Source organism: Arthrobacter globiformis, from assembly GCF_003261175.1.
Taxonomy (GTDB): domain Bacteria; phylum Actinomycetota; class Actinomycetes; order Actinomycetales; family Micrococcaceae; genus Arthrobacter; species Arthrobacter globiformis_A.
Genome location: NZ_QLNP01000105.1, coordinates 344,510 through 387,571 on the forward strand (window position 1 = coordinate 344,510; position 43,062 = coordinate 387,571).

General features: G+C 67.2%; 42 protein-coding genes and 1 riboswitch (1 of these 43 running past the window's edge). Of the genes, 31 read left to right on the forward strand and 11 right to left on the reverse strand.

The window, feature by feature from the left end; all coding sequences use genetic code 11:
- The 3 genes in view from DBZ45_RS22355 to rsmD are tightly spaced (at most 57 nt apart) and all read left to right on the forward strand, a layout consistent with a single transcriptional unit that may run on beyond the window.
- Positions 1 to 965 carry the 3' portion of a DAK2 domain-containing protein gene (locus tag DBZ45_RS22355; RefSeq protein WP_111905977.1) on the forward strand. Its footprint begins 55 nt before the window's first position, so 965 of the gene's 1,020 nt are visible here — the last part of the coding sequence; its start codon lies beyond the left edge, outside the window; it ends in the stop codon at positions 963 to 965.
- Positions 962 to 3,181 (forward strand): ATP-dependent DNA helicase RecG, encoded by a 2,220-nt coding sequence (locus DBZ45_RS22360; protein WP_111905978.1) that lies wholly within the window; start codon positions 962 to 964, stop codon positions 3,179 to 3,181. The genes DBZ45_RS22355 and DBZ45_RS22360 overlap by 4 nt, the downstream gene beginning before the upstream one ends.
- Before the next feature lie 57 nt (positions 3,182 to 3,238).
- Positions 3,239 to 3,844 (forward strand): 16S rRNA (guanine(966)-N(2))-methyltransferase RsmD, encoded by a 606-nt coding sequence (gene rsmD / locus DBZ45_RS22365; protein WP_111905979.1) that lies wholly within the window; start codon positions 3,239 to 3,241, stop codon positions 3,842 to 3,844.
- On the opposite strand, the gene DBZ45_RS22370 is transcribed toward rsmD, so the two are convergent.
- Together DBZ45_RS22370 and DBZ45_RS22375 are read right to left on the reverse strand one after the other, a co-directional pair.
- Positions 3,845 to 4,630, reverse strand: a complete 786-nt coding sequence (locus DBZ45_RS22370) for a spermidine synthase (RefSeq protein WP_190243225.1) — start codon at positions 4,628 to 4,630, stop codon at positions 3,845 to 3,847.
- Between the two features lie 2 nt (positions 4,631 to 4,632).
- A complete protein-coding gene (locus DBZ45_RS22375; RefSeq protein ID WP_190243226.1) occupies positions 4,633 to 5,841 on the reverse strand; it encodes an aminotransferase class I/II-fold pyridoxal phosphate-dependent enzyme in 1,209 nt (402 codons plus the stop codon).
- A 103-nt stretch (positions 5,842 to 5,944) separates the two neighbouring features.
- Here DBZ45_RS22375 and coaD point away from each other — a divergent pair, with 103 nt between their 5' ends.
- From coaD to ftsY, 7 genes are all read left to right on the forward strand, one after another.
- Positions 5,945 to 6,424 (forward strand): pantetheine-phosphate adenylyltransferase, encoded by a 480-nt coding sequence (coaD, locus tag DBZ45_RS22380; RefSeq protein ID WP_102972153.1) that lies wholly within the window; start codon positions 5,945 to 5,947, stop codon positions 6,422 to 6,424.
- A gap of 168 nt (positions 6,425 to 6,592) precedes the next feature.
- Positions 6,593 to 7,117, forward strand: coding sequence for a YceD family protein (locus DBZ45_RS22385; protein ID WP_111905981.1), 525 nt, complete (start codon positions 6,593 to 6,595; stop codon positions 7,115 to 7,117).
- A 36-nt stretch (positions 7,118 to 7,153) separates the two neighbouring features.
- Positions 7,154 to 7,357 (forward strand): 50S ribosomal protein L32, encoded by a 204-nt coding sequence (gene rpmF / locus DBZ45_RS22390; RefSeq protein WP_009356569.1) that lies wholly within the window; start codon positions 7,154 to 7,156, stop codon positions 7,355 to 7,357.
- Between the two features lie 21 nt (positions 7,358 to 7,378).
- The gene (rnc, locus tag DBZ45_RS22395) at positions 7,379 to 8,134 is read left to right on the forward strand and encodes a ribonuclease III (RefSeq protein WP_111905982.1); all 756 of its coding nucleotides are present in this window, start codon (positions 7,379 to 7,381) and stop codon (positions 8,132 to 8,134) included.
- Between the two features lie 6 nt (positions 8,135 to 8,140).
- Positions 8,141 to 9,112, forward strand: a complete 972-nt coding sequence (gene mutM, locus DBZ45_RS22400) for a bifunctional DNA-formamidopyrimidine glycosylase/DNA-(apurinic or apyrimidinic site) lyase (protein ID WP_111905983.1) — start codon at positions 8,141 to 8,143, stop codon at positions 9,110 to 9,112.
- 120 nt (positions 9,113 to 9,232) lie between these two features.
- Positions 9,233 to 12,841 (forward strand): chromosome segregation protein SMC, encoded by a 3,609-nt coding sequence (gene smc, locus DBZ45_RS22405; RefSeq protein ID WP_190243227.1) that lies wholly within the window; start codon positions 9,233 to 9,235, stop codon positions 12,839 to 12,841.
- 29 nt (positions 12,842 to 12,870) lie between these two features.
- Entirely contained in the window at positions 12,871 to 14,079 is a 1,209-nt protein-coding gene (gene ftsY / locus DBZ45_RS22410; RefSeq protein WP_111905984.1) for a signal recognition particle-docking protein FtsY, read from the forward strand.
- Between the two features lie 74 nt (positions 14,080 to 14,153).
- On the opposite strand, the gene DBZ45_RS22415 is transcribed toward ftsY, so the two are convergent.
- On the reverse strand, positions 14,154 to 15,404 hold the full coding sequence (locus DBZ45_RS22415; RefSeq protein ID WP_440130547.1) for an MFS transporter: 1,251 nt from the start codon (positions 15,402 to 15,404) through the stop codon (positions 14,154 to 14,156).
- 227 nt (positions 15,405 to 15,631) lie between these two features.
- Between DBZ45_RS22415 and DBZ45_RS22420 the strand changes: the two genes are divergently transcribed.
- Positions 15,632 to 16,990 carry an ammonium transporter gene (locus DBZ45_RS22420; RefSeq protein ID WP_111905985.1) on the forward strand — a complete coding sequence of 453 codons (1,359 nt, stop codon included), beginning with the start codon at positions 15,632 to 15,634 and terminating at the stop codon, positions 16,988 to 16,990.
- The gene (locus tag DBZ45_RS22425; protein WP_003806050.1) at positions 16,987 to 17,325 is read left to right on the forward strand and encodes a P-II family nitrogen regulator; all 339 of its coding nucleotides are present in this window, start codon (positions 16,987 to 16,989) and stop codon (positions 17,323 to 17,325) included. Before DBZ45_RS22420 ends, DBZ45_RS22425 begins: the two co-directional genes overlap by 4 nt.
- A 93-nt stretch (positions 17,326 to 17,418) precedes the next feature.
- On the opposite strand, the gene DBZ45_RS22430 is transcribed toward DBZ45_RS22425, so the two are convergent.
- A complete protein-coding gene (locus tag DBZ45_RS22430) occupies positions 17,419 to 18,801 on the reverse strand; it encodes a glucose-6-phosphate dehydrogenase (protein ID WP_111905986.1) in 1,383 nt (460 codons plus the stop codon).
- 84 nt (positions 18,802 to 18,885) lie between these two features.
- On the opposite strand from DBZ45_RS22430, the gene ffh reads away from it, so the two are divergent.
- Positions 18,886 to 20,469, forward strand: a complete 1,584-nt coding sequence (ffh, locus tag DBZ45_RS22435; RefSeq protein WP_111905987.1) for a signal recognition particle protein — start codon at positions 18,886 to 18,888, stop codon at positions 20,467 to 20,469.
- Between the two features lie 56 nt (positions 20,470 to 20,525).
- Positions 20,526 to 21,260, forward strand: a complete 735-nt coding sequence (locus DBZ45_RS22440; RefSeq protein ID WP_111905988.1) for an alpha/beta fold hydrolase — start codon at positions 20,526 to 20,528, stop codon at positions 21,258 to 21,260.
- Between the two features lie 80 nt (positions 21,261 to 21,340).
- Here DBZ45_RS22440 and thiC read toward each other — a convergent pair whose 3' ends face one another.
- Positions 21,341 to 23,140 carry a phosphomethylpyrimidine synthase ThiC gene (gene thiC, locus DBZ45_RS22445; protein ID WP_111906037.1) on the reverse strand — a complete coding sequence of 600 codons (1,800 nt, stop codon included), beginning with the start codon at positions 23,138 to 23,140 and terminating at the stop codon, positions 21,341 to 21,343.
- Positions 23,135 to 23,243, reverse strand: a riboswitch (TPP riboswitch). Its footprint overlaps the gene before it by 6 nt.
- Before the next feature lie 36 nt (positions 23,244 to 23,279).
- On the opposite strand from thiC, the gene DBZ45_RS22450 reads away from it, so the two are divergent.
- The 17 genes from DBZ45_RS22450 (at position 23,280) to DBZ45_RS22530 (ending at position 36,602) form a co-directional block, all read left to right on the forward strand.
- The gene (locus DBZ45_RS22450; protein ID WP_111905989.1) at positions 23,280 to 24,362 is read left to right on the forward strand and encodes an amidohydrolase family protein; all 1,083 of its coding nucleotides are present in this window, start codon (positions 23,280 to 23,282) and stop codon (positions 24,360 to 24,362) included.
- Positions 24,363 to 24,440: 78 nt separating this feature from the next.
- On the forward strand, positions 24,441 to 25,316 hold the full coding sequence (locus DBZ45_RS22455) for a VOC family protein (RefSeq protein WP_111905990.1): 876 nt from the start codon (positions 24,441 to 24,443) through the stop codon (positions 25,314 to 25,316).
- Positions 25,317 to 25,413: 97 nt separating this feature from the next.
- Positions 25,414 to 25,848, forward strand: a complete 435-nt coding sequence (locus DBZ45_RS22460; protein WP_111905991.1) for a hypothetical protein — start codon at positions 25,414 to 25,416, stop codon at positions 25,846 to 25,848.
- Between the two features lie 212 nt (positions 25,849 to 26,060).
- Entirely contained in the window at positions 26,061 to 26,474 is a 414-nt protein-coding gene (rpsP, locus tag DBZ45_RS22465) for a 30S ribosomal protein S16 (protein WP_102972220.1), read from the forward strand.
- A gap of 1 nt (position 26,475) precedes the next feature.
- The gene (locus tag DBZ45_RS22470; protein WP_076802241.1) at positions 26,476 to 26,718 is read left to right on the forward strand and encodes an RNA-binding protein; all 243 of its coding nucleotides are present in this window, start codon (positions 26,476 to 26,478) and stop codon (positions 26,716 to 26,718) included.
- Positions 26,719 to 26,855: 137 nt separating this feature from the next.
- Positions 26,856 to 27,461 carry a ribosome maturation factor RimM gene (gene rimM / locus DBZ45_RS22475; protein ID WP_111905992.1) on the forward strand — a complete coding sequence of 202 codons (606 nt, stop codon included), beginning with the start codon at positions 26,856 to 26,858 and terminating at the stop codon, positions 27,459 to 27,461.
- On the forward strand, positions 27,462 to 28,256 hold the full coding sequence (gene trmD, locus DBZ45_RS22480) for a tRNA (guanosine(37)-N1)-methyltransferase TrmD (protein ID WP_111905993.1): 795 nt from the start codon (positions 27,462 to 27,464) through the stop codon (positions 28,254 to 28,256).
- A 267-nt stretch (positions 28,257 to 28,523) separates the two neighbouring features.
- On the forward strand, positions 28,524 to 28,883 hold the full coding sequence (gene rplS / locus DBZ45_RS22485) for a 50S ribosomal protein L19 (RefSeq protein ID WP_111905994.1): 360 nt from the start codon (positions 28,524 to 28,526) through the stop codon (positions 28,881 to 28,883).
- Between the two features lie 83 nt (positions 28,884 to 28,966).
- Positions 28,967 to 29,647, forward strand: a complete 681-nt coding sequence (gene lepB / locus DBZ45_RS22490) for a signal peptidase I (protein ID WP_111905995.1) — start codon at positions 28,967 to 28,969, stop codon at positions 29,645 to 29,647.
- Positions 29,648 to 30,478, forward strand: a complete 831-nt coding sequence (gene lepB / locus DBZ45_RS22495; protein WP_111905996.1) for a signal peptidase I — start codon at positions 29,648 to 29,650, stop codon at positions 30,476 to 30,478.
- 2 nt (positions 30,479 to 30,480) lie between these two features.
- Positions 30,481 to 31,152 carry a ribonuclease HII gene (locus DBZ45_RS22500; protein ID WP_111905997.1) on the forward strand — a complete coding sequence of 224 codons (672 nt, stop codon included), beginning with the start codon at positions 30,481 to 30,483 and terminating at the stop codon, positions 31,150 to 31,152.
- Between the two features lie 61 nt (positions 31,153 to 31,213).
- Positions 31,214 to 31,540, forward strand: a complete 327-nt coding sequence (locus DBZ45_RS22505; RefSeq protein WP_003806068.1) for a DUF2469 domain-containing protein — start codon at positions 31,214 to 31,216, stop codon at positions 31,538 to 31,540.
- Positions 31,541 to 31,719: 179 nt separating this feature from the next.
- Positions 31,720 to 32,076 (forward strand): YraN family protein, encoded by a 357-nt coding sequence (locus DBZ45_RS22510; protein ID WP_111905998.1) that lies wholly within the window; start codon positions 31,720 to 31,722, stop codon positions 32,074 to 32,076.
- Positions 32,076 to 33,620, forward strand: coding sequence for a YifB family Mg chelatase-like AAA ATPase (locus DBZ45_RS22515; RefSeq protein WP_111905999.1), 1,545 nt, complete (start codon positions 32,076 to 32,078; stop codon positions 33,618 to 33,620). Before DBZ45_RS22510 ends, DBZ45_RS22515 begins: the two co-directional genes overlap by 1 nt.
- Positions 33,621 to 33,631: 11 nt before the next feature.
- On the forward strand, positions 33,632 to 34,816 hold the full coding sequence (gene dprA, locus DBZ45_RS22520) for a DNA-processing protein DprA (protein WP_111906000.1): 1,185 nt from the start codon (positions 33,632 to 33,634) through the stop codon (positions 34,814 to 34,816).
- 101 nt (positions 34,817 to 34,917) lie between these two features.
- Positions 34,918 to 35,844: a tyrosine recombinase XerC gene (locus DBZ45_RS22525; protein ID WP_111906001.1), complete on the forward strand. Its 927-nt coding sequence runs from the start codon at positions 34,918 to 34,920 to the stop codon at positions 35,842 to 35,844.
- Positions 35,845 to 36,098: 254 nt separating this feature from the next.
- A complete protein-coding gene (locus tag DBZ45_RS22530; protein ID WP_003806074.1) occupies positions 36,099 to 36,602 on the forward strand; it encodes a DUF3145 domain-containing protein in 504 nt (167 codons plus the stop codon).
- A gap of 123 nt (positions 36,603 to 36,725) precedes the next feature.
- Here DBZ45_RS22530 and fabF read toward each other — a convergent pair whose 3' ends face one another.
- The 6 genes from fabF to DBZ45_RS22560 form a co-directional block, all read right to left on the reverse strand.
- On the reverse strand, positions 36,726 to 37,961 hold the full coding sequence (fabF, locus tag DBZ45_RS22535) for a beta-ketoacyl-ACP synthase II (protein WP_111906002.1): 1,236 nt from the start codon (positions 37,959 to 37,961) through the stop codon (positions 36,726 to 36,728).
- Positions 37,962 to 38,171: 210 nt separating this feature from the next.
- Positions 38,172 to 38,417: an acyl carrier protein gene (locus DBZ45_RS22540; RefSeq protein WP_076802402.1), complete on the reverse strand. Its 246-nt coding sequence runs from the start codon at positions 38,415 to 38,417 to the stop codon at positions 38,172 to 38,174.
- Between the two features lie 81 nt (positions 38,418 to 38,498).
- Positions 38,499 to 39,560 carry a beta-ketoacyl-ACP synthase III gene (locus DBZ45_RS22545; protein WP_102972178.1) on the reverse strand — a complete coding sequence of 354 codons (1,062 nt, stop codon included), beginning with the start codon at positions 39,558 to 39,560 and terminating at the stop codon, positions 38,499 to 38,501.
- The gene (locus DBZ45_RS22550) at positions 39,557 to 40,486 is read right to left on the reverse strand and encodes an ACP S-malonyltransferase (protein ID WP_190243228.1); all 930 of its coding nucleotides are present in this window, start codon (positions 40,484 to 40,486) and stop codon (positions 39,557 to 39,559) included. Before DBZ45_RS22550 ends, DBZ45_RS22545 begins: the two co-directional genes overlap by 4 nt.
- An 88-nt stretch (positions 40,487 to 40,574) precedes the next feature.
- The gene (locus DBZ45_RS22555) at positions 40,575 to 41,819 is read right to left on the reverse strand and encodes a PucR family transcriptional regulator (RefSeq protein WP_111906004.1); all 1,245 of its coding nucleotides are present in this window, start codon (positions 41,817 to 41,819) and stop codon (positions 40,575 to 40,577) included.
- A gap of 217 nt (positions 41,820 to 42,036) precedes the next feature.
- Positions 42,037 to 43,062: transketolase-like TK C-terminal-containing protein (locus DBZ45_RS22560; protein WP_440130548.1), on the reverse strand; the 1,026-nt coding region annotated here is incomplete at its 5' end.

The following is a 43,062-nucleotide window of genomic DNA, read 5'->3' on the forward strand; positions in this document are numbered from 1 at the left end:
TGAACGCCATCAATATCTTCCCGGTAGCCGACGGCGACACCGGTACCAACCTGTACCTCACGGTCCGTGCCGCGCACCGGGCGCTGCAGGAGGCCGTCCCCGCGGACGCCGGCCCGATGCAGGCGCCGGAGCAGGCGGGGCACCTGGCAAAGCTCAATGACGTGGGCGCCGTCCTTTCGCGTGCTGGCCAGGCGGCAATGGAGCAGGCCAAAGGGAACTCCGGCACCCTGTTCTCCGTATTCCTGTGCGCCGCGGCCGAACCGCTGGCCGGGCATGCCAGGCTCACCTCGTCGCTGCTCGCCGCAGCCCTCAACCGCGCGCAGATCAGGGCCTGGTCCGCGTTGAGCGACCCCGTGCCGGGCACAATGCTGTCCGTCATGGAGGCGGCGGGCCGGGCCGCGGCCGCCGTCGACGCCGGCCAGAACGGCAACGACAGCAACCACGCCCTGGGGCTGGTCCTGGATGCGGCCGTGGAGGCCGCCCTCGAGGCCGTGGTCCGCACGGAGGGGCAGCTCGATGCTTTGCAGGCCGCGCACGTGGTGGATGCCGGCGGCGTGGGCATGCTGTTGATTTTGGATTGCCTCCGCTCGGCGGTGCTCGGCGAGGAGCTCCGCAGCGAGCTGCTGGACGGCCTGCACGGGTACGACCTCCAGGACCCCCACATCCACACCGGCATGCCGGATGACGACGGCGTGGAGGTCATGTGCACCATCAGCCTGTCTCCGCTGGACGCTGCCACGCTGCGGCAGCGCCTGGATGAGCTCGGCGACTCAGTGATCATGAGCCAGGTTGGGCCTTCCGCCGATGCCGATGGCCGGTACCGGTGGCGGGTTCACGTGCACGTCCCTGACCCGGCTCCGGCCCTCGGCGTGATCAGGTCGCTGGGCGATCCGGCGGAAGTCTCCGTCAGCGAACTCGCCTTGCCCCGGGATCCGTCGGGAGAAGTGAGCGCAGAGGGACGATGAACGCCGAACTGGAACTCGGCCTGGAGCGCCGGGTCGGCAAGCGCTCCGCGGCCGCGATCGAGAAGCACCTGGGCATCACCACCGTCGGCGGCCTGCTCAACCATTTCCCGCGCCGCTACATTGACCGCGGTGAACTGACGCGCATCAGCGAACTTCCGTTCGATGAGGAAGCGACCCTGATCGCCCGCGTCGTCTCCAACAGCACCCGGCAGATGCGCGCGCGGAAAGGCTCCATCACCGACGTCGTTGTTACCGATGACGCGGGAACGGGCACACTGAAGATCAGTTTCTTCAACGGCCGTCTAGCGAGGGCCGAGCTGCATCCCGGCCGGCGGGTCATGTTCTCGGGGAAGGTGACCCGCTACCAAGGTTCACTGGGGCTGACCAACCCGAACTACCAGCTGTTGGACAAGGACCCGGAGGTCCCGGACATGGACCCGGAAAAGCTCGCGGCCATGCCCATCCCGATTTACCCGGCCACCGCAGGCCTCACCAGTTGGTCCATTGAGAAGGTCGTGAAAGCCCTGCTGGAAACCGCGGACCTGGACGTCTTGCCGGATCCGGTTCCGGCAGCCATATCCGCACGGGAAAAATTCCTTCCGGTGCCGGAGGCCTACCGGCTCATCCACGCCCCGGAGACCGCACAGGACTGGCGCAAGGCCAGGGACCGGTTCCGCTACCAGGAAGCCCTGGTCCTCCAGTCGGCTTTGGCCCGGCGCCGGGCCCAGCTCGCTTCGGAGGAGGCCACCGCCCGGCGTCCCGTGCCGGAGGGACTGCTCGCAGCCTTCGACCGCCAGCTGCCGTTCACCCTGACCGCGGGGCAGTCCGCCGTCGGCAAGACCCTCTCGTCGGAACTGTCGCAGGACTGGCCCATGAACAGGCTGCTGCAGGGCGAGGTCGGCTCCGGCAAAACCATTGTGGCGCTGCGGGCCATGCTGCAGGTGGTGGACGCCGGGGGACAGGCAGCGCTGCTGGCGCCCACGGAAGTGTTGGCGGCACAGCACTTCGATTCCATCCGGCGGACACTTGGCGAGCTGTCCCGCGACGGGCTCCTGGGCGGGCTGGGCGACCACACTGTGCAGGTCAGCCTGCTTACCGGCTCCATGCCCACTGCCGCTCGTAAGCAGGCCCTGCTTGACGCCGCCTCCGGTACAGCCGGGATCGTCATCGGAACCCACGCGCTGTTGAGCGACAACGTCACCTTCTTTGACCTGGGCCTCATCGTGGTGGATGAGCAGCACCGCTTCGGCGTGGAACAGCGTGATGCCCTGCGTGCCAAGGCCAGCAAGCCGCCGCACCTGCTGGTCATGACCGCGACCCCGATCCCCAGGACCGTGGCCATGACGGTGTTCGGCGACCTTGAAACGTCAGTGCTTGACGAACTGCCCGCGGGCCGGGCGCCCATCACAACACACGTGGTGGGCCTCGCGGAAAACCCCGCCTGGGCGGGCCGCATCTGGTCCCGCTCCCGAGAAGAGATCGAGTCCGGCCACCAGGTCTACGTCGTGTGCCCCAAGATCGGGGCGGACGACGACGGCGACTTCACTCCCGGTGAAGCGGAACCGGACCCCGGGGAACTGGAGGGGGACGGCGCCGCACGCGAACTGGCCTCCGTGACCGCCGTCGTCGAACACCTCAAGGAAGAACCGGCCCTGGCCGGTGTGGCGCTGGCGCCGCTCCACGGGCGCCAGGACCCGGTGCTGAAGTCAGAGACCATGGCCTCCTTCACGGTCAACAAAACCAAGTTGCTGGTATCCACCACCGTCATCGAGGTGGGCGTGGACGTGCACAATGCCACCCTGATGGTCATCCTGGACGCGGACCGTTTCGGCATCTCCCAGCTTCACCAGCTTCGCGGGCGCGTGGGCCGGGGAGGGCTGCCGGGCACGTGCCTGCTCGTGACCACCCTCGAACCGGGGCACCCGAGCCGGCGCCGGCTGGACGCCGTCGCGGCCACCACCGACGGGTTCGAGCTTTCCCAGGAGGACTTGAAGCTGCGCCGCGAGGGCGACATCCTGGGCGCCTCGCAGTCCGGTGGCCGGTCCACGCTGAAGTTGCTCCGCGTCCTGGAGCACGAGGACATCATTGCCCGGGCCCGGCAGGACGCCCAGAAGATTGTGGGCACAGACCCTGCGCTGACCGGCTACGCGGCACTGGCCGAGGCCATTGATGAGTACCTGAATCCGGAGAAGGAGGCGTTCCTTGAACGCGGCTAGCACCATCCCCCTGCCACCCGCACTGCCGCAGGCAGGGGACAACGCGGGAGGCGGCGCATGAGCAGGATCGTTGCCGGAGCCGCGGGCGGAACCCCGCTGGCCAGCGTGCCAGGTTCAATGACGCGTCCCACTACGGACCGGGTCAAGGAGGCGCTGTTTTCCCGGCTGGACGCGTTCAACGTGCTCGGCGGCGCCCGCGTCCTGGACCTGTACGCCGGATCCGGGGCGCTGGGGGTGGAGAGCGCCAGCAGGGGCGCGGAAACGGTCGATCTCGTGGAGTTCGACGCGAAGGCCAGCGCCGTGTGCCAGCGGAACGCGGACCTCATCAACGGGGTCCTGGGCCGCAAGGCCGTCACGGTGCACCGCTCCAAGGTGGAATCCTTCCTGGAACGCACGGCCGGGGACACCGCATGGGACGTCGCCTTCCTGGACCCGCCTTACCCCCTCGAGGAGCCAGCGCTGGCCTCCGTCCTGGAAAAGCTTGCGCCGCACCTCAGCGACGGAGCGGTGGTGGTGGTCGAAAGGTCGTCGCGCTCTACCGAACCGGGCTGGCCGGGAGGCCTGGAGCGCTTTGCCGAGAAGAAGTACGGCGAGACTCGGCTTTGGTATGCCGAACCGTCCAGCGGCCAGGATGTGGACCTCGCGCTGGAGGCCGAGGACTAGCTAGTCCGACAACCTGTCAAGTTCCACGCCGGCCAGGACTTTGGCCGGATGCGGGCCGCGGGCGGTGAGCGCGGCGGTCCACTCGGGCGGCCACGGCTTGCGGGTGCCGGCAAGGATGATGTTCCCGGGATACTTGCCCGTGAACATGCCCGCCTCGGCGCAGGCTGCGACGTCGGTCATGGCCCTCCGCAGCGCAGCCACCTGGCTGCGGACGAGCGTTAGGCCCGGCTCGTCGCCGACATTTACTATGAGCACGCCCCGCTCCGAGAGGAGCGCCGCGGCCTCCTGGTAGAACCCGGTGCAGGCGATGTGCTCCGGGGCCTCCGGCCCGGAGAAGATGTCCAGGATGACGACGTCGAAACGCAGGTCCGGGGGCAGCTCGGCCAGGGCAGCACGCGCGTCGCCGATGACCATGTGCAGGTCGGTTCCGTCTGGCAGCGGCAGCCGCTCCAGCACGAAGTCCAGCAGCTCCCGCTCCAGCTCCACGGCGTACTGCACGGAGCCGGGACGCGTCGCCTGGATATACCGTGCCAGGGTCAGGGCGCCGGCTCCCAGATGCAGGGCACGGATGGGTTCACCCCACGGAGCGGCGAGGTCCACGATGTGCCCGATGCGGCGCAGGTATTCGTAGAAGATGTCCTCGGGGTCGGCCAGGTCCACGTGGGACTGCTCGGCGCCGCCGATGCTGAGCACGAAACCGCCGTCATTGTAGGTGTCCGGTTCGATGACGGCGTGCTGGCCGGTGGCGCGCAGGAAGCGCGATGCCCGGGCGCCGCCGCCGGACATGGTCAGAGCCTGTCCCGGAGGGTCGCCAGGCGCGCGGCGGCCTCCTCGAGGACTTCGTTGCGCTTGCAGAACGCGAACCGCAGCAGGCTGCGGGTCCGTTCCGCGCCCTCGGGGTGGCAGAACACGGGCACCGGGATGGCCGCCACTCCCACCAGCGCGGGCAGGCGGCGGGCCAGGTCCACCGAGTCCCGGATGCCCAGCGGCGAGGTGTCCACGTTGACGAAGTAGGTGCCCTCGGGGGTGAACACCTCCAGCCCGGCCGCCCGCAGCCCCTCGCTCAGGATGTCGCGCTTCTTCCGCAACGTGGTGGAGATGCCCTGGTAAAACTCGTCGGGCAGCGCCAGTCCGGTGGCGATGGCGCTCTGGAACGGCGTACCGGAACTGTAGGTGAGGAACTGCTTCACGGTCCGCACCGCCGCTACGAGGTGCTCCGGGCCGGTCAGCCACCCGACCTTCCAGCCCGTAAACGAAAACGTCTTGCCGGCCGAGGAAATGGTGACCGTCCTGTCGGCGGCCCCCGGCAGCGTGGCCACCGGAATGTGGCTGACGCCAAACGTGAGGTGCTCGTAAACCTCGTCCGTGATGATGATCGCGTTGTGCTTCCGGGCAAGGTCGACGACGCGCTGAAGCACCTCGCGCGGGAAGACCGCACCGGTCGGGTTGTGCGGGTTGTTCAGCAGCACCACTTTGGTCCGGTCGGTGAACGCCGCCTCGAGAGCTGCGGAATCGGGGTGGAAATCGGGGGCCAGCAGTGGTGCGGTGACATGCGTGGCGCCGGAGAGCCCGATGATCGCGCCGTAGGAGTCGTAGAACGGCTCGAAGGTCAGGACCTCATCGCCGGGGCCGACCAATGCCAGTAGTGACGCGGCGATTGCCTCGGTGGCTCCGGTGGTGACGATAATTTCAGTGTCCGGGTCCGGCTCCAGCCCGTAGAACCGCTTCTGGTGTGCGGACACGGCCTTCCGGAGCTGGGGGACCCCCTTGCCGGGCGCATACTGGTTGGAGCCTTCGGCGATCGCGGCCTGGGCGGCGGCCTTGATCTCCGCGGGCCCGTCCTCGTCAGGGAATCCCTGCCCCAGGTTGATGGCGCCGGTCTGCATGGCCAGCGTGGTGATCTCCTCAAAGATCGTCACGCCCAAAGCGCCGTTCTTTGCCAGCAGGTTCGCCCCGGTGGCCGCACGCTGCCAGGGAGCCGGAAGTGTTTCTGTCATTGGTTTCCTGCCTGTCTGTTCAGCACTCTTTTCAGCCGCGGGCGCCTTCGCGGCCGTGCCCCAGTCATGGTATCCCGGCCCGCGGATACGGTAGGTTCGGAGCATGAGACGCGCCGTATGCCCAGGCTCCTTCGACCCCATCCACAATGGACACCTCGAGGTCATCGCCAGAGCCGCGAGCCTGTTTGATGAAGTGATAGTCGCCGTGTCCACCAACTACGCCAAGAAGTACCGGTTTCCGCTGGAGGAACGGATTGAGATGGCCAGGGAGACCCTGGCCTCCCTCCGCGGCATCGTCGTGGAACCCGTCGGAGAGGGGCTCCTGGCGGAGTACTGCCGGCAGCGCGGGGTGTCCGCTATCGTAAAGGGGCTGCGGTCGTCGTCGGACTTTGACTACGAGCTTCCGATGGCCACGATGAACCGCCAGCTGAGCGGAGTGGAGACCGTGTTCCTTCCGGCAGAGGCGCACTACCTTCATCTGTCATCCACCCTGATCAAGGAAGTGGCAACCCTGGGCGGGAGTGTGTCCGAGTACGTTCCCAGATCCGTGCTCAAACGGCTTCTTGCTGGCGGCGCGCCTTAGGCCCGCCAGCCCTGAAGGGGGTAGGCTTGTCCGGTACGTTTCCGGTGCACGCCGGCCGCGTGCCCCGGCGTGGCATCCGGTTTGAGTCCGTCAGGGAGTTCAGGCTAAGATGGTACGTCGGTCATATGTTCAACAGGAGTTCTCATTAAGCGAGATGCAAGTTCGCCCTTGATGTTAGATGTCAAGGACCTCGGGCGCAGCCCGGGGAGCATGCGTACACTGACGGAACATGTACCCGCGCCGAAAGATCTCGGCGTGGCGCTCATTGGCGTTCAGGAAGGCTCGGATATCGAGCTCGACCTGAGGCTTGAGGCCGTACACGAAGGAATTCTGGTATCAGGAACCGCCCTCGCCGAGGTAAAGGGCGAGTGCGGCCGATGCCTGGATCCCCTTGCGTATGACCTTGAGGTCAATGTGCAAGAGCTTTTCTTCTACGAAGGCGTCCTGCCTTCCGATGAAGAAGACGATGAAGAGCAACGTCGAGTCGAGCACGATCTGATCGATCTTGAGCCGGTGTTGCGGGACGCAGTCGTAACCGCGCTGCCGTTCCAGCCGGTGTGCCGGGAAGACTGCCAGGGTCTGTGCTCCGAATGCGGGGCGCGCCTGGAAGACGATCCGGGGCACCACCACGAGGTCGTAGATCCTCGCTGGGCTGCCCTGGCTGATCTGGCTAAGCCTGACCGGCAAAATTGATTTGTAAGTGTTTTTCTAGAGAGAAATGAGTTAGCCGTGGCTGTTCCCAAGCGGAAAATGTCTCGCTCGAATACCCGCGCCCGTCGTTCCCAGTGGAAGGCAACTGCCCCCCACCTGGTGAAGACCGTCGAGAACGGACAGGTCACCTACAGCCTGCCGCACCAGGCAAAGGTCGTCACCGACTCGGCTGGCACTGCGCTGTTCCTTGAGTACAAGGGCCGCAAGGTCGCGGACGTCTAATCGGCCTACAAGTCGATCAGGATGTCTTCAACTGAAGAGCTTCTGAAGCGTCTCGGTGTCTTCATTGACGCCGGGACGCTTCGTCTTGCTCTGACACACCGTTCTTACGCCTACGAAAACGGCGGCATACCCACCAACGAGCGCCTTGAGTTCCTGGGCGACTCCATCCTGGGCTTCTCCGTCACCGATGCGCTGTACCGCGACAACCCGACGCTCCCCGAGGGAGATCTGGCCAAGCGCCGGTCGGCCGTGGTGAGCACGCGCGCCCTCGCCGGCATCGGCCGCAGCCTGGGCATCGGGGACTACATTTACCTTGGCCAGGGGGAGAAGCTCACCGAAGGCAAGAACAAGGCCTCGATTCTGGCTGACACCATGGAAGCCCTCATCGGCGCCACCTACGTGTCCAACGACATCGAGACCGCCCGCCAGCTGGTGATGCGCCTCATCGGGCCGCTCCTGAAGGACGCCGCCGCCCTCGGCGCCGGCACGGACTGGAAAACCAGCATCCAGGAGCTGGCCGCGGGACGACAGCTGGGCAGCATCTACTACGCCGTTGAGGGCTCCGGCCCGGACCACGCGCGCACCTTCGTCGCGCAACTCCAGATCGGCGGAACCGCGTACGGAAAGGGCTCCGGCCACTCCAAGAAGGAAGCCGAGCAGGAAGCTGCCGCGGACGCCTGGCGGAAGCTGTCGGGCGCGGACTCCAAGGTCTCTGGCGCGGAGCCTGCGCCGGCAGACGCAGCGGCGGCTCCCTCGGATTCCGCCGCGGGCAGCTAAGCGCCGGTGCCTGAACTACCCGAAGTCGAGGTGGTCCGGCGCGGCCTGGTCAACTGGGTCCGCGGCCGGACCATCACCGGCGTCGACGTTGTGGACCCGAGATCCGTGCGCCGGCACGCGCTGGGGCCCGAGGATTTCGCCGGGAATCTTGAGGGAGCCATCGTCCTCGATGTCGTCCGCCGGGGCAAGTTCCTCTGGATGCCGCTGCAGGAGGATGGCGTGTCCCGCGGCAGTACCGGCAGCGGCGATTCCGGGGTCCCCGGCGTCGCGCTCATGGCCCACCTCGGCATGAGCGGTCAGCTCCTGATGCAGGACAGCTCCGTTCCGGACGAGAAACATTTGAAGGTCCGGCTGCGGCTGAGTCCGGAGGGAGCCATGCCGGATCAGCTGCGGTTCGTGGACCAGCGGATCTTCGGCGGCCTGTTCGTCACCACTCTCGTTCCCACGGACGACGGCGGACCCGGCGGGATCGCGGAGGACCCGGTGCCGGTCATCGCGGAGGAAGCCTCGCACATCGCGCGTGACCCCCTGGACCCGCATTTTTCCTTTGACACCTTTTACCGCCGCCTCCGGAAGCGGAAGACCGGGCTGAAACGCGCGCTGCTGGACCAGGGGCTCGTGTCCGGGATCGGCAACATCTACGCGGACGAGGCCCTGTGGCGGGCAAAGCTGCACTATGCGCGGCCCACCGACACTCTCCGACGGGCTGACGCCGAACGCCTCCTCGCCGCTGCCCGCGACGTGATGACCGATGCCCTGGCTGCCGGCGGCACCAGCTTCGATTCCCTATATGTCAACGTCAATGGCGCCTCCGGTTACTTTGAGCGGTCCCTCAACGCCTACGGCAGGGAGGGTGAGGAATGCAGGCGCTGTGCCGCCGCCGGGATCGTCAGCATCATGCGGCGCGAGCAGTTCATGAACCGTTCCTCCTACACCTGCCCTGTGTGCCAGCCGAGGCCCCGCAACGGCCGCTGGTGAGCATTGACACCTTGGTTGGGAAGGCCAAAACAGCCGCAAATCCGGGGTTCCCAGCCCGTTAGCCACTAGATTTGGTGAAGGACCAGCACCCGCTGCCGCCACCTATGGAGATCTGAAACCTTGCACCTCAAAAGTCTGACCGTCCGGGGCTTCAAGTCGTTTGCGTCGGCCACGACGTTCGACTTTGAGCCTGGCGTCACGGCAGTTGTCGGGCCCAACGGTTCGGGCAAGTCCAACGTCGTGGACGCCCTGGCCTGGGTCATGGGGGAGCAGGGCGCCAAAACCCTCCGCGGCGGCAAGATGGAGGACGTCATCTTTGCCGGCACGTCCGGCCGCCCGCCCCTGGGCCGCGCGCACGTCTCGCTCACCATCGACAACGCCGACGGCGCCCTGCCGATCGAGTACAGCGAAGTCACCATCTCGCGCACGCTCTTCCGCACCGGCGGTTCCGAATACGCCATCAACGGCTCGGCGTGCCGGCTCCTGGACATCCAGGAACTGCTCTCCGACTCCGGACTCGGCCGCGAAATGCACGTCATCGTGGGGCAGGGGCAGCTGGACCGGGTCCTGCACGCTACTCCCGAGGACCGCAGGGGCTTCATTGAAGAAGCCGCCGGCATCCTCAAACACCGGCGGCGCAAGGAGAAGACCGTCCGCAAGCTGGAGGCGATGCAGGCCAACCTCCAGCGGCTCAGCGACCTAACCGGGGAAATCCGCCGGCAGCTGACACCGCTCGGCAAGCAGGCAGCGGTGGCGCGGCGCGCGCAGACTGTCCAGTTCGAGGTCCGCGACGCCCGTGCCAGGCTGCTGGCAGATGACCTGGTCCAGCTCCAGAACACCCTTGCACAGGACATCGCCGACGAGTCAGCGCTCAAGGAGCGGCGCGCTGTCGTCGAAACCCAGCTTGAGGAGGGCCGCCGGCGGCAGGCCTCGCTGGAACAGCTTGCGGCGGAGGCGACACCGCAGCTGAACGCCGCCCGGGACACCTGGTACCAGCTGTCCGCTGGACGCGAGCGGCTGCGCTCCCTCGCATCTTTGGCCCAGGAACGCTGCCGCCTGCTGGGATCCGCGGATCCTGCGCCGGAGCCTGGCCGAGACCCGGACCAGCTGGAGCGGCAGGCCGCACGCGTCCGCGCCGAGCAGGCGGAGCTGGAGCAGGACATCCTTGCGGGGCGCGCCGCGCTGGAGGCCGCCACAGCCGCCAAGTCAGCGGCCGAGGATGCGGCCACTGCCGAGGAGAAGCGGCTCACTGCCGCCCTGCGGGCGGCCGCAGACCGGCGTGAGGGCTTGGCGCGGCTGGCCGGCCAGGTAGGCGCGGCGCGGTCAAAGGTGGAATCTGCCCAGGCCGAAGTGGGCAGGCTCCGCGAATCCCTGGCCGCCGGCGATGAGCGCCGCCGGCATGCCCAGTCCGAGTTCACCGCGCTGGAATCACAGGTGGCGGGGGTCGAGGACGGCGAGGAAACCCTTGATGCCGAATACGAGGACGCCAGCGCCGCCCTCGACGGCATCCTCGCGGAAATTGATTCACTGAAAAGCGCAGAACGCGACGCCGTCCGCGAACGGGACGCGCTGAAGGCACGGCACGAGGCCCTTCAGTTGGGCCTCAACCGCAAGGACGGCTCCGAGCATGTCCTCGGCGCCGGGGTGGCTGGCACCGTCGGCCCCCTGGCGACGGCACTGACTGTTGAACCGGGCTATGAGGCCGCCGTCGCTGCGGCCCTGGGCAGCGCTTCGGATGCCATCGTGGTGCGGGACGCTGGAACGGCGGCAGAATTGGTGCGCCTCCTCAGGGAGGACGACGCCGGCCGTGCCACGCTGCTGCTCGAGGCCGCAGCACCTCCGGCAGGAGCGCCCGCTGCCGCGGGAAAAACCGCTAAAGGAAGCGGTGCCCTGCCAGCCGGGGCCCGCCCGGCGGCGGACCTGGTAACGGCCTCGGGAACCACGGCGGCGGCCGTGCGTACGCTGCTCGCTGCCACCGCCGTCGTCGACGACCATGACACGGCGGCCGAGCTGGTCGCCGGGCGTCCCGACCTTACCGCCGTGACGCTCGCCGGCGACGTCTTCACCGCATGGACCGTCACCGGCGGTTCTGCGAAGGCGCCCTCACTGCTAGAGGTGCAGGCCGCCGTCGACGACGCCGCGTCCCGCCTGACGGCGGTCACGGCCGGGCTGGAACAGGGCCGCTTTGCCCTGGCTGCCGCCGAGGCCCGGCGTGCCGAGGCGCAGGAACGCGCGGACACCGCGCTGGAGCGCCTGCACGAATCGGATGCCCGGCTGGCAGCGGTGGCCGAACGGCTGGGCCACCTCAACTCGGTCCTGCGCAGCGCCGTCGGTGAAAGCGAACGGCTGGCAGCGTCGCTGGCCCGTGCGGAGGCAAACATCGTGGCCGAGCAGGAGACGCTGACGGCGGTCACAGCCCGGCTGGCGGCGGCCCAGGACGCGCCCGCCGAGGAGGAACCGTCCACGGAACAGCGGGACGCGCTGGCCCTGGCCGCATCCCAGGCACGCTCGGCCGAAATGGAAGCCCGGCTGTCCCTGCGCAGCCGGGAGGAGCAGCTCACGGCCATCAGCAACCGGGCCGCCTCGCTGGAACGCGCTGCGGCCTCGGAACGCCGGGCCCGCGAACAGGCCGCGGAACGGGCCCGCCGCCGAAGGATCCAGGCCAAGCGGGCGGCGGCAGTCTCGGCCGCGGCGGAGCACCTGATCCGGTTCAGCGACGTTTCCGTTGAGCTGGCCGGCCGGGAGCGGGACCTTGCCGAGCAGGTCCGGGAGCAGCGGGACCGGGAACTCGCCGCTATCCGCACGGCCAACGACGCGCTGGCCCGCGAACTGGCGGAACTGACCGACTCGGTGCACCGCGACGAGCTGGCGCGTGCCCAGCAGCGGCTCCGGATTGAGGCGCTGGAAACGAAGTCGGTCGAGGAGCTGGGGCTGACGGCGGACCAGCTCGTGGCGGACTACGGGCCGGACCGGCCGGTGCCCCTGCCCGCCGCCGTTTCCACGGACAAGTGGGCGGCGCTGCGGGCGCCGGTCGATGCCGAGGGCCAGCCGGTGGTGGAGGGTGTGCCGTTCGTCCGCGAGGAGCAGGAAAAGCGGCTTCGGAAGGCTGAACGGGACCTGTCATCGCTGGGCAAGGTCAACCCCCTGGCGCTGGAGGAGTTCGCCGCTTTGGAGGAACGCCACCAGTTCCTCAGCACCCAGCTGGAGGACCTCAAGGCCAGCCGCAAGGATCTGCTGGACATCATCAAAGAAGTCGATGACCGCGTGCAGAAGGTTTTCTCGGAGGCATTTGCGGACACCTCGGCCCAGTTCGTGCGGGTCTTCGACCGGCTCTTCCCGGGCGGGGAGGGAAGGCTGGTCCTGACCGACCCCACGGACATGCTCACCACCGGCATCGAGGTCGAGGCCAGGCCCGCGGGCAAGAAAATCAAGCGGCTGTCCCTGCTGTCCGGCGGCGAAAGGTCGCTCACCGCGGTGGCCCTGCTCGTGGCCATCTTCAAGGCCCGGCCCTCGCCGTTCTACGTCATGGACGAGGTCGAGGCGGCCCTCGATGACACCAACCTCGGCCGGCTCATTACCATCTTCGAAGAACTCCGCGAATCCAGCCAGCTGATCGTGATCACCCACCAGAAGCGGACCATGGAGGTGGCCGATGCGCTCTACGGTGTGACCATGCGGGGCGACGGCGTGTCCACCGTCATCAGCCAGCGGCTGGGAGCGGACGTCTAGGGACCTGTGGCTTGTGAGAAGCTAGGGGTGTGAATGACATTATCCCCATTCTTCTGCCCATTCTGGCTGCCCTGGTAGTGATCGGCGGGCTGGTCCCGGTGCTGATGAAGGCCCGGAAATCCCGCACGCAATACCTCGGCACCCGGGACGCCAACGACCCCGTTGAGCCGCTCGGCGGCGGAGGAACCCTCCTGGAGGACCGGCCGGCTGCGCCTGCTGACCGTCGGGCGCCGGACGCCGTCGACCTTGAAGGGTTGGAAGCCGACGTCCCGGATGACGTGGCCGGCCTGGAAACCATCCCAGTGGAGACGCCGCTGCCTGTGGCGGGGCGGCTCAACCGCCTCCGGGAACGCCTGGTCAAGTCCAACAACGTGCTCGGGAAGGGCCTGCTGGCACTGCTCTCCAGCGACAAGATCGACGAGGACGTCTGGGATGAGGTGGAGGAAACCCTGCTCCTGGCCGACCTTGGCACCGAACCGACCATGCAGCTTGTGGATGCGCTCCGCGAACGCGTAAAGGTGCTGGGCACGCGCGACCCCGAGCACGTCAAGGCGCTGCTCCGCGAAGAGCTCATCAAGATCGTGGACCCGTCCATGGACCGGAGCCTGCGGGTAGACCGGCACGCGGACAGGCCAGCCGTCATGATGGTGGTGGGCGTTAACGGCGTAGGCAAGACCACCACGGTGGGCAAGCTGGCCCGCGTGCTCGTGGCTGAGGATAAGGACGTCATCCTCGGCGCGGCCGACACCTTCCGTGCCGCCGCGGCGGAGCAGTTGGCCACCTGGGGACAGCGCGTGGGCGTTCCCACCGTGAAATCCGACATTGACGGCGCGGACCCGGCGTCCGTGGCGTACGAGGCCGTCAAGGCAGGCATCGACCAGGAAGTCGACGTCGTCATGATCGACACGGCCGGCCGCCTGCAGAACAAGGTCGGCCTGATGGACGAGCTCGGCAAGGTCAAGCGCGTTGTGGAGAAGCTGGCCGAGGTGGACGAGGTCCTCCTGGTGCTGGACGCCACCACCGGTCAGAACGGGCTCAACCAGGCGCGGGTCTTCGCGGAGGTCGTCAACATCACCGGCATCGTGCTGACCAAGCTGGACGGAACCGCGAAGGGCGGCATCGTCGTCGCCATCCAGAAGAGCCTCGGAGTACCCGTGAAGCTCATCGGCCTCGGCGAGGGCGCGGACGACCTCGCACCATTCGAGACCGAGGGTTTCGTCGACGCCCTCCTCAACTAGTCGCTCTCCCAACTAGGTAGCAGCAGGGGGCGTTCCCAGGCTTGGGAACGCCCCCTGCTGCTACCTACATGCGTTTAAGGGGCGTCTGCGGGCTCGCGGTGCACCGTCTCCCGCGCGGCCAGCCAGCCCAGCGCGGCGACCAGGAGCACGGCGCCCGTGGCGGCGAAGGCCCAGCTGTAACCCAGCCGGTCGGCCAGCAAACCGACGAGCACCGGGCCAAGGATGGCACCGATGTCCGACGTCATCTGGTAGGCCGCCAGTACAGGTCCGCCGGAACGTTCGCGGCCGATCACATCGGCAACCGCCGCCTGTTGCGCCGGATTGAGCATTCCCGCTCCCACTCCCGCCAGCATCGAGGCGGCCAGGAACCACCCCAGCCCCTGCGTCAGGCCAATCGCGGCTGTCGCCGCGCCGGTGACCACGAGCCCCGCCACCATCATCGGCTTCCTGCCCAGGCTGTCGGCCAGCCGGCCCGACACGGTCAGGGCGAGGGCATTTCCGGCGGCGAAGACTGCCAGCGCCCAGCCTGCCGCCCCGGGCCCGGAGTTCAGGGCCGTCACGGCGAACAGCGGCACCGTGGCCATGCGGACGCCGAAAGTTGCCCAGCCGTTGGCGAAGCTGGACAGCATGGCTGCCCGGTAGGCACTGTCGCGGAAGGCCTCGCTGAGTTTCATGGCCGGGGCAGCCGCTGCCTGGCCGCGAGCTGAGCCGGGAACATGGCTGAGCTGCGTCTGCACCACGAGTGCCGCGAGGACGAGAGCGCCCGCGTAGGCCAGGAACGGGACGCGCAGACCGAAACCGGCCAGCAAGCCGCCGACGATGGGCCCGCAGACGTTGCCGATCAGGAACGCCGACGCGTACGCGCCCGACACACGGCCACGGCTCTCCGGCGGCGCCAGCCTGATGACCAGCGCCATCGAGGCCACCGTGAACATGACCGATCCGGCACCGCCCAGCCCGCGGAACACCAGCAGCTGCCAGTAGTTCTGGGCGAAGGCGCAGGCCGCGGTGGACGCCGCCACGATGAGCAGGCCGGCGACGTAGACCGGACGTTCGCCGAGCCTGCCGATGAGGGCACCGCCGGCGGGCGCGAACAGCAGCCGCATGAGCGCAAAGATGCTGACGATGACAGCGGCGGCCGTTGCGCCGACGTCAAACGTGGTGGCGAACTGCGGCAGCACCGGCGCCACGAGGCCAAAGCCCAGCGCAATCAGGAAGGCTGCGACGAGCATCACCTTGATGTCACGGGGCAGCGGCGTGCCGTCGGCGCGGCGGACCGCCTTGAAACGTAGTTTGCCCGCGGCATTACGGGGGAGTGGGCTCATGAAGCGGCGAATCCTTGCTAAACAGGCAGGGCGGGCGTTTTGGGGCGATGAAACATATCCGTAACAAGCAGGATATGCACCATTTACGTCAGGGAGGTTGTTGTAACAGGCCGGCAATCTAAATCCTCCGCCAGCGAAACACACCGCGGCAAAACTTGATCCAGGACGCAAAAGGCGTTGGGCAGGCGGATCACTCCGCAGCATTCGATCAAGAGAGGACGTGCACCATGGAACTTACCGCAGGTCACGTATGGCTCATGGTGGCGGCGGCACTCGTGCTGTTCATGACACCAGGTCTGGCATTTTTCTACGGCGGCATGACGCGCGCCAAGGCAGCACTGAACATGATGATGATGAGCTTCATCTCCATCGGCATGGTCGGCGTGGTGTGGGTACTCTGGGGCGCATCCATGAGCTCAGGAGAGGGATTCCTGCAGATTGTCGGGAACCCGTTCGCCACGTTCGGCCTCGAGGGCATCACCACCCCTGACGGCCTCATCAAGGTCGGCTACGCGGCCACGTTCGCGATCATCACTGTCGCCCTCATCAGCGGCGCCATCGCGGACCGCGCCAAGTTCGGCGCCTGGAGCGTCTTCGTGCCTGTCTGGGTCACGCTGGTGTACTGCCCCCTCGCCTACATGGTCTGGGGCGGCGGCCTCTTCGGCCCCGAGGGTGCTATCGGCAAGGCTCTCGGCCCCGCGATCGACTTCGCCGGCGGCACCGTGGTCCACATCAACGCCGGTGTGGCCGCGCTGATCCTGGTCCTCATCATCGGCAACCGCAAGGGCTTCGGCAAGGACCCGAACCACCGCCCGCACAACATCCCGTTCGTCATGCTCGGCGCAGCCATCCTGTGGTTCGGCTGGTTTGGCTTCAACGGCGGCGCCGCCACCACTGCCGAACAGGGCGGCCTGATCTGGGTCAACACCCTGGCTGCTCCGGCTGCGGCCATGCTCGGCTGGCTGGTCACCGAACGCGTCCGTGACGGCCACCCCACCTCGCTGGGTGCTGCCTCCGGTGTGGTTGCCGGCCTCGTCGCCATCACCCCGGCCTGTGCAAACGTCAGCCCGGTCGGTGCCCTTGGACTCGGCGTTGTCGCTGGTGTGGCCTCGGCCCTCGCTGTCGGCCTCAAGTTCCGCTGGGGCTTCGATGACTCTCTGGACGTCGTCGGCGTCCACCTCGTCTCCGGCATCATCGGAACCGTTGCCCTCGGCTTCATCGCCCTTCCGGCCGACGGCGTCGGCGGCGGCCTCTTCTACGGCGGCGGATTCACCCAGCTCTGGGCCCAGCTGGCGGCAGCCGGCATCGCCATCGCCTACTCGGCTGTCCTGACCGCGATTATCGCAGTGGCCATCCACAAGACGATGGGCTTCCGGGTCTCCCAGGAGCAGGAAGCCGTGGGCGTGGACCTCAGCCTGCACGCAGAAACGGCCTATGAGTTCGGCGTCGGCGGCCACGGCGGCAGCTTCCAGCCCCTGCACGAGCTGATCACCGGCGGGCAGACCAGCGGCACCGACGCTGTTCCCGCAGGCAGCGACGGCAAGAAGACAGCAGCAGCAACAGGTAAGGAAAGCGTGGGGGCATGAAACTGATCACAGCAATCGTTCGTCCGGAGAAGCTCGAATCGATCCGCGAAGGCCTGGAGGCCTACGGGGTCCAGGGCCTCACGGTCAGTGCAGCCAGCGGCTACGGCCGGCAGCGCGGCTACACCGAGGTCTACCGCGGCGCCGAGTACAACGTGGACCTGCTGCCCAAGATCCGCGTTGAGGTGCTCGCCACGGACGAACAGGCTGACGACATCCTGGATGTCATCATCGCCAGCTCCAACACGGGCCGGGCCGGCGACGGCAAGGTCTGGACGGTCGATGTCTTCGAAGCAGTGCGGGTGCGGACGGGTGAACGCGGCGTAGCCGCCATCTAGCACCGGCCACCAGCCCAACGCGCAGAGAGGGCCGGTCACCAACATGGTGACCGGCCCTCGCTGCGTGTTAAGCCTGTTTTTGCGGCGGGAAGCCTATTCGGGTGCAGGGCCGCCGGAGCCGGCCCGGTATTCCTCCAGCGGCACCTTGCCGGCCGCCCAGGCAGCCAGTACCGGCTCCACGATCCGCCAGCATTCCTCGGCGGTGTCGCCCCTGACCGACAGCAGGGGATCGCCGGTCAGGACGCCTTCCAGCACTTCGCCGTACGGCAGCAGCTCGGAGGCGTTGAGCTCGGCCACGAGCGCGGCGCGGTCCAGGCTGAAGATGTCCCCGGGGCCGTTGACGTCGACGTCGAGCTCCAGGGTATCCGGGCCGAAGCCGATCCGGAGCGTGTTGGGCGTGTCTGTGCCGGTGAATCCGGCGGGCAGGTGCGGAACCGGCCGGAAGGTAACCACCGCCTCCTTGCGCTTGGTCCCGAGGGCCTTGCCGGAGCGGAGGATGAACGGCACACCCTTCCAGCGCCAGTTGTCGATGTCCACGCGCACCTCGGCCAGGGTCTCGGTGTTCCGGTCCGGGTCCACGCCCTCTTCCGCGGTGTAATCAGGGACGTCCTTGCCGCCGAGGCTTCCCGCCAGGTAGCGCGCCCGCCGGGTGCTGTCCGTGTAGGGCGGCTTGATGCTGCTGGCCCGCAGGACGGCGGCGATGGCGTCGCGGAGGTCGCGCTCGCCGATGGTAGCCGGCGGTTCGATGGCCAGCAGCGCCATGATCTGCAGCAGGTGGCTCTGGATCATGTCGCGCAGGGCACCCGCGCCGTCGTAGTAGCGGGCGCGGCCCTCCAGTGCCAGGTCCTCGTCGAAGATGATCTCCACCTTGGCGATGTGGTCGCGGCCCCAGACCGGCTCCAGGAAATTGTTGGCGAACCGCAGGCCAAGGATGTTCAGGACGGTGGCCTTGCCCAGGAAGTGGTCCACCCGATGGATGTGGTCTTCGGGGACCAGAGTCCGGAGGACTTCATTGAGCCGGCGCGCGGACTCGAGGCTGAAGCCGAACGGTTTCTCCACGACCAGCCGGGTTCCGGGCGGCACGTCGTGCGGGTGGAGGACTTCACAGGCTTTCTGGCTGATCTGCGGAGGGAGGGCGAAATACACGGCTACCGGGGCCTCGAGCCGGGCCAGCAGGGCCGCCAGCAGCCCCGGGGCCGTGACGTCGACCTGGTGGTAGCTCGTGGATTCGAGGACGCGCTTCAGTTCCAGCTTGCCCGCCGCGTCGGCGTGGGCCTCGGCGTCAGCGAAAGCGGTGTTCACGCGGTCCAGCCACTGTCCGGGCGTCCAGTCGCTGGAACCCGCCCCGGCGAGCCTCAGCCCGGGGGCCCGGCCCTTGGCCACCAGCCTTGCCAGGCCGGGGAGGAGGAGCCGGCCGGTGAGGTCGCCGGAGGCACCGAGGATGAGCAGGGTTTTTACAGTCGTTTGGCTCGTCACCCTGCCAGCATGTCACCTTGCAGGCGTGTCTTGATACCCTAGATAGTCGAGTCTCGTACATCCACTGAAAGAAGTGCACGGCGCGTGTTCAATTCACTCTCTGACCGGTTGACAGCAACCTTCAAGAATCTTCGCGGCAAGGGCCGCCTCACCGAGGCAGATGTCGACGCCACAGTCCGCGAGATCCGGCGCGCCCTGCTGGACGCGGATGTTGCCGTGCCCGTGGTCCGCGAGTTCACCGGGCAGGTCCGTGAACGCGCGCTTGGCGCCGAGGTCTCCGGGGCCCTGAACCCCAGCCAGCAGATCGTGAAGATCGTCAACGAGGAACTCGTTGAGATCCTCGGCGGCGAGACGCGGCGCATCCGGATGGCCAAGACCGGCCCCACCATCATCATGCTCGCCGGCCTCCAGGGTGCCGGCAAGACCACCCTGGCCGGAAAGCTGGCCAAGTGGATGAAGGCGCAGGGCCACAGCCCCCTCCTCGTCGCCTGTGACCTCCAGCGCCCCAATGCCGTGACTCAGCTGCAGGTGGTGGGCCAGCGCGCGGGGACCCCCGTCTTCGCTCCGCACCCCGGCGCCACCTCCGAACTGGCGCACCCGGCCGGCGACCCCGTCGCCGTGGCGCGGGCCGGCGTCGAGGAGGCACGCCAGAAGCTGCACGACGTCGTCATCGTGGACACCGCCGGCCGTCTAGGCGTCGACGCCGACATGATGGAGCAGGCGCGCCAGATCCGCCGCGCCATTGTGCCCAACGAAGTCCTCTTCGTGATCGACTCCATGATCGGCCAGGACGCCGTCAACACGGCGACCGCCTTCGATGAGGGCGTGAACTTCACCGGCATCGTGCTGTCAAAGCTCGACGGCGACGCGCGCGGCGGTGCCGCACTGTCCGTTTCGTCGGTCACCGGCAAGCCCGTGATGTTCGCCTCGACCGGCGAAAGCCTCGACGACTTCGAACTGTTCCACCCGGACCGGATGGCCTCGCGCATCCTGGACATGGGTGACGTCCTGTCCCTCATTGAGCAGGCTGAAAAGTCCTGGGACAAGGACGAAGCCGCCCGGATGGCGAAGAAGTTCGCCGACCAGGAGGACTTCACGCTCGACGACTTCCTCGCCCAGATGCAGCAGATCCGCAAAATGGGCTCGATGAAGAAGATGCTCATGATGATGCCCGGTGCGCAGAACATCCGGCAGCAGCTGGAGCAGTTCGATGAGCGCGAGATCGACCGGGTGGAGGCCATTGTCCGCTCCATGACCCCGCACGAGCGTGTGGCTCCCAAGATCATCAACGGCTCCCGCCGAGCCCGCATCGCCCGGGGCTCCGGCGTGCACGTATCCGAGGTCAACGGGCTGCTGGAGCGCTTCGCCCAGGCCCAGAAGATGATGAAGAAGATGGCCCAGGGCGGCGGCATGCCGGGAATGCCCGGGATGCCCGGGATGGGGGCAGGCGGTGCCCGCAAGGGCGGCGGCAAGAACGCGCCCAAGAAGAAGGCGCGTTCCGGCAACCCTGCCAAGGCGGCGCAGGAGCTTCGCGAGGCGGAGGCCAGGCGGGCCGCCGGGGCCAAGGCGGTGCCCACCGGAGCAGCCTTCGGCCAGCAGTCGGGCGACTTTGATCCGTCCCAGCTGAACCTCCCCAAGGGCTTCGACAAGTTCATGGGCGGCAAATAAGGAGCACGGTCATGTCGGCCGGCGCCGATGTCAGACCGCTGCCATAAGGTTGGGTCATGTTTAAGCAGCGGGTAGTGTTCGTCCACGGTGCCGGTAACTTCGGCTCCGTTGCGTGGCCGCGCCAGCACGGCATGGCCCTGCAGTATGACGCCCTGTTTCTTCGGCGCCACGGCTTTGACGCCGAGGCAGAGCCGCTGGAAACCGACTTCGCGGAGGACGCCCACATTGTGCTGCGGTCCCTGGCCGACGACGGCCGCGGGGCCGCCGGGGGTCACGTTGTGGCGCATTCGCAGGGGGCCATCGCAGCGATGATGGCCGCCGTCGAACGCCCTGACCTTGTCTTCTCGCTAACCCTCGTGGAGCCGGCATGCCTGTCGCTCACCGCTGAATTGCCGGCCACCGCCGCGCACCGCGCCCTGATGGAGCCGCTGTTTGAGGTCCGGCACCAGCTTGGCGACGACGATTACGAGCGCGAGTTCCTGCGCCGGGCCTTCGCCGCGGACACACCGGAGCCCAGCACCCCCGAGGCGAAGCGCGCGGCCAGGAGACTGCGGCTGCAGGCACCGCCGTGGCAGGCGCCGCTGCAGATCGTGCCCGGTGTTCCCACCCTGGTCCTCACCGGCGGCTGGGAGCCGCTGTACGAGGAAATCGCGGGATACCTGCGCGAGACCGGTGCCCTGCACCGCATCGCTGCGGGAGGGCACCGGCCCCACGATTCACCGGAGGGTGACCGCTTCATCAGGTCATTCATCGCCGAGGTCAGCCGCCGGGAGCAGCCCCGCGCCTCCTGAAGGCACGGCCTCCTGAGTAACGTCCCGCGCCCACCTCCGGCCGGCCCCCAATGCCAGCCGGACGTGGTCATGAACGCCGGTTAGTTGCGGGCCGACTCCGGAAGCCGCAGTTCCGGCAGGTATACCTTTCCGCCTGCAGCCAGGAACTCCTGGCTCTTCTCGCGCATGCCGTCCGCCATTTCCGCGAGGGCGGCCTGCGCCTCGGCTGAGCCGTACTCGTTCCGGATGTCCTGGCTGATCCGCATGGAGCAGAACTTGGGACCGCACATCGAACAAAAGTGCGCCGTCTTGGCGGGCTCGGCGGGCAGCGTCTCGTCATGGAAGGACTCGGCCGTCACCGGGTCCAGGGACAGTGCGAACTGGTCGCGCCAGCGGAACTCGAACCGGGCCTTGGACAGCGCATCGTCCCGCTCGTTCGCGCCGGGGTGCCCCTTGGCAAGGTCGGCAGCGTGGGCGGCGATCTTGTAGGTGATGACGCCGGTCTTCACATCGTCCTTGTTCGGCAGGCCCAGGTGTTCCTTGGGCGTGACGTAGCACAGCATGGCTGTGCCGTATCGGGCGATTTCGGTCGCGCCGATGGCCGAGGTGATGTGGTCGTAGCCAGGGGCCACGTCCGTGACCAGCGGGCCGAGCGTGTAGAAGGGCGCACCCTTGCAGAGTTCCTGCTGGCGCTCAACGTTCTCGCGCACCAGGTGGAACGGGATGTGCCCCGGCCCTTCCACCATGACCTGGACGTCGTACTCCCAGGCCCGCTGGGTCAGCTCAGCCAGGGTGTCCAGTTCGGCGAACTGCGCGGCGTCGTTGGCGTCCGCCGTCGCGCCCGGCCGGAGGCCGTCACCCAGTGAGAAGGCAACGTCGTACTTCGCGAAGATCTCGCACAGTTCGTCGAAGTGGGTGTACAGGAAGTTTTCCTGGTGGTGGGCCAGGCACCAGCCGGCCATGATCGAGCCGCCGCGGGAGACAATGCCGGTGACGCGGTTCGCCGTGAGCGGGACGTACCGCAGCAGCACGCCGGCGTGGATGGTCATGTAATCCACACCCTGTTCGCACTGCTCTATGACGGTGTCGCGGAAGATTTCCCAGGTCAGGGCGTTCGCTTCGCCGTTGACCTTTTCCAGGGCCTGGTAGATCGGGACCGTGCCGATGGGAACGGGGGAGTTGCGGATCAGCCACTCACGGGTGGTGTGGATGTCGTCGCCCGTGGACAGGTCCATCACGGTGTCCGCGCCCCACTGGGTGGCCCACTGCAGCTTGTCCACCTCCTCGGCTATGGAGCTGGTGACGGCCGAGTTGCCGATGTTGGCGTTGATCTTCACGAGGAACGCCTTGCCGATGATCATCGGCTCGGATTCCGGGTGGTTGATGTTGGTGGGAATGATGGCCCTTCCGGCGGCGAGTTCGCTGCGGACCAGTTCCACATCGCAGTTCTCGCGGAGGGCCACAAAGCGCATCTCGGGGGTGATGACGCCCTGCCGGGCATAGTGCATCTGCGTCACAGTCTTGCCTTCCGCCGCACGGCGGGGCACCGGCCTGGCGCCCTTCCATTCGGCGGAAGCCGCGCCGCGGCGCACGGCTGACTTGCCGTCGTCGAGCAGGTTCCGTTCACGTCCGTCGTACGTCTCAGTGTCCGCCCGCGCCTCAATCCATTCCGCACGGAACGGGGCCAGGCCCACCACCGGGTCGCTGCCGGGACCCGCCGTGCGGTAAACCCGCAGCGGTTCGTTCTGCTCACCGTTCGGTGAAGGCTCCAGGGCGATTTCCGTGACCGGAACCCGCAGGCCGTCCCCCTCCAGATAAGCCAGTGAATGGGATTTCAGCGACTGCGTTACGGTAGCGGAACCGTTTTGGGCAGGGCTCTGCTGTGATTTCTGGGTACTCAATTTGCTGCTCACTTCCTTCGCCGGCATTACCCGGACAGGTTCAACGGTTCGCAGGCTGCACCAGCCTGATCTCAGCCCCTGCAGGGGCACCCGTGTGGTCGTAGACGAAGCTACCACAGCTGCGCCTTAGGCTGGTGTCATGGCGCACATCATCGAATTCAGTGGACCCGTGCTCACTGCGGCGGATGAGGAACGCCGCGGGCTCTGGGCCGTGGACGGGAAGCTGACGTTCAGTTCTCCGGACCAGTTGCCGGACGCGGTCGTGGACGGCTGGGTCCTGCCCGGCTTCGTCGATGCCCACTGCCACATCGGGCTGGGGCCGGGTGGTGCCGTGGACGACGACGTGGCGTATGACCAGGCCATAAGGGACCGCAACGCCGGCACGCTGCTGGTCCGGGACGCCGGAGCGGCCAGCGACACCCGCTGGCTGCAGCAGCGGGCCGACACGCCGCGGATCATCAGGGCCGGCCGGCATGTGGCCAGGTCCCGCCGGTACCTGAGGAACTTTGCGGAGGAAGTCGAGCCGGAGGGCCTCGTGGAGGCGGTGCGCAAGCAGGCCCGGGAAGGTGACGGCTGGGTCAAGCTGGTGGGGGACTGGATCGACCGGACCGCAGGCGACCTGGCGCCGTCGTTCCCTGCCGCGGCCGTGCGGGACGCCGTCCGGGCAGCCCACGACGAGGGGGCCAGAGTCACGGCGCACTGCTTCGGCGAGGACACCCTGGACGACATGCTGGACGCCGGCATCGACTGCATCGAGCACGCCACAGGGCTGCTGCCCCGGCACATTCCGCGGTTCGTCGAGCAGCAGGTGCCTATCGTTCCGACACTCATCAACATCGCCACGTTCCCGGACATCGCCAGCCAGGCCGGGCAGAAGTTCCCGCGCTATGCGGAGCACATGCGCGCGCTGTGGGCCCGCCGTCGCGAGCGTGTCCTGGAAGCCTACGAGGCCGGCGTCGAAATCTATGCGGGAACGGATGCCGGCAGCGTGATCCGCCACGGCCGCATCGCAGACGAGATCCTCGAACTCCACACCGCCGGGCTCCCGGCCGCGGCAGCGCTGGACGCGGCCTGCTGGCGTGCCCGCCGCTGGCTGGGGGCCGAGGGCCTGGCGGAAGGCGCGGACGCCGACGTGGTGGTGTGCCGGGAGGACCCGCGTACCGTGCCGGAGACCATCAGGAGCCTCACGAATGTGGTGCTCGGGGGAAAAATCGTGCATTAGGAATAAATTGAAGCTTCAAGTAATTTAGAGATGTAGAGGCCGCCGAAATCCGGTGGCCCGGACATCCGGGAGTATTCAATGACAGCAGCAGACAGCAGCCAGGACTTGCTTCCTGCCGATCTCACCATGGGCACCGTCATGCTCAAGGTGGGCGACATGAAGCTCATGACCGACTACTACCAGCGCGCCCTCGGCCTTGACGTCGTCGCCGAGCAGGACGGCGGCCTCTACCTCGGCCGGCTCAAGACGCCGCTGGTGCACCTCGCTCCCGCTCCGGGCCTGAACATCCCCGGCCGCGGTGAGGCCGGCCTCTTCCACACGGCGCTTCTGTTCGAGGACCAGTCCTCGCTGGCCGCCACCATTGCCAGCGCGGCCCAGTACGAGCCGCAGTCCTTCGTGGGCAGCGCCGACCACCTGGTGAGCGAGGCGTTCTACTTCACCGATCCGGAAGGCAACGGGATCGAACTCTACTGGGATCGCCCGCGCGAGGCATGGTCCTGGGACGGCAAGAACGTGGTCATGGACAGCCTGGCGCTGCCGCCGCAGAAGTACCTGCAGGATCACCTCACGCAGCAGTCCGTGGAAGGCCAGCGCGGCACCGACGCGGGGGTGGGGCACGTCCACCTGCAGGTGGGCGACGTCCAGTCGGCCCACGAGTTCTACGTCGGCACCCTGGGATTCGAAAAAACCGCAGGCTGGCACGGTCAGGCTCTCTTTGTGTCGGCCGGCGGCTACCACCACCACATGGCCATGAACGTCTGGAACAGCCGGGGTGCCGGCCCGCGCCGGGACACGCTGGGGCTGGGCGAGGTGCTCATCGAGGTGCCGTCCGGTGACGACGTCGGCGCCCTCGCCGACCGCCTCAGGGTCGCCGGAGTCGAATCGCACCACACCGGCGCCGAGCTCCGGTTTGAGGATCCGTGGCGCAACCGCCTCCGCGTCGCCGTGCGCTAAGTCGCGTGAACGCAGTTGGGTTAGGCTGATTTCGAAGAGCCCCGGCCGGTACTGCCGCTGCCGGGGCATGCACCGCCGACGGAATGAGGACACATCCATGGGCTTCACCGAAGTGTTTGTCGCCACCCACAATGACGCCCTCAAGCGTGCAGAAGCGCTGGAGGGCGGTGCCGCCGCCGGAGACGGCCTCCGGATTGCCGGCATCAGTGATTTTGAGATCGAACAGCTCGGCGACCTCGCGGGTGCCGCGGTGCACGCCGCGGGCGCGGACTACGAGCTGGCCATGGTGGACGTGGCAAGCGATTCGCTTCTGGGTGTACCGGCGGCGATGGTCCGGGCGCTGGCCGAGCTCCTCACCTACGAATCCGAGGGTGAGGGCAACGTTCTGGATGAGGTGGCCGAGCGCTGGGCCGCCGAGGATGACATGCCCTTTGGTGCCGGGGAAGCCAAGAACTACGTCCAGCAGCTGGCAGAGCTCGCCGGCACCGTGGACGAAGGCAGCCGGACCGGCCTCTACGTCTGGTCTTCCTAGTGCCGCCTGGACTTCCAGGCACGCCAAAAGACTCCATCCGCATGTCAAGTCGAAATAATGCGGACGATCTGGCACAATAAACAGGTACTCGATCTGCGCGGCCCCTCTCTCCGCGTCCGGATCCTGTCCTTTTCGAACCCCCCAGTACGGCCCGCCCCACGGGCGCAGAACGCGGGTTCAACCCCGTTTCAGAAACAGGAGTGACCACAAAAGTGGCCGTAAAGATTCGCCTTAAGCGCTTCGGTAAGATGCGCGCACCGTACTACCGCATCGTTGTCGCCGATTCACGCACCAAGCGTGATGGCCGTGCCATCGAAGAGATCGGCAAGTACCACCCCACCGAAGAGCCCTCATACATCGAGGTCAACTCCGAGCGTGCACAGTACTGGCTGTCCGTCGGCGCCCAGCCGTCGGAGCAGGTCGCCGCGATCCTGAAGATCACCGGTGACTGGCAGAAGTTCAAGGGTCTGCCGGGCCAGGAAGGCACCCTGAAGACCAAGGCCGACAAGGAAGCATTCGTTGCTCCGGAAAAGGGTTCCGTGATCATCCCGGAAGCCATCACCAAGAAGGCCAAGGCATCGGAAGCCCCCGCCGAGGCTGAAGCAGAGACCACCGAGGCTGAGTAAGTTGCTGGCAGAAGCGCTCGAACACCTTGTCCGCGGCATTGTCGACTCCCCTGAGGATGTCAAAGTCAGTGCCAAGAACAACCGCCGCGGGGATACCCTCGAGGTGCGCGTTCACCAGGAAGACCTGGGACGGGTAATCGGACGCCAGGGCCGCACCGCGCGTGCACTGCGCACGGTCGTGGCGGCGCTGGCAGATGGCGAGCAGGTCAGGGTCGACGTCGTCGACACCGACCGCCGCCGGTAACGCGCCTGCAACACTTGCCTTAACGTCCGGCCCCTCCACCAGTAACGGTGGAGGGGCCGGACTGCTTTGGGCCCTGAACGTCCTCAGGACGCCCGCAAAAGTCGTACATCAACACGCAGCTCAAAACAGAGGAACACATGCAGCTTCAGGTGGCCCGTATCGGCAAGCCCCACGGAATCCGCGGCGAGGTGACAGTCCAGGTGCTCACCGACGCGCCCGAGGACCGGTTCGTCCCCGGCACTGAGTTTGTGGTGGAACCCGCCTCAGCCGGGCCGCTCACCCTGCGCAGTGCCCGCTGGAACAAGGACATCCTCCTGCTCGGTTTTGACGAGGTGGCCGACCGGAACCGCGCCGAGACCCTGCGCGGCGCCAAGCTGTTCATCGAGACCGAAGAACTCGACGAGGACGACGACGAGGGTTGGTACGAACACGAGCTCGTGGGCCTCGAGGCCCGCGTCGGTTCCCAGGCGGTGGGTAAAGTCACGGCCCTGAACACCATGCCGGTGCAGGACCTGCTCGTCATCGAATCGGCCGATGGCAAGGAAATCCTCATCCCGTTCGTGGAACAGATCGTCCCCGAGGTGAACGTCGGGGAGGGCTACGTCCTGCTCACCCCGCCTGCGGGCCTGTTCGAGGTCAACGAGGAGAGCGCGGAGGACCCGGAGACCAGGGGCTCGGACTCCGCGGAGGACTCCGATGGGGACCTCGTCGGGGAGGACGCTGAGCCGGAGGCCAAAGCGTAGATGAGAATCGACGTCGTCAGTATCTTCCCCGAGTACCTCGCACCGCTGGAACTGTCGCTCATCGGCAAGGCCCGCCAGGACGGGCTGCTGGACCTGAACGTGCACGACCTCCGCGCCTTCACCACCGACCGCCACCGCACCGTGGACGACACCCCGTACGGCGGCGGAGCCGGCATGGTGATGAAGGCCGAGCCGTGGGCGCAGGCGCTTGAATCCGTGGCCGCTGTCCGTCCGGCCGGTGCAGCCAAGCCCGTCCTGATCGTCCCGTCGCCGGCGGGGGAGCGCTTCAACCAGGCGCTGGCGTACGAGCTTGCCGAGGAGGAGCAGCTCGTGTTCGCCTGTGGGCGGTACGAGGGCATTGACGAGCGCGTCATCGAATGGGCCGAGGAGCACTTCACGGTCCGCCCGGTCAGCCTCGGCGACTACGTCCTCAACGGCGGCGAAGTGGCTGTACTGGCCATGGTGGAAGCGATCGGCCGGCTGCTCCCCGGCGTGGTGGGAAACCCCGAATCGCTCGTTGAAGAGTCGCATTCGGACGGCCTGCTCGAGTACCCGGTCTACACCAAGCCGTCGGTCTGGCGCGACCGGGAGGTCCCGGCCGTCCTGCTCAGCGGCAACCACGGCAAGATCGCGCAGTGGCGCCGGCACGAGCAGTACCGCAGGACGGCTGAACGCCGTCCTGACCTGCTGCAGACGTTCGACGCCGGCACCCTGCCCCGTGCGGACCGCACCGCTCTCGCGGACCTGGGGTACGACGTCGTCGACGGTCACCTCAGGCCCCGGCCGGGAGCCTAGGCTGCGCCTGTTGACCGGGCAACGTCCCGTACGGCACGCACCGTCCCGGAATTAACCAATTCGTTCCATATGGGGCATAATTAATCCTTGTGTCTGCTGGGTCCGCGCCTGCCACAGGGGGAGCGTAACCAACAGCAAGACACCCCGGTACTGCCAAAGGGTGGCGGGACCGGACCTCAACACTTCGGCAGCGATTCCCGGAAATATCCGGGCTTGGCCGCCGTGACCCAAAGTGGATGACCTGTGGCGTTCACCAGGAGTGGATCAATGCATATCCTCGATTCCGTAGATGCAGCCTCGCTGCGCACTGACGTTCCCGAGTTCCGCGCGGGTGACACCCTCAAGGTTCACGTGAACATCATCGAAGGCAAGAACTCCCGTGTCCAGGTATTCCAGGGCTTCGTCCTGGGCCGCCAGGGCGACGGCATTCGCGAGACCTTCACCGTCCGCAAGGTTTCCTTCGGTGTCGGCGTTGAGCGTACCTTCCCGGTGCACTCCCCGATCATCGAAAAGATCGAGGTTGTCACCAAGGGTGACGTCCGCCGCGCCAAGCTTTACTACATGCGTGCACTGCGCGGTAAGGCTGCGAAGATCAAGGAAAAGCGCGACTTCAGCACCGCCAAGTAAGTCCAACGGACTTCACGGCGGGTCCCCGACCCGTGTCCGGCCAGCGCCGGAGCCATCCGCAACAGCGCCACAGGATACGGATCATGGACCAGACAAAACGCCAGCCAGGGAAACCGGGCTGGCGTTTTGTGTTGCTGGCAGTGCTGGCTGCCGTCCTGGTCAGCGGGCTGATCCGCTCCCTGTGGCTGGACGTCTATTACATTCCGTCCGCCTCAATGGAGCCGCTGTTCGGCACGGGTGACCGGATACTGGTGTCCCGCACAGCCTTCCAGTCGGAACCGATCCGCCGCGGCGACATCGTCGTTTTCGACGGCCGGGGCTCGTTCGCCCCGCTGAACAGCGGGGCGGGTCCGCTGCAGGAAGCGGCGGCCGCGGCGGGACACTGGCTGGGACTGTCCGGCAGTGATACTACATACGTAAAGCGGGTCATCGGGCTTCCCGGCGACCACGTAGTCTGCTGCGGCTCCGGCAAACGCCTCACAGTCAACGGTCAGCCGCTCGTGGAACCCTACCTCTATGACGGTGATGCAGCGAGCACCCAGAAGTTCGACGTGACTGTTCCCGAGGGCCGGCTGTGGCTGCTCGGGGACCACCGGTCGGTGTCCGCGGACTCCCGCAGCCTGCTGGGGGCGCCGGGCGGCGGCATGGTGCGGTCGGACAGGGTGATCGGCAGGCCAGTACAGATTCTCTGGCCGCTTGATAGATTTGCGTCGGTGGCGCGGCCGCCGTCGGCGGCCATAACAACAACAAAGGACGGACAGTAGATGCCGGAAATCGATCCCGGGAGCTCCGAACCGCAGCAGACTTCTGCGGGGCCGGGACGGCATGCCGCCCACGAGCCTGTTTCGGAAGTGCCCGCTCCCGGCGGATCCGAACCCGGGTCACCTGCCCCTGCCGGCGCCCGGCGCCAGGAAAAGGGCAGTCCCCGCAACCCCTTCCTGCTGTGGCTGAAGGAAATCGCCACGGTGGTGGTGATCGCCGTCGTGCTTTCCTTCCTCATCAAAACCTTCCTGTTCCGGGCCTTCTACATCCCGTCCGAGTCGATGGTGAACACGCTGGACATCAACGACCGCATCTTCGTGAACCTCCTCGTGCCTGAGCCGTTCGCCCTCGAGCGCGGAGACGTTGTTGTCTTCAAGGACACCAAGGGCTGGCTGCCGCCCACACCGCAAAAGGCCGACGGGCCGTTCAGCGCTGTTGAGGACGGGCTGACCTTCGTTGGCCTGCTACCGGACAACTCCGAGCAGCACCTGGTCAAGCGGGTCATCGGGCTGCCTGGGGACCACGTCATCTGTTGTGACGCCGGCGGAAAGATCACCGTCAATGGCGCCGGGCTGGACGAAGCGTACGTCAATCCGGCCGAAGTTCCCGCAGTGCGCACCTTCGACGTCGTGGTACCGCAGGGCAAAGTCTGGGTGATGGGGGACAACCGCAACCACTCTGCGGACTCCCGTGCCCACACCGACACCAACGGAGGCTTCGTGGATATCGCCGACATCGAAGGCAAGGCAGCGGTCATCGCCTGGCCGATGAACCGCTGGGCGGCACTGAACAACTATCCCGATGTCTTCAAGAATGTGCCGTCGGCAGGTTAGCCATGTCCGTTGCACCCACCCTTGATTACGAAAAGCGCTTCCTGCCCCGCGGGGCGCGGTTCCTGGCCGGCGTCGACGAAGTAGGCCGCGGCGCCCTCGCGGGGCCGGTGAGCGTGGGAATTGCCGTCGTGGACCTGCAGCACATGGAACTTCTCGCCGACGTCCGGGACAGCAAACTCCTCAAGGCGACGGACCGCGAACGCCTGGACCCGCTGGTGCGGGCCTGGAGCGTCGCCTCCGCCGTCGGACATGCCACTGCGCGCGAAATCGATGACCTCGGCATCATGGGCGCCCTCCGCGCCGCCGGAAACAGGGCCTGGTTCGAGATCCTCGGCTCCGGCATCACGCCCGACGTCGTCCTGCTGGACGGCAGCCACAACTGGCTCTCACCCGCCGTCCAGCCCTCGCTGTTCGACGAAGTCGTCACCGACCCTGGCTGTGACGCGCCCGTCCACACCCTGGTCAAGGCGGACATGCAGTGCCTCAGCGTCGCCGCAGCGAGTGTCCTGGCCAAGGTCGAGCGCGACCAGCACATGCGGGACCTGCACCTTGAGTATCCGGGCTTCGGCTGGGACGTCAACAAGGGCTACGCCACCGCGGCCCATCGGGAAGCCATCCGCACCCACGGCCCGAGCCCCTACCACCGGGTCAGCTGGAACCTGCTGTCCGAGTAGCGAACCTGCCCTCCGGGCAGCGCGGTGCGCGGGTTCCCGCCGCATGGTGCAAGATGGAACCATGAGTGCCGAAGACCTTGAGAACTATGAGACCGACATGGAGCTCCAGCTCTACCGTGAGTACCGGGACGTCGTGGGTCTGTTCAGCTATGTGGTCGAGACCGAGCGGCGCTTCTACCTCGCCAACCACGTGGACCTGCAGGCCCGCAGCGCCGACGGCGAGGTGTACTTCGACCTCACGCTCCAGGACGCCTGGGTCTGGGACGTCTACCGTTCGGCGCGGTTTGTGAAGAGTGTCCGGGTCATCACGTTCAAGGACGTCAACGTCGAGGAACTGCCGCGCAACGAGGAACTCGCGCTGCCCAAGGACGTCGACCTCGGCAACTGAGGTTTTTGACCCTCCCGGGTCTCCCCGGGGCACTGCCTGAGGGCACTGTTCCTCCACAGCCGGTGGTTCTCCGGCATCCCCGCCGCCTTTCCCCGGGATCCCCGCGACCTTTCCCACATAGCGTGACCGTGCCCTGTTCCGCGTGATTCCGCCCCCGCAGTCTTGATGCGGAGGTGGATATGAAAGCCAAGGATCTGCTGGGCCGGCGCGGGGAAGAGCTCGCGGCGGAGTACCTGGAATCGCTGGGGATGCTAATCCTGGAGCGCAACTGGCGCTGCCCGGACGGCGAAATCGACATCGTCGCACTGGACGGCGATGCCCTTGTCATTGCCGAGGTGAAGACGCGGCGTTCGCTCGCCTACGGTCACCCGTTTGAAGCAGTGGGCGCAGTCAAGCTCGCCCGGCTGCACCGACTGGGTTCGGCCTGGTGCCGCGACCATGGACTGCGGTTGCCGCTGCGCCGGGTGGACGTCATTGCCGTGCTGGACGACGGCGTCGGCAAACCCACCGTTGAGCACCTCAGGGAGGTGCTGTGATGGCGCTGGGGAGAGCCTATTCGGTGGCCCTTGTCGGACTGAACGGCTACGTCGTGGAGGTCGAGGCCGACATTGGCCAGACGCTGCCGGCCTTTGTGCTCCTCGGACTGCCGGACGCTTCCCTCAACGAAGCCCGTGACCGCATCCGCTCGGCGGCGCAGAACTCCGGTATTCCGCTGAGCCGGCGAAAGATCACCGCCAACCTCATTCCGGCTTCCCTGCCCAAACGCGGTTCCGGCTTCGACCTTGCCATTGCGATGTCGGTGCTGCGTGCCGCGGAGGACATCAGGCCCACCGGGCGCACCGTCTTCATCGCCGAGCTGGGACTGGACGGACGCCTCAGGCCTGTCCGCGGAATACTGCCTGCCGTGATGTCCGCAGTGCAGGCCGGGTTCCATGACATTGTGGTGGCCCAGGCGAACGCAGCCGAGGCCGAACTCGTCCCGGGTGCCAGGGTCCGCGGCTACCGGACCCTGGCGCGGCTGGTGTTCGATTTTGGTGCTGACCCGCAGGAACTTGTCCTCGACTTCGCACTGGAGGATGAACCCGCCGGGAGCGAGCCTGTGTCCGTGGATGCGCCTGTCCCGGACATGTGTGACGTGTCCGGCCAGGCAGAGGCGCGGCGCGCCCTCGAGGTAGCCGCCGCCGGTGCCCACCACCTGCTGCTGACCGGCCCGCCCGGCGCCGGCAAGACCATGCTGGCCGAGCGGCTTCCCGGGCTTCTGCCCGATTTGCGTGACACGGAGGCGATGGAGGTGACAGCGATCCATTCCCTGTGCCAGCTCCCCTCAGCCGGAATGCAGCTGGTCCGGCGGCCGCCCTTCGAGAATCCCCACCACTCGGCCACGGCCGCGGCGATCATCGGCGGCGGATCGGGGCTCCCGCGCCCCGGCGCGGCGTCGCGGGCGCACCGCGGAATCCTGTTCCTGGACGAGGCGCCCGAATACGAACGCAGGGTCCTCGATGCACTCAGGCAGCCCCTTGAGAGCGGCGAGCTGGTCATCCACCGCTCGGCCGGAGCAGCGGCCTACCCCGCGCGGTTCCAGCTGGTCCTGGCAGCCAATCCGTGCCCGTGCGGCAAGGCCTCGGGGAAGGGCATCGAATGCACCTGCACCCCCTTCATGCGGCGCCGCTACATGTCGCGCATGTCGGGGCCGCTCCTGGACCGTGTGGACATCCAGCTGCAGGTGGACCGTGTGTCGCTGGCGGACTTTGGCCAGTCCGGGGGAGCGGAGGACAGCGCAACGGTCGGTGCCCGCGTCCTGGCTGCGCGGGCAGGCCAGCTGCAGCGGCTTCAGCCCTGGGGCATGGAAACCAACTCCCAGGTGCCCGGACGCATCCTGCGTGGCGAGCTGAGACTGGCAACTGCCACAACCCGGATCCTGGACCATGCATTGGAACGGGGGGTCCTCACGGCCAGGGGCTATGACCGTGTCCTGCGCCTCGCCTGGACTTTGGCGGACCTCGCTGGCCGGGAGCAGCCGGACGGGAACGACATCGGACAGGCCTTGAGCCTCCGCCAGACCGCCTCAGCGGCGGCATGAAAGGAACGCACATGCAGAACGAGAGACTTGCCCGTGCCGCGCTGTCCAGGCTGATGGAGCCGCAGGACGCAGCGGGCCTGGCCCTGGTGCACGTTGCCGGAGCAGAGGATGCCCTGAGGATAGCCACCGGCCAGGTCAGCTACGGACCGGGGCTGGAACAGGACATTACAGGGCTGCTGGCAGAGCACAGTTCGGTGAATTCTTGGGCCGGCCTCGGTGCCGCGCTGAAACGCTGGGCACCGAGAATTCCCGACCTCGCCCCGGAGCGCGACCTGGCCACCATGCAGCGCCTGGGCGGCCGGATGATCATTCCGGCGGACAGTCTGTGGCCGCGCCAACTGTACGACCTTGGCCTGCACCAGCCGATCTGCCTGTGGTGGCGGGGCGTCGAGCTCGAACTTCCCCCGGCAGCCAAGGCGGTGGCCTTGGTGGGCTCTCGGGACAGTACCAGCTACGGCGCGTCAGTCACCGGTGACCTTGCCTACTCGCTGGCGCAGCGGGGCTTTACAGTGGTGTCCGGCGGCGCGTACGGAATTGATGCCCACGCGCACCGGGCAGCACTGGCAGGGGGCTCCGATGCGATGCCGACCATCGCCGTCATGGCGGGCGGCGTGGACCGCTTCTATCCCTCCGGCAACGAGGATCTCTTGCGTGCTGTAGCCAACCAGGGCGCCGTGCTCGCCGAAGTTCCACCCGGCTCCGCACCCACCCGCTACCGGTTCCTTCAACGGAACAGGCTGATCGCTGCCCTCGCGTCCGTCACGGTTGTGGTGGAGGCCAGGTGGCGGTCCGGTGCCCTGAACACCGCCCATCACGCGGAAACCCTGGGCCGTGCGGTCGGAGCTGTCCCCGGATCTGTCCACAGCGCGAACTCGGCCGGCTGTCACCGGCTCATGCGGGAGGGCGGCGCTGTCTGTGTCACTGATGCCGGGGAGATCGCCGAGCTTGCGTCTCCCAGCGGCCAATCCCTGCCTGATGAGAAGAGTGGGCAGTCCGCCGATCACGACGGCCTGACGCTCGAGGACCTCATCCTGCTGGACGCGCTCCCGCTGCGGGCCGCCAGCTCCGTCGAAAAACTCTGCAGTGTTGCCGGACTGGGCGCCGAATCGGTGCGCGCGGGCCTTGGCAGGCTGGCACTGCTGGGACTGGCCGCATCCGAGAAGGGAGGCTGGAAGCGCACCAAGCAGTCAACGTAGCGCCTGCCGCCTGGCGACGTCCCCCACGCCGGGCGGCCGTGCCGTCACATGATTAGCGTGCCGTTCCTCCATTCTGTGCCAAATGCTGGGACAGTGGGGGAGTGGAACACCAGGAACTGCCCGCCGCCCTCGCCAAGGCCGTCACGGGTTTCGGACGGTACCTGACGGGTGAGCGGGCCCGGTCCGAACACACGGTGCGCGCGTACCTGTCGGACGTCTCCAGCCTGCTGGGCTATGCGGCCAGCGAAGGAGTCTCAGATCCCGCGGGGCTTGAGCTGGGAACCCTGCGGCGCTGGCTGGGCAGCCAGAGCGAGGCGGGCGCGTCACGTTCCACCCTTGCCCGCCGCGCCGCCACGGCGCGGACCTTCACCGCCTGGGCGCTGCGGGAAGAACTCATCGAAACCGATCCTGCCCTGCGCCTGCAGGCCCCCAAACGCGACGGCGCACTGCCGGGCGTGCTGCAGCAGCAACAGCTCTCCCGCCTGCTGGCCGACCTCAGCGAAGCGTCGAAAGACGGTGATCCCATGGCCCTGCGCAACCGGGCCATGGTCGAGCTGCTCTACGCCACCGGTGTCCGCGTCGGCGAGCTGGCCGGTCTGGACGTCGATGACCTCGACCCGGACCGCAGAACCCTCCGTGTGCTCGGCAAAGGCAACAAGGAACGGACGGTGCCGTATGGGCTCCCCGCTGCGCTCGCCGTCGACGACTGGCTGCGCCGCGGGCGGGGGAAGCTCGCAGCCCCGGACAGCGGCCCGGCCCTGTTCCTCGGGATGCGGGGCCGCCGCGTGGACCAGCGCCAGGTCCGGAGCCTGGTGAAGGGACTGTTCGACGCACTGGGCGATACCTCCGCCACTGGGCCGCACGCCTTGCGGCACACCGCCGCCACGCATCTGCTCGACGGCGGAGCCGACCTTCGGGCAGTCCAGGAGATCCTTGGTCACAGCAGCCTCGCCACCACCCAGATCTACACCCACGTGTCGGTGGACCGGCTGCGGAAGAGCTATCAGCAGGCCCACCCGCGCGCCTAGCCCCTTTCTCCGGCGCGTCTTCTACACCACGCCGAATTGCACTGGCGTAATTTGGCGCTGTGCGGCACAATAAGATCCAAGCTCGGCAACTTTCAAGTTGTGCTTGAAGCACCGTCTCCAGGCGCCGCTTGTCAGCCCGGCAGTTAATTTCATAGATTGGCAGGAATCACCGGCACCACGCGGCGCCCGAAGCAGCAAGTATCCCGTCCATGCAGGTCGTTGGGGAAGACGTACCTACAGCTATGGAGGATGGAATGTCTGTTGCAATGACCCGCGGTGTGCTGTTTATTCACTCGGCCCCTACCGCACTGTGCCCTCACGTTGAGTGGGCCATCGGATCCGTCGTGGACAAGCGAACGGACCTTGAATGGACCCCTCAGCCCGCCGCGCCCGGCATGTTCCGCTCGGAGTTGTCCTGGACTGGCGCGCAGGGGACAGGTGCGCAACTCGCGTCTGCCCTCCGGGGCTGGGCACATCTGCGCTTCGAGGTTACCGAAGAACCGAGCCAGGGCGTGGACGGTGGTCGCTGGTCCCACACACCTGAGCTCGGCATTTTCCATGCCGTGACCGATGTGCACGGCAACATCATGGTGTCCGAGGACCGGATCCGCTACGCCTACGAGGCCGGGGCCGGCGACCCCTCCGCCGTCTATCATGAGCTGTCGCTTGCCCTCGGCGAGGCGTGGGACGAGGAGCTGGAACCCTTCAGGCACGCCGCCGAAGGCGCGCCGGTGCGCTGGCTGCACCAGGTCGGCTGACGCGCGGCAGCCCGGCTAAAGACTGCAGACCGGCTGACGCACCAGCCGCAGCCATTCCCCCATAGCACCGAAGAAGCCCCCGCCAACCGGCGGGGGCTTCTTCAGCGTTCAATCAGGGTCACATCACACGCTGCGGATGGCAACGACGGCGTTGTGCCCGCCGAAGCCGAACGAGTTGCTGAGCGCCACGATGTCGCCGGCCGGCAGGGCGCGGGCGGAAGTCACGACGTCGAGAGGGATCTCCGGGTCCTGGTTCTCGAGGTTGATCGTGACAGGGGCCTTGCGTTCGTGCACCGCCAGAACGGTGAGGACGGCCTCGACGGCGCCGGAGGCACCGAGCAGGTGGCCCATCTGGGACTTGGTGGCCGAGACGGCGACGTTCTCGACGTGGTTGCCGAGCGCTGCCTTCAGGGCCGTGTACTCCGGCTTGTCACCGACAGGCGTCGACGTCGCGTGGGCGTTGACGTGGACCACGTCCTCCGCCTGGATGCGGCCGTCGAACATGGCTGCCTTGAGCGCGCGGGTGGCGCCCAGGCCCTGGGGATCCGGTGCGGTGATGTGGTAGGCGTCGGCGGTCACGGACGTGCCGGCCAGCTCGCCGTAAATCCGTGCGCCGCGGGCGAGGGCATGCTCCTCGGCTTCCAGCACCAGCGCGCCGGCGCCTTCGCCCATGACGAAGCCGTCACGGTCAAGGTCGTAGGGACGTGAGGCGCGCTCGGGGTCGTCGTTGCGGCGGGAAAGTGCCTGCATCGAGGAGAACGCTGCCAGCGGCATCGGGTGGATGGCGGCTTCGGCGCCACCGCACATGACGACGTCGGCCTTGCCGGAGCGGATCAGGTCCAGTCCGAGGTGCATGGCTTCCGTACCGGATGCGCAGGCGGAGACAGGGGTGTGAGCACCGGCGCGGGCGCCCAGATCCAGGCTGACAGCGGCGGCCACGCCGTTGGGCATAAGCATCGGAACCGTCATGGGAAGGACGCGGCGGGGGCCCTTCTCCTTCAGCGTGTCCCACGCATCCAGGAGCGTCCAGACGCCGCCGATGCCAGTGGCGAACGCGACAGCCAGGCGGTCGGGGTCGATTTCGGTGATGCCCGAGTCGGCCCACGCCTCGCGGGCGGCGATGACGCCGAACTGCGTTGACGGGTCCATGCGCTTGGCTTCAACGCGGGACAGGACTTCAAGGGCGGGAGTGGTGCACCGGGCAGCGAAGTGGACCGGCAGTTCGTACTTGGCAACCCACTCATCCTCAAGGGTGCGGGCTCCGGAAACCCCCTTCAGCGCGTTCTGCCACATCGTGGGTACGTCGCCGCCGATGGGCGTGGTGGCACCCAGACCTGTAATGACTACTTTGCGTGTCATGGGATCACTCTCTGTCGGTGCGCCTGCCGTGTCCTGTGCTGCTGGCCGGAGGCCGGAGTGGGTGGCGTGCGGGGAAATCTGCAAAAAATTTAGGGGTTGTGCATCGGCTGGCCGGTCCGGAAAACGTTAGCGTCCGGTCCGGCCAGCCGGGTTCAGCCAGTGAAGGCTGGAGCCTGTAGGGGCTGACGCCCCTGACGGCGGGTGTCCTACTTACGCCTGGGCGCTGGAGATGAAGTCCACGGCGTCGCCGACGGTCTTGAGGTTCTTGACCTCTTCATCGGGGATGCGGACGCCGAACTTCTCTTCAGCGTTGACCACGATGGTCATCATGGAGATGGAGTCAATGTCCAGGTCCTCGGTGAAGGACTTGTCCAGCTCGACAGCCTCGGGGGCCAGGCCGGTCTCTTCGTTGACGATTTCAGCCAGTCCGGCCAGGATTTCTTCGTTGCTAGCCATTGATGGCTCCTTTTCTTGTTATTGCCGGCAGGGGATGCCGGAAATGGGCAAACCGCGGTTGCGGCTTGGTTATCGGAATTGTTACGGAAGGACAATTACCTGGGCGCCGAAGACCAGTCCGGCGCCGAAGCCAATCTGCAGGGCCAGTCCGCCGCTCAGGGCGGGGTTTTCCTGGAGCAGGCGGTGCGTGGCCAGAGGGATCGATGCCGCCGAGGTGTTGCCGGCGTCGGCGATGTCCCGCGCCACGGTAACGGTCTCGGGCAGCTTAAGCTTCTTGACCATCTCATCGATGATCCGCATGTTCGCCTGGTGCGGAATGAAGGCCACCAGGTCCTCGGCCTGGACGCCGGCGGCTTCCAGCGCCTGCTGGGCAACCTTGGCCATCTCCCAGACCGCCCAGCGGAACACCGTCTGGCCGTCCTGGCGGAGTGTCGGGTAGAGCTCCTGCGCCTCTTCGAGGAGCGCGAGGTCACCGGTGGAGTCGGAGCGGCGTGCCGCCATGCCAAGGTCGCGGACGTCCAGCATGGAGCGGGTCATGCCGATGGCATCCCACTTGCTGCCGTCTGATCCCCACACCGAGGGAGCGATGCCGGGGGTGTCCGACGGGCCGATGACAACGGCGCCGGCGCCGTCGCCCAGCAGGAACGAGATGGTGCGTTCGCGGTTGTCGATGACGTCGGAAAGCTTCTCCGCGCCCACAACGAGGACATAGTTGGCGGCCCCCGAACGGACCAGCGCATCGCCCTGAGCTATGCCGTAGCAGTAGCCGGCGCAGGCAGCGGAGATGTCGAAGGCAGGGGCAGGCGTGGCGCCGAGCCGGTCGGCGAGGCTCGCGGCGGCCGACGGCGTGGCGTACGGGTGGGTCACCGTGGAGACGATGACGGCGCCGAGCTGGGATGCCTCGATCCCTGCCTTCTGCATGGCCTCACGGGCGGCGCCCTCGGCCATGTCGATCACGCTGACGTCGGCGGGAGCACGGTGGCGGGTGACGATGCCGGTACGCTGGCGAATCCACTCGTCGGAGGAATCGATCCACTGGCACACATCCTCGTTGGTGACCAGGACGTCGGGGCGGTACGCGCCGATGCCCAGGATCCGGGTGTGCTCGTTGACCGGGGTCTGCTTCAGTACCGGCGTGCTCATGCCTGTCCTTCCAGTTCTGCGAAGAGTGCAAGGGCCGCGGACAGGTCGTCCGGCGTTTTGACAGCGACAGTCTTGACGCCCGGCATGCCCCGCTTGGCCAGTCCGGCCAGGGTACCCGCCGGTGCGAGTTCAATGACTCCGGTGACTCCGCGGTTCACGAGGGTCTCCATGCACAGGTCCCAGCGGACCGGCCGCGAGACCTGGGCGATCAGGCTGTCGACGGCGGCGTTGCCCGCGGTGACCTCCTGGCCGTCGAAGTTGGACAGCAGCGGCACGGCAGGTGCCTGCGGCTGGAGTTCCGGCCGGAGCGCCTCGAGGGCGCTCACCGCGGGAGCCATGTGTGAGGTGTGGAATGCGCCGGCGACCTTCAGCGGAATCACGCGCGCCTTGGCCGGCGGATTCTCGGCGAGGGCCTTGAGCTGTTCGAAGGTGCCCGCGGCGACGGTCTGGCCCGCACCATTGACGTTTGCGGGCGTTGCGCCGGCGGCTTCAATGGCGGCGAGGACCTCGGCGGGGTCGCCACCCACCACGGCGCTCATGCCGGTGGGTGTGACGGCAGCGGCCGCGGCCATGCTGTTGGCGCGTTCGCGCACAAACGTCATGGCTTCCTTTTCGGTGAGCACGCCGGCCAGCGCGGACGCCGTGATCTCGCCCACCGAGTGCCCGGCCAGGATGACCGGCAGGGTGTTGAGTTCGACGTCGAACAGCGACTTGGCGGCCACCAGCCCGGCCGCGACGATGAGCGGCTGCGCAACGGCGGTGTCCTTGATGGTTTCCTCGTCAGAGGTGGTCCCGTGCGCAGTGAGGTCGATACCTGCAATTTCGCTCAGGGAGGCCAGATGGCCTGCTACGGAAGGCAGTTCCAGCCACGGGGCCAGGAAACCGGGGGTCTGTGAGCCCTGTCCAGGGCAGACGATTGCAAGCACGTATCCAGCTTTCCAAATTACCGGGTGATTCATTGGTGTTTCCGTACACCAACCTCACGGGGTCAGATTGTAGGAAGTCTACAACGGTTCAGTTCGTGTTCCGCACGGCAACACGCTCGACGGCGGGCTTGGGGGGAGTGGAAAGCCGCCCCACCACAAGGGCCGCCTGCAGCACGAAAGCTTCCCGGGGGAGCAGCGGATCCCAGCCTGTCACGTCACAAACACGCTTGAGCCGGTACCGCACGGTGTTGGCGTGGACGAAGAGTTCCCGCGCTGTCGCCTCGAGTGAATGTCCCAGCTCCAGGTAGGTGCCGAGCGTCTCCACCAGCCCGTTCGACGCCGCTAGGAGCGGCCGGTAGATGTTCTTTACCAGCGACCGCCGGGCGGCATCGTCCCCGGAGATCACCCTTTCCGGCAGGAGATCGTCGGCAGCCACCGGGCGCGGGGCGGCGGGCCACGCCCGCGCGGCGGTGAGCCCGGCGAAGGCGGACTGCGCGGAGCCGCTGGCTTCCAGCAGGGAGCTGGCCTCCGCTCCGTAAACTACCGGGCCGGGCGCGAACATCTCGCTGAGCTTCACATAGGCGGTCTCCCGGTCGTGCACGCCGCCCAGGATCAGGATGAGGCGGTCGCCCTGGATGCCCACGAGGGCATCCTCCGCATACCGGCCGGCCATGCGGCGCAATTCGCTCACGTAGCTGGCGCTGGGTTCCGACGGAGAGTTCCCCACCATCACGGTGAAGCGTTCCTGCGCCTTCCAGCCGAGGGCGGCGATCCTGGAACGCAGCGCGTCGGTGTTTTCGCCGCGCAGGATGGCGTCCACGATCAGGGCTTCGAGCCGCGTGTCCCAGGATCCCCGGGATTCCGCGGCCCGGGCGTACACGTCGGCGGCGGCAAATGCCACTTCGCGGGAGTACCGGAGGACTGCTTCGCGCAGGGAGGGCTGGTCCGCTTCGGGAGCGATCACCGGAACCTGGTCCTCCACCACTTCCACGACGATCCGGATGAGCTGAAGCGCCTTCTGCAGGCTGATGGACCGGGTCAGTTCCGTGGGGGCTGTACCGAAAACGTCGGAAAGGATCCAGGACGGGGAACTGGGGCGCTCGTACCAGGTGACGAATGCGGCAATGCCGTTCTGCGCCACCAGTCCCAGCGCGGAGCGCTCGTCCGAACTGAGCCGGCTGTACCACGGCAGCGATTTTTCCAGCTGGCGCATGGTGGTCGTAGACAACTGGCCGACGCTGGCCCTGAGTTTTTTCAGGGTCTCCGTCTTCTCCGGAGTCATGGTCCGGGAGGACGGTTTGCGCGGTGCAGGGGCGGGGGACGGCTCGGGCATGTTTCGAGCATACGGTGCCTGCGGGACAAGCTCCATTTTGTGCAAAGGCTACAACTGCGGTTGCGCTGCGTCACAACCCCTTCGGCCTGTCAGGACGCACCCCAAACGACGACGGCGGCCCCCACCATTGGTGGGGACCGCCGTCGTACCTTTCAGCCTGGGGCCACGCCCGCAGGGTTCCCTGGCCGAGCTTGCGAGGCGAGGGTGCGGGTGGGGACTAGGACTCGCCTCCGGCGTTGCCCGTGGTGCCGGCGTTCACGTTGAGCAGGCGGTACTTCTCGATAGCCTGCGCCGGTGCCTGTCCGTCAACCTCACCCTTGGCTGCGAGCAGCTGGAGGGTCTTCACAACGACAGAGTGGATGTCGTTTTTGAAGAAGCGGCGGGCGGCGGCGCGGGTGTCGGAGAAGCCGAAGCCGTCGGCGCCGAGGGTGGCGAACTCGTTCGGGACGAATTGCCGGATCTGGTCCGGGACGGCCTTCATGTAGTCCGAGACGGCGACGACGGGGCCCTGGGCGCCTTCGAGCTGCTGGGTGACGAATGGCTGGCGGACGTCCTTGCCGGGGTTGAGGAAGGCTTTCTCTTCGGCGGCGAGGCCGTCGCGGCGCAGTTCGTTCCAGGAGGTGACGGACCAGACGTCGGCGGAGACGCCCCAGTCTTCGGCGAGGATCCGCTGGGCTTCGAGGGCCCAGGGGACGGAGACGCCGGAGGCGAGGATCTGGCTCTTGGGGCCTTCGGCGGTGGAGGCTGCGAGCTTGTAGATGCCCTTGAGGACACCTTCGACGTCGAGGTTCTCCGGTTCCGCGGGCTGGACGATCGGCTCGTTGTAGACGGTGATGTAGTACATCAAGTTTTTATCGGATGCAGTTCCGGTTCCTTGGCCGCTCGCGGCCTGACCGTACATGCGCTCGAGGCCGTCGCGGACGATGTGGCCCATTTCGTACCCGTAGGCGGGGTCGTAGGTGACCACTGCCGGGTTGGTGGAGGCCAGCAGCGGGGAGTGTCCGTCGGCGTGCTGGAGGCCTTCGCCGGTGAGGGTGGTCCGTCCTGCGGTGGCGCCGATGATGAAGCCGCGGGTCATCTGGTCGGCGGCGGCCCAGAAGGCGTCGCCGGTGCGCTGGAAGCCGAACATGGAGTAGAACACGTAGACCGGGACCAGGGGCACGCCGTGGGTGGCGTAGGCGGTGCCGGCGGCGGTGAAGGCTGCCACGGCGCCGGCTTCGTTGATGCCGGGGTGGATCAGCTG

Coding starts and splice junctions, on each gene's coding strand:
- dprA (WP_111906000.1), top strand. CDS start 33,632: ATGCAGAACGAGAGACTTGCCCGTGCCGCGCTGTCCAGGCTGATGGAG.
- DBZ45_RS22375 (WP_190243226.1), bottom strand. CDS start 5,841: ATGACAGAAACACTTCCGGCTCCCTGGCAGCGTGCGGCCACCGGGGCG.
- DBZ45_RS22460 (WP_111905991.1), top strand. CDS start 25,414: ATGGGCTTCACCGAAGTGTTTGTCGCCACCCACAATGACGCCCTCAAG.
- DBZ45_RS22555 (WP_111906004.1), bottom strand. CDS start 41,819: ATGCCCGAGCCGTCCCCCGCCCCTGCACCGCGCAAACCGTCCTCCCGG.
- DBZ45_RS22440 (WP_111905988.1), top strand. CDS start 20,526: ATGTTTAAGCAGCGGGTAGTGTTCGTCCACGGTGCCGGTAACTTCGGC.
- DBZ45_RS22510 (WP_111905998.1), top strand. CDS start 31,720: ATGAAAGCCAAGGATCTGCTGGGCCGGCGCGGGGAAGAGCTCGCGGCG.
- rnc (WP_111905982.1), top strand. CDS start 7,379: ATGTCTTCAACTGAAGAGCTTCTGAAGCGTCTCGGTGTCTTCATTGAC.
- DBZ45_RS22515 (WP_111905999.1), top strand. CDS start 32,076: ATGGCGCTGGGGAGAGCCTATTCGGTGGCCCTTGTCGGACTGAACGGC.
- DBZ45_RS22425 (WP_003806050.1), top strand. CDS start 16,987: ATGAAACTGATCACAGCAATCGTTCGTCCGGAGAAGCTCGAATCGATC.
- DBZ45_RS22500 (WP_111905997.1), top strand. CDS start 30,481: ATGTCCGTTGCACCCACCCTTGATTACGAAAAGCGCTTCCTGCCCCGC.
- lepB (WP_111905996.1), top strand. CDS start 29,648: ATGCCGGAAATCGATCCCGGGAGCTCCGAACCGCAGCAGACTTCTGCG.
- coaD (WP_102972153.1), top strand. CDS start 5,945: ATGAGACGCGCCGTATGCCCAGGCTCCTTCGACCCCATCCACAATGGA.
- rplS (WP_111905994.1), top strand. CDS start 28,524: ATGCATATCCTCGATTCCGTAGATGCAGCCTCGCTGCGCACTGACGTT.
- DBZ45_RS22545 (WP_102972178.1), bottom strand. CDS start 39,560: ATGAGCACGCCGGTACTGAAGCAGACCCCGGTCAACGAGCACACCCGG.
- DBZ45_RS22360 (WP_111905978.1), top strand. CDS start 962: ATGAACGCCGAACTGGAACTCGGCCTGGAGCGCCGGGTCGGCAAGCGC.
- DBZ45_RS22370 (WP_190243225.1), bottom strand. CDS start 4,630: ATGTCCGGCGGCGGCGCCCGGGCATCGCGCTTCCTGCGCGCCACCGGC.
- DBZ45_RS22455 (WP_111905990.1), top strand. CDS start 24,441: ATGACAGCAGCAGACAGCAGCCAGGACTTGCTTCCTGCCGATCTCACC.
- fabF (WP_111906002.1), bottom strand. CDS start 37,961: ATGACACGCAAAGTAGTCATTACAGGTCTGGGTGCCACCACGCCCATC.
- rsmD (WP_111905979.1), top strand. CDS start 3,239: ATGAGCAGGATCGTTGCCGGAGCCGCGGGCGGAACCCCGCTGGCCAGC.
- lepB (WP_111905995.1), top strand. CDS start 28,967: ATGGACCAGACAAAACGCCAGCCAGGGAAACCGGGCTGGCGTTTTGTG.
- DBZ45_RS22420 (WP_111905985.1), top strand. CDS start 15,632: ATGGAACTTACCGCAGGTCACGTATGGCTCATGGTGGCGGCGGCACTC.
- rimM (WP_111905992.1), top strand. CDS start 26,856: ATGCAGCTTCAGGTGGCCCGTATCGGCAAGCCCCACGGAATCCGCGGC.
- DBZ45_RS22530 (WP_003806074.1), top strand. CDS start 36,099: ATGTCTGTTGCAATGACCCGCGGTGTGCTGTTTATTCACTCGGCCCCT.
- DBZ45_RS22540 (WP_076802402.1), bottom strand. CDS start 38,417: ATGGCTAGCAACGAAGAAATCCTGGCCGGACTGGCTGAAATCGTCAAC.
- DBZ45_RS22505 (WP_003806068.1), top strand. CDS start 31,214: ATGAGTGCCGAAGACCTTGAGAACTATGAGACCGACATGGAGCTCCAG.
- DBZ45_RS22450 (WP_111905989.1), top strand. CDS start 23,280: ATGGCGCACATCATCGAATTCAGTGGACCCGTGCTCACTGCGGCGGAT.
- trmD (WP_111905993.1), top strand. CDS start 27,462: ATGAGAATCGACGTCGTCAGTATCTTCCCCGAGTACCTCGCACCGCTG.
- DBZ45_RS22415 (WP_440130547.1), bottom strand. CDS start 15,404: ATGAGCCCACTCCCCCGTAATGCCGCGGGCAAACTACGTTTCAAGGCG.